General features: G+C 69.7%; 55 protein-coding genes and 1 pseudogene (1 of these 56 only partly in view). 41 read left to right on the top strand and 15 right to left on the bottom strand.

Annotated elements, in window-relative coordinates; all coding sequences use genetic code 11:
- The 19 genes from ACWDOP_RS35025 to ACWDOP_RS34935 all read left to right on the top strand — a co-directional run.
- On the top strand, positions 1-17 hold the 3' portion of the coding sequence (locus ACWDOP_RS35025; RefSeq protein ID WP_456348493.1) for a peptidoglycan D,D-transpeptidase FtsI family protein. It extends 1,783 nt beyond the left edge of the window; the window shows 17 of its 1,800 coding nt (coding positions 1,784-1,800); its start codon lies beyond the left edge, outside the window; the stop codon is at positions 15-17.
- A 229-nt stretch (positions 18-246) separates the two neighbouring features.
- Complete coding sequence (locus ACWDOP_RS35020) at positions 247-1,869, top strand: UDP-N-acetylmuramoyl-L-alanyl-D-glutamate--2,6-diaminopimelate ligase (protein WP_454203680.1); 1,623 nt, start codon at positions 247-249, stop codon at positions 1,867-1,869.
- On the top strand, positions 1,866-3,377 hold the full coding sequence (locus ACWDOP_RS35015; protein ID WP_454203681.1) for a UDP-N-acetylmuramoyl-tripeptide--D-alanyl-D-alanine ligase: 1,512 nt from the start codon (positions 1,866-1,868) through the stop codon (positions 3,375-3,377). The genes ACWDOP_RS35020 and ACWDOP_RS35015 overlap by 4 nt, the downstream gene beginning before the upstream one ends.
- Complete coding sequence (gene mraY, locus ACWDOP_RS35010) at positions 3,374-4,450, top strand: phospho-N-acetylmuramoyl-pentapeptide-transferase (protein WP_354987287.1); 1,077 nt, start codon at positions 3,374-3,376, stop codon at positions 4,448-4,450. The genes ACWDOP_RS35015 and mraY overlap by 4 nt, the downstream gene beginning before the upstream one ends.
- Before the next feature lie 64 nt (positions 4,451-4,514).
- Entirely contained in the window at positions 4,515-5,957 is a 1,443-nt protein-coding gene (murD, locus tag ACWDOP_RS35005) for a UDP-N-acetylmuramoyl-L-alanine--D-glutamate ligase (protein WP_454203899.1), read from the top strand.
- The gene (ftsW, locus tag ACWDOP_RS35000; protein ID WP_454203682.1) at positions 5,954-7,501 is read left to right on the top strand and encodes a putative lipid II flippase FtsW; all 1,548 of its coding nucleotides are present in this window, start codon (positions 5,954-5,956) and stop codon (positions 7,499-7,501) included. Before murD ends, ftsW begins: the two co-directional genes overlap by 4 nt.
- Positions 7,498-7,626, top strand: a complete 129-nt coding sequence (locus tag ACWDOP_RS34995) for a hypothetical protein (RefSeq protein ID WP_454203683.1) — start codon at positions 7,498-7,500, stop codon at positions 7,624-7,626. Before ftsW ends, ACWDOP_RS34995 begins: the two co-directional genes overlap by 4 nt.
- A gap of 55 nt (positions 7,627-7,681) precedes the next feature.
- Entirely contained in the window at positions 7,682-9,181 is a 1,500-nt protein-coding gene (murC, locus tag ACWDOP_RS34990) for a UDP-N-acetylmuramate--L-alanine ligase (protein WP_454203900.1), read from the top strand.
- 6 nt (positions 9,182-9,187) lie between these two features.
- Positions 9,188-10,012 (top strand): cell division protein FtsQ/DivIB, encoded by an 825-nt coding sequence (locus ACWDOP_RS34985; protein ID WP_456348492.1) that lies wholly within the window; start codon positions 9,188-9,190, stop codon positions 10,010-10,012.
- A 324-nt stretch (positions 10,013-10,336) separates the two neighbouring features.
- A complete protein-coding gene (ftsZ, locus tag ACWDOP_RS34980) occupies positions 10,337-11,608 on the top strand; it encodes a cell division protein FtsZ (protein ID WP_454203685.1) in 1,272 nt (423 codons plus the stop codon).
- A gap of 161 nt (positions 11,609-11,769) precedes the next feature.
- Positions 11,770-12,165, top strand: coding sequence for a hypothetical protein (locus ACWDOP_RS34975; protein WP_456348491.1), 396 nt, complete (start codon positions 11,770-11,772; stop codon positions 12,163-12,165).
- 63 nt (positions 12,166-12,228) lie between these two features.
- On the top strand, positions 12,229-12,969 hold the full coding sequence (gene pgeF / locus ACWDOP_RS34970) for a peptidoglycan editing factor PgeF (RefSeq protein WP_456348490.1): 741 nt from the start codon (positions 12,229-12,231) through the stop codon (positions 12,967-12,969).
- Positions 12,966-13,739: a YggS family pyridoxal phosphate-dependent enzyme gene (locus ACWDOP_RS34965; RefSeq protein ID WP_456348489.1), complete on the top strand. Its 774-nt coding sequence runs from the start codon at positions 12,966-12,968 to the stop codon at positions 13,737-13,739. Before pgeF ends, ACWDOP_RS34965 begins: the two co-directional genes overlap by 4 nt.
- A gap of 184 nt (positions 13,740-13,923) precedes the next feature.
- A complete protein-coding gene (locus tag ACWDOP_RS34960; protein WP_454203689.1) occupies positions 13,924-14,724 on the top strand; it encodes a cell division protein SepF in 801 nt (266 codons plus the stop codon).
- 328 nt (positions 14,725-15,052) lie between these two features.
- A complete protein-coding gene (locus tag ACWDOP_RS34955) occupies positions 15,053-15,355 on the top strand; it encodes a YggT family protein (RefSeq protein ID WP_181585602.1) in 303 nt (100 codons plus the stop codon).
- A 73-nt stretch (positions 15,356-15,428) separates the two neighbouring features.
- Complete coding sequence (wag31, locus tag ACWDOP_RS34950) at positions 15,429-16,253, top strand: DivIVA-like cell division protein Wag31 (protein WP_454203690.1); 825 nt, start codon at positions 15,429-15,431, stop codon at positions 16,251-16,253.
- Positions 16,254-16,350: 97 nt separating this feature from the next.
- Complete coding sequence (locus tag ACWDOP_RS34945; RefSeq protein ID WP_454203691.1) at positions 16,351-16,554, top strand: hypothetical protein; 204 nt, start codon at positions 16,351-16,353, stop codon at positions 16,552-16,554.
- Between the two features lie 284 nt (positions 16,555-16,838).
- Positions 16,839-20,012, top strand: coding sequence for an isoleucine--tRNA ligase (gene ileS, locus ACWDOP_RS34940; protein WP_456348488.1), 3,174 nt, complete (start codon positions 16,839-16,841; stop codon positions 20,010-20,012).
- Between the two features lie 279 nt (positions 20,013-20,291).
- Positions 20,292-20,828 (top strand): C40 family peptidase, encoded by a 537-nt coding sequence (locus ACWDOP_RS34935; protein ID WP_456348487.1) that lies wholly within the window; start codon positions 20,292-20,294, stop codon positions 20,826-20,828.
- A 27-nt stretch (positions 20,829-20,855) separates the two neighbouring features.
- Here the strand turns inward: ACWDOP_RS34935 and ACWDOP_RS34930 are convergent, their stop codons facing one another.
- Entirely contained in the window at positions 20,856-21,269 is a 414-nt protein-coding gene (locus ACWDOP_RS34930) for an organic hydroperoxide resistance protein (RefSeq protein ID WP_456348486.1), read from the bottom strand.
- A gap of 77 nt (positions 21,270-21,346) precedes the next feature.
- On the opposite strand from ACWDOP_RS34930, the gene ACWDOP_RS34925 reads away from it, so the two are divergent.
- Complete coding sequence (locus tag ACWDOP_RS34925; protein ID WP_454203695.1) at positions 21,347-21,886, top strand: TetR/AcrR family transcriptional regulator; 540 nt, start codon at positions 21,347-21,349, stop codon at positions 21,884-21,886.
- 12 nt (positions 21,887-21,898) lie between these two features.
- Here the strand turns inward: ACWDOP_RS34925 and ACWDOP_RS34920 are convergent, their stop codons facing one another.
- Positions 21,899-22,945: a hypothetical protein gene (locus tag ACWDOP_RS34920; RefSeq protein ID WP_456348485.1), complete on the bottom strand. Its 1,047-nt coding sequence runs from the start codon at positions 22,943-22,945 to the stop codon at positions 21,899-21,901.
- A 53-nt stretch (positions 22,946-22,998) separates the two neighbouring features.
- On the opposite strand from ACWDOP_RS34920, the gene ACWDOP_RS34915 reads away from it, so the two are divergent.
- Positions 22,999-23,451 carry a MarR family winged helix-turn-helix transcriptional regulator gene (locus ACWDOP_RS34915; protein ID WP_456348484.1) on the top strand — a complete coding sequence of 151 codons (453 nt, stop codon included), beginning with the start codon at positions 22,999-23,001 and terminating at the stop codon, positions 23,449-23,451.
- 218 nt (positions 23,452-23,669) lie between these two features.
- Here ACWDOP_RS34915 and ACWDOP_RS34910 read toward each other — a convergent pair whose 3' ends face one another.
- On the bottom strand, positions 23,670-24,716 hold the full coding sequence (locus ACWDOP_RS34910; RefSeq protein ID WP_456348483.1) for an alpha/beta hydrolase: 1,047 nt from the start codon (positions 24,714-24,716) through the stop codon (positions 23,670-23,672).
- A gap of 171 nt (positions 24,717-24,887) precedes the next feature.
- Positions 24,888-25,766 (bottom strand): UTP--glucose-1-phosphate uridylyltransferase, encoded by an 879-nt coding sequence (locus ACWDOP_RS34905; RefSeq protein ID WP_454203699.1) that lies wholly within the window; start codon positions 25,764-25,766, stop codon positions 24,888-24,890.
- A 224-nt stretch (positions 25,767-25,990) separates the two neighbouring features.
- Between ACWDOP_RS34905 and ACWDOP_RS34900 the strand changes: the two genes are divergently transcribed.
- The 3 genes from ACWDOP_RS34900 to ACWDOP_RS34890 all read left to right on the top strand — a co-directional run bounded on the left by ACWDOP_RS34900 (position 25,991) and on the right by ACWDOP_RS34890 (position 31,490).
- Positions 25,991-27,319 carry a DNA polymerase IV gene (locus tag ACWDOP_RS34900; RefSeq protein ID WP_456348482.1) on the top strand — a complete coding sequence of 443 codons (1,329 nt, stop codon included), beginning with the start codon at positions 25,991-25,993 and terminating at the stop codon, positions 27,317-27,319.
- A gap of 185 nt (positions 27,320-27,504) precedes the next feature.
- A complete protein-coding gene (locus tag ACWDOP_RS34895) occupies positions 27,505-28,002 on the top strand; it encodes a hypothetical protein (RefSeq protein ID WP_454203700.1) in 498 nt (165 codons plus the stop codon).
- A 200-nt stretch (positions 28,003-28,202) separates the two neighbouring features.
- Positions 28,203-31,490, top strand: coding sequence for an arabinosyltransferase domain-containing protein (locus ACWDOP_RS34890; RefSeq protein WP_456348497.1), 3,288 nt, complete (start codon positions 28,203-28,205; stop codon positions 31,488-31,490).
- Between the two features lie 98 nt (positions 31,491-31,588).
- On the opposite strand, the gene ACWDOP_RS34885 is transcribed toward ACWDOP_RS34890, so the two are convergent.
- Entirely contained in the window at positions 31,589-32,338 is a 750-nt protein-coding gene (locus tag ACWDOP_RS34885; RefSeq protein WP_456348481.1) for a hypothetical protein, read from the bottom strand.
- Complete coding sequence (locus ACWDOP_RS34880; RefSeq protein ID WP_456348480.1) at positions 32,335-33,228, bottom strand: hypothetical protein; 894 nt, start codon at positions 33,226-33,228, stop codon at positions 32,335-32,337. Before ACWDOP_RS34880 ends, ACWDOP_RS34885 begins: the two co-directional genes overlap by 4 nt.
- 409 nt (positions 33,229-33,637) lie before the next feature.
- Here ACWDOP_RS34880 and lspA point away from each other — a divergent pair, with 409 nt between their 5' ends.
- From lspA to ACWDOP_RS34840, 8 genes are all read left to right on the top strand, one after another.
- A complete protein-coding gene (gene lspA / locus ACWDOP_RS34875; protein WP_456348496.1) occupies positions 33,638-34,246 on the top strand; it encodes a signal peptidase II in 609 nt (202 codons plus the stop codon).
- The gene (locus tag ACWDOP_RS34870; RefSeq protein WP_454203704.1) at positions 34,243-35,169 is read left to right on the top strand and encodes an RluA family pseudouridine synthase; all 927 of its coding nucleotides are present in this window, start codon (positions 34,243-34,245) and stop codon (positions 35,167-35,169) included. The genes lspA and ACWDOP_RS34870 overlap by 4 nt, the downstream gene beginning before the upstream one ends.
- Positions 35,170-35,195: 26 nt before the next feature.
- The gene (locus tag ACWDOP_RS34865; RefSeq protein ID WP_456348479.1) at positions 35,196-35,831 is read left to right on the top strand and encodes a hypothetical protein; all 636 of its coding nucleotides are present in this window, start codon (positions 35,196-35,198) and stop codon (positions 35,829-35,831) included.
- Between the two features lie 467 nt (positions 35,832-36,298).
- Positions 36,299-36,658 (top strand): hypothetical protein, encoded by a 360-nt coding sequence (locus ACWDOP_RS34860; protein WP_456348478.1) that lies wholly within the window; start codon positions 36,299-36,301, stop codon positions 36,656-36,658.
- A complete protein-coding gene (locus ACWDOP_RS34855) occupies positions 36,648-37,457 on the top strand; it encodes a hypothetical protein (protein WP_456348477.1) in 810 nt (269 codons plus the stop codon). Before ACWDOP_RS34860 ends, ACWDOP_RS34855 begins: the two co-directional genes overlap by 11 nt.
- A 29-nt stretch (positions 37,458-37,486) precedes the next feature.
- Complete coding sequence (locus ACWDOP_RS34850) at positions 37,487-37,930, top strand: roadblock/LC7 domain-containing protein (RefSeq protein ID WP_456348476.1); 444 nt, start codon at positions 37,487-37,489, stop codon at positions 37,928-37,930.
- Positions 37,931-37,940: 10 nt separating this feature from the next.
- Positions 37,941-38,312, top strand: a complete 372-nt coding sequence (locus tag ACWDOP_RS34845; protein ID WP_354987260.1) for a hypothetical protein — start codon at positions 37,941-37,943, stop codon at positions 38,310-38,312.
- 142 nt (positions 38,313-38,454) lie between these two features.
- A complete protein-coding gene (locus ACWDOP_RS34840) occupies positions 38,455-39,366 on the top strand; it encodes an ADP-ribosylglycohydrolase family protein (RefSeq protein ID WP_456348475.1) in 912 nt (303 codons plus the stop codon).
- A 27-nt stretch (positions 39,367-39,393) separates the two neighbouring features.
- Here the strand turns inward: ACWDOP_RS34840 and ACWDOP_RS34835 are convergent, their stop codons facing one another.
- Complete coding sequence (locus tag ACWDOP_RS34835) at positions 39,394-40,221, bottom strand: PhzF family phenazine biosynthesis protein (protein ID WP_456348474.1); 828 nt, start codon at positions 40,219-40,221, stop codon at positions 39,394-39,396.
- Positions 40,222-40,379: 158 nt separating this feature from the next.
- A complete protein-coding gene (locus tag ACWDOP_RS34830; protein ID WP_456348473.1) occupies positions 40,380-42,860 on the bottom strand; it encodes an HAD-IC family P-type ATPase in 2,481 nt (826 codons plus the stop codon).
- Between the two features lie 184 nt (positions 42,861-43,044).
- Here ACWDOP_RS34830 and rarD point away from each other — a divergent pair, with 184 nt between their 5' ends.
- The 3 genes from rarD (at position 43,045) to ACWDOP_RS34815 (ending at position 44,837) form a co-directional block, all read left to right on the top strand.
- Positions 43,045-43,953, top strand: coding sequence for an EamA family transporter RarD (gene rarD, locus ACWDOP_RS34825; RefSeq protein WP_456348495.1), 909 nt, complete (start codon positions 43,045-43,047; stop codon positions 43,951-43,953).
- A gap of 113 nt (positions 43,954-44,066) precedes the next feature.
- A complete protein-coding gene (locus ACWDOP_RS34820; protein WP_454203713.1) occupies positions 44,067-44,273 on the top strand; it encodes a hypothetical protein in 207 nt (68 codons plus the stop codon).
- A gap of 162 nt (positions 44,274-44,435) precedes the next feature.
- Positions 44,436-44,837 (top strand): VOC family protein, encoded by a 402-nt coding sequence (locus tag ACWDOP_RS34815; protein ID WP_454203904.1) that lies wholly within the window; start codon positions 44,436-44,438, stop codon positions 44,835-44,837.
- A 47-nt stretch (positions 44,838-44,884) separates the two neighbouring features.
- Here the strand turns inward: ACWDOP_RS34815 and ACWDOP_RS34810 are convergent, their stop codons facing one another.
- Together ACWDOP_RS34810 and ACWDOP_RS34805 are read right to left on the bottom strand one after the other, a co-directional pair.
- Positions 44,885-45,502, bottom strand: a complete 618-nt coding sequence (locus ACWDOP_RS34810) for a class I SAM-dependent methyltransferase (RefSeq protein ID WP_456348472.1) — start codon at positions 45,500-45,502, stop codon at positions 44,885-44,887.
- A gap of 269 nt (positions 45,503-45,771) precedes the next feature.
- Positions 45,772-46,902, bottom strand: coding sequence for an alpha/beta hydrolase family protein (locus tag ACWDOP_RS34805; protein WP_456348471.1), 1,131 nt, complete (start codon positions 46,900-46,902; stop codon positions 45,772-45,774).
- A gap of 138 nt (positions 46,903-47,040) precedes the next feature.
- Here ACWDOP_RS34805 and ACWDOP_RS34800 point away from each other — a divergent pair, with 138 nt between their 5' ends.
- Positions 47,041-48,291 (top strand): serine hydrolase domain-containing protein, encoded by a 1,251-nt coding sequence (locus ACWDOP_RS34800; protein WP_456348470.1) that lies wholly within the window; start codon positions 47,041-47,043, stop codon positions 48,289-48,291.
- 9 nt (positions 48,292-48,300) lie between these two features.
- Here ACWDOP_RS34800 and ACWDOP_RS34795 read toward each other — a convergent pair whose 3' ends face one another.
- Positions 48,301-48,549 carry a hypothetical protein gene (locus ACWDOP_RS34795; protein ID WP_456348469.1) on the bottom strand — a complete coding sequence of 83 codons (249 nt, stop codon included), beginning with the start codon at positions 48,547-48,549 and terminating at the stop codon, positions 48,301-48,303.
- 178 nt (positions 48,550-48,727) lie between these two features.
- Complete coding sequence (locus ACWDOP_RS34790; RefSeq protein ID WP_456348468.1) at positions 48,728-49,237, bottom strand: STM3941 family protein; 510 nt, start codon at positions 49,235-49,237, stop codon at positions 48,728-48,730.
- 214 nt (positions 49,238-49,451) lie between these two features.
- Between ACWDOP_RS34790 and ACWDOP_RS34785 the strand changes: the two genes are divergently transcribed.
- The 4 genes from ACWDOP_RS34785 (at position 49,452) to dnaE (ending at position 55,302) form a co-directional block, all read left to right on the top strand.
- Positions 49,452-50,078, top strand: coding sequence for a maleylpyruvate isomerase family mycothiol-dependent enzyme (locus ACWDOP_RS34785; protein ID WP_456348467.1), 627 nt, complete (start codon positions 49,452-49,454; stop codon positions 50,076-50,078).
- A gap of 58 nt (positions 50,079-50,136) precedes the next feature.
- Complete coding sequence (locus tag ACWDOP_RS34780) at positions 50,137-50,772, top strand: DUF7691 family protein (RefSeq protein WP_456348466.1); 636 nt, start codon at positions 50,137-50,139, stop codon at positions 50,770-50,772.
- A gap of 14 nt (positions 50,773-50,786) precedes the next feature.
- Complete coding sequence (locus ACWDOP_RS34775; RefSeq protein ID WP_456348465.1) at positions 50,787-51,662, top strand: DMT family transporter; 876 nt, start codon at positions 50,787-50,789, stop codon at positions 51,660-51,662.
- 94 nt (positions 51,663-51,756) lie between these two features.
- Positions 51,757-55,302, top strand: a complete 3,546-nt coding sequence (dnaE, locus tag ACWDOP_RS34770; RefSeq protein WP_456348464.1) for a DNA polymerase III subunit alpha — start codon at positions 51,757-51,759, stop codon at positions 55,300-55,302.
- Positions 55,303-55,381: 79 nt separating this feature from the next.
- Here dnaE and ACWDOP_RS34765 read toward each other — a convergent pair whose 3' ends face one another.
- Together ACWDOP_RS34765 and ACWDOP_RS34760 are read right to left on the bottom strand one after the other, a co-directional pair.
- Complete coding sequence (locus ACWDOP_RS34765; RefSeq protein WP_456348463.1) at positions 55,382-55,981, bottom strand: MspA family porin; 600 nt, start codon at positions 55,979-55,981, stop codon at positions 55,382-55,384.
- A 102-nt stretch (positions 55,982-56,083) separates the two neighbouring features.
- Complete coding sequence (locus tag ACWDOP_RS34760) at positions 56,084-56,323, bottom strand: hypothetical protein (protein ID WP_456348494.1); 240 nt, start codon at positions 56,321-56,323, stop codon at positions 56,084-56,086.
- Between the two features lie 87 nt (positions 56,324-56,410).
- Between ACWDOP_RS34760 and ACWDOP_RS34755 the strand changes: the two genes are divergently transcribed.
- Positions 56,411-56,848 carry a nitroreductase family deazaflavin-dependent oxidoreductase gene (locus tag ACWDOP_RS34755; protein WP_456348462.1) on the top strand — a complete coding sequence of 146 codons (438 nt, stop codon included), beginning with the start codon at positions 56,411-56,413 and terminating at the stop codon, positions 56,846-56,848.
- A gap of 30 nt (positions 56,849-56,878) precedes the next feature.
- On the opposite strand, the pseudogene ACWDOP_RS34750 reads toward ACWDOP_RS34755, so the two are convergent.
- Positions 56,879-56,988, bottom strand: a pseudogene (locus ACWDOP_RS34750) (SPFH domain-containing protein); the annotation flags it as partial.

Here is a 56,988-nt window from a genome sequence, read left to right as displayed (position 1 = left end):
TTCTGCAGGCGAGTTAGCGCGGAAAACGATGGGCGGCACGTTCGGCGCGGTCGGTGTGCGCGGTGGTGGGTGAGCGAACTGCGCCGTGCCGGTGGCCCGGCGATCCAACACAGGTAACCTGACACGTCGATCCGGGTGAATGCGGAGGCTCGCCTTCGAGTCCCGAGGCCGGATTTCTACCCCATGACAAGAGTCCCGGAGAGGAGCTTCGTGCCCGCGCAATCGGATCCGCGTCGCGGAGATTCGATGGAGCCGCGCAGCGGAAGTTCGATTCCGCCGCAGGTACTTCGGCCGACCGCCCCACCTGCGACGTCCTTGCGGGCGGTGGCGGAACTGACGGGCGCGCGCCCGGCGGGTGCGGCCGAGGTGCCGGCGCAGGTGCAGGTCACCGGTATCGAGCAGCGATCGAACGCGGTACTGCCCGGTGATCTGTTCGCCGGTCTGGCCGGTGCGCACGCGCACGGCGCCCGCTTCGCCCGGGCGGCGGTGGAACGGGGCGCGGTGGCGATCCTCACCGATCCGGCCGGGGCCGAGCTGATCGGCGACATCGACGTGCCGGTGCTGGTGCACGACGCGCCGCGCGCGATTCTCGGCGCGTTGTCCTCGGCCGTGTACGGCGATCCGTCCCGCACCCTGCGCATCATCGGCATCACCGGCACCTCCGGCAAGACCACGACCTCGTACCTGGTGGAAGCTGGGCTGGCGGCCGCGGGGCTGCGCACCGCGCTCATCGGCACGATCGAGACCCGCATCGGCGGGGACCGGGTGCCCTCGGCGCTGACCACCCCCGAGGCGCCGCAGCTGCACGCCATGTTCGCGGTGATGGTCGAGCGCGGGGTGCAGGCGGTGGTCATGGAGGTCTCGAGCCACGCGCTGGCGCTGGGCCGGGTGGACGGGGTGGAGTTCGCGGTCGGCGCGTTCACCAACCTGTCCCAGGACCACCTGGACTTCCACGCCGACTTCGAGGACTACTTCGCCGCCAAGCGCCGGCTGTTCGTGCCGGACGGCTCGGCGGTGGTGCCCGCGGCGCGGTCGGTGGTCTGTATCGATGACGAGTGGGGTGTGCGGCTGGCGGGCGACATCGCCGTGGCCGCCGCCGCGACCGGTGATCGGGAGCTGATCACCGTGGCCACCCGTCCGGGCGTCGCCGCCGACTGGGTCGCGAGCGCGGCCCGGGCCGGCGCGGCCGGGACCCAGGAGTTCACCGCGTCCGGACCGGGCGCGAACATGGATGTGCGCCTGCGGCTTCCGGGCGCGTACAACATCGCCAACGGCCTGCTCGCGCTGGCCGTGTGCACCGCGGCGGGCGCCGATCCGGCGGCCGCGGCGGGTGCGCTGGGTGAGGTGGATGTGCCCGGGCGCATGCAGCGGGTGGATCGCGGTCAGGAGTTCCTGGCCGTGGTCGACTACGCGCACAAGCCCGCGGCCATCGAATCGGTGGTGGCGACGCTGCGCGCGTTGCTCGCCGAGCAGGGCGGTGGACGCCTCGCGGTGGTGGTCGGCGCGGGTGGTGATCGCGATGCCGGCAAGCGCCCGCTCATGGGTGCGGCCGGGGCGCGCGGCGCCGATCTGCTCATCATCACCGACGACAATCCCCGCGGTGAGGATCCGGCGGTCATTCGCGCCGCGGTCCGGGACGGAGCCGAGGCGGTTCCGGCGGCCGAACGCGGGCAGGTCCGGGAGGTCGGGGACCGGGCCGACGCGATCACGGCCGTCGTCGACTGGGCGAGTCCGGGCGATGTGGTGCTGATCGCGGGCAAGGGACATGAGACAGGGCAGGAGATTTCGGGAGTGAAGTATCCGTTCGACGACCGTGAGGTGCTCGCGGTGGCCTTGTCGCGAAAGACGAGGGATCTGACGCATTCATGATCGAGATGACTTTGCGGGAGATCGCGGACATCGTGGGCGGCACGCTGCACGATGTTCCCGACCCCGAGGCGAAGGTCACCGGAGCGGTCGAATTCGATTCGCGCGCAATTGGTTCCGGTGATCTGTTTCTGGCGTTGCCGGGTGAGCGCGCCGACGGCCACGATTTCGCGGCCAAGGCGGTGGCCCAGGGCGCGGTAGCGGTGCTGGCCGCGCGGCCGGTGGGCGCGCCCGCGGTGGTGGTCGAGCCGCGACCGCACGCGAGCCGCGCGATCGCGCTGGCACACGACGCCGACGGCTCGGGCGCCGCGGTGCTCGAGGCACTGGGCAAGCTGGCCCGCGCGAGTGTGGACCGCCTGGTGGCGGCCGGCGGCCTGACCGTGGTCGGGGTGACCGGATCCTCCGGCAAGACCTCCACCAAGGATCTGCTGGCGGCCGTGCTGGCCCCCCTCGGCGCCGTGGTGGCCCCGCCCGGGTCGTTCAACAACGAACTCGGGCACCCCTGGACGGCCCTGCGCGCCGACGCGAACACCCGCTTCCTGGTGCTCGAGCTGTCCGCGCGCGGCCCCGGGCACATCAGGCACCTGACCGAGATCGCCCCGCCGAACGCCGGCGTGGTGCTGAACATCGGCACCGCGCACCTGGGCGAGTTCGGCAGCCAGGAGGTGATCGCGCAGACCAAAGGTGAACTGGTGGAGGCACTTCCGGCCTCCGGTCTGGCCGTGCTCAATCTCGACGACCACCTCGTCGCGAAGATGGCGTCGCGGACCGCGGCCCGCGTGGTCACCGTCGGCCTGAACTCGAACGCCGACATCCGCGCCACCGACGTGCGTATGGACGATCAGGCCCGGGCCCGCTTCACCCTGCACGCCGGCGGCGGATCGATCCCGATCGAGCTCGCGGTGCACGGGGAACACCAGGTCGGCAACGCACTCTCCGCGGCCGCGGTGGCCCTGGATCAGGGCGCGGATCTGGCGACCGTGGCCGCCGCGCTCGCCGGCGCCAACGCCGCCTCGGTGCGCCGCATGGACGTGCGCACCCGCGCGGACGGCGTCACCGTCATCAACGACTCCTACAACGCCAACCCCGATTCGGTGCGGGCCGCGCTCAAGGCGCTGGTCACCATGTCCCGCGCGGGCGGCACCGACGGGCGCGGGCGCGAGATCGGCCGCCGCCGCAGCTGGGCCGTGCTCGGGGAAATGGGTGAGCTGGGCGACGATTCGGTCATCGAGCACGATCGCATCGGCCGCCTGGTGGTGCGCCTGGACGTGGACCGGCTCATCGTGATCGGCACCGGCCGCCCCTCGCACGGCATGCATCAGGGCGCGGTCATGGAAGGGTCGTGGGGCGAGGAGTCGGTGCTGGTGCCCGACCTCGATTCCGCGATAGCGATATTGGACGATGAGCTCGAGGCGGGCGATGTGGTGCTGGTGAAAGCGTCCAAGTCCGTGGGGCTCTGGACGGTGGCCGAACACCTGATGGCCGCCGCCGGTCGGGAGGCCGTGCAGTGACCCAGATTCTGTTGTCGGCGGCGATCGCCCTCGGCGTCTCCATCCTGCTGACCCCGGTGGTCATCCGCTACTTCGCCAAACAGGGCTTCGGCCAGGAGATCCGGGTCGACGGCCCGGAGAGCCACAAGGCCAAGCGCGGCACCCCCACCATGGGCGGCGTCGCGATCATCGTCGGCATGTGGGCGGGTTACCTGGGCTCGCACCTGATCTCCATGAGCTACGGCGAGCCCGGCCCCTCGGCGTCGGGTCTGCTGGTGATGGGCCTGGCCACCGCGCTCGGCCTGGTCGGCTTCCTGGACGACCTGATCAAGCTGCGCAAGCAGCGCAACCTCGGGCTCACCGCGGCCGGCAAGTACATCGGCCAGCTGACCTCGGCCGTGGTGTTCGGCGTGCTGGCGCTGCAGTTCAAGGGCGCCAACGGTTTGACCCCGGCCAGCCGGCACCTGTCCTACACCCGGGACATCACCACGGTGTCGATGAGCGTGGTCGTGTTCCTGTTCTTCGTGGCCCTGGTCGTGGTCGCCTGGTCCAACGCGGTCAACCTGACCGACGGCCTGGACGGGCTGGCGGCGGGTTCGATGTCGCTGGTGCTGGGCGCGTACATGATCATCACCTTCTGGCAGTGGCGCAACGCGTGCTCCACGCACCCGGAGGCGGGCTGCTACAACGTGCGCGATCCGCTGGATCTGGCGCTGGTCTGCGCCGCGGGCGGCGCGGCCTGTATCGGCTTCCTGTGGTGGAACGCGGCGCCCGCCAAGATCTTCATGGGCGACACCGGTTCCCTCGCGCTGGGCGGCCTGCTGGCGGGCCTGTCCGTCACCACCCGCACCGAGCTGCTGATGATCGTGATCGGCGCGCTGTTCGTGGCCGAGGCGGCCTCGGTCATCCTGCAGGTGGCGGTGTTCCGCACCACGCGTAACCGATTGTTCAAGATGGCTCCGTTCCATCACCACTTCGAATTGAGCGGCTGGGCCGAAACGACGGTGATCATACGGTTCTGGTTGCTGGCCGGCATCGCGTCGGCCGTCGGCCTTGGCCTGTTCTACAGCGATTATCTTTCTGCGGTCGGGTGAACTGATGGTTGAGCATTCACAGCATTCCCAGCACAATCCCCGGGTCCTGCGGTCGCCCGGGCCCATGCTCGAATTCCTGCGCGGCCGTGACGTTCTCGTCGCCGGGTGGGGGGTGTCCGGGCGCTCGCTGGTCGAGCCGCTGCAGGACATCGGCGCCCGCCCGGTGGTGACCGACGGCGGCGGCAAGGCCCTGGCCGAGGCAGCCGAACTCGGACTGGAGACCGCCACCCCGGCGGATCTGCTCGAACCCGATGCGCTGCAACGCTTCGCGCTGGTGATCACCAGCCCGGGCTGGCGCCCCGATTCCCCGGTGCTGGTTTCCGCTGTCACCGAGGGCATTCCGGTGTGGGGTGACGTCGAGTTCGCGTGGTGGGTCGATCAGGCCCGCATCTACGGGCCGGTGCGCAAGTGGCTCGTGGTGACGGGCACCAACGGCAAGACCACCACCACCCAGATGACGCATTCGATCCTGCGTTCGGCGGGCATTCCCAGTGTGGCGTGCGGCAACATCGGCCTGCCCATCCTGGACGCGCTGCGGCGCAGCCCGGGCCCGCAGGTGCTCGCGGTGGAACTGTCCTCGTTCCAACTGCATTGGGCGCCCTCGGTCCGGCCCGAGGCCGGCGTGGTGCTGAATGTGGCCGAGGATCACCTGGATTGGCACGGCGGCCTGGACGCGTACGCCGCGGCCAAGGCGCGCGCGCTGACCGGACGCGTCGGCGTGGTCGGTCTCGACGATCAGGTCGCCGCGGCGCTGGCCCGAAAGTCCAAGGCGCGCCGCACCGTCGGCTTCCGCATCGGCGTCCCGGCCGACGGCGAACTCGGCGTGGTGGACGGCAAGCTGCTCGATCGCGCCTTCACCAAGGCCGCGATCCTGGCCGAGACCGCGGACATCAGCCCGCAGGGCCCGGCCGGCATCGCCGACGCGCTCGCCGCGGCCGCGCTCACCCGCAGCATCGACGTGGCCCCGCAGTTCGTGAAAGAGGGCCTGCAGGAACACAAGGTCGGCCCGCATCGCGCCGCCTTCGTGCGTGAGCTGTGCGGGGTGGAGTTCGTCGACGATTCCAAGGCGACCAACCCGCACGCCGCGCGCTCGTCGATCCTGGCGCACCAGTCGGTGATCTGGGTCGCGGGCGGTCAGCTCAAGGGCGCGGGCGTGGAGGATCTGGTGGAGGAGGTGCGCGAGCATCTCGTGGCCGCCGTGGTTTTCGGCGTCGACGCACCCGTGATCGCGGCCGCGCTGGCGCGACACGCGCCGGATGTCCCGGTTGTGGAGCTGAATTCGGGGGACGATGCAGGAATGGGTGACGCCTTCACCGAAATCGAGCCCGAAGCGGTGATGGCTCGTGCGGTCCGGGTGGCCGCCGGTTACGCCACCCGCGGCGACGTCGTGCTGCTGGCTCCGGCCGCGGCTTCACTGGATATGTTCGCCGACTACACCCATCGCGGACGGAGTTTCGCCGCCGCGGTGCAGGCCCTGGACGAGAAGGACATCGGGAGAACGGAATGACGGCGTCGCGGCGGGCGGGGGACAAGCCGCTGCCGCGCGCCGACAAGCCGGCCCCGGCCCGGCGGACCAGGACCGCCTGGTTCGCCGCCTGGCTGGCCCGCCCGCTGGCCTCGTTCCACCTGGTCGTCACGATCGCCCTGCTGCTGACCGTGCTCGGTCTGGTCATGGTGCTCTCGGCGTCCAGCGTGGAGTCCTATGCCGTTGGCAAATCCGCGTATTCGCTGTTCATCCAGCAGGCGGTGCTGGCGGCGTTCGGCGCGGTGCTGTTCTACATCGCGCTGCGAATTCCCATGCGGCTCATGCGCCAGCTGTCGTTCCCGGTGTTCGCGCTCTCGGTGGTGCTGCTGGTGCTGGTGCTCATCCCGGGCATCGGCACCGAGGTGCAGGGTTCGCGGCGCTGGTTCGACCTCGGCCTGGTGTCGGTGCAGCCCTCGGAGATCGCCAAGGTGACGCTGGTGGTGTGGGGTTCGCACCTGCTGGCCTCGCGGCAGACCGAAAAGGCCGGGTACAAGGACATTCTCATGCCCCTGGTGCCCGCCGGTCTGCTGGTGTGCTTCCTGGTGGTGCTCGAACCCAACCTGTCCACCACGATCGCACTGGGCATCGTGCTGTCCTCGCTGCTGTGGTTCGGCGGGCTGCCGCTGCGCATGTTCGTGACCATCGCGGTCTCGGGCGCGGTGGCGGCGGGCATCCTGGCGCTCTCGGCGGGATACCGCTCCGATCGCATGCGCGCGTTCTTCAATCCCGGCGACGATCCGCAGGGCATCGGCTACCAGGCCCGCCAGGCGCTGTATTCGCTGGCGGACGGCGGGATCTGGGGCCGCGGGCTCGGGCAGTCGCGGGCCAAGTGGAGCTATCTGCCCAACGCGCACAACGACTTCATCTTCGCGATCATCGGCGAGGAGCTCGGCTTCCTCGGATGTGCGCTGGTGCTCGGGCTTTTCGCGCTCTTCGTCTACACCGGCCTGCGCATCGCGACGCGTTCGCTGGATCCGTTCCTGCGCCTGCTCGCGGCCTCGGCGACCACCTGGATCACCGGGCAGGCGCTGATCAACGTCGGCTACGTGGTCGGCCTGCTGCCGGTGACCGGTCTGCAGCTGCCGCTGGTGTCGGCGGGCGGCTCCTCGCTCGCGATCACGCTGTTCATGTTCGGCATCATCGCCAACGCCGCCCGGCACGAGCCCGAGGCGGTGGCGGCGCTGCACGCCGGGCAGGACGGCCGGGTCAGCCGGATGCTGCGGCTGCCGATTCCCGAGATGTATTCCCCCGCACGGGCGCAGGCCGCCCGGGCGCGCAAGGCCAAGGCGAAGCCGAAGCCCGCACCCCGGTCCGGCGCCAAGCCCAAGGGCGGGATGAAGGCCGCGCCGCCGCGCCGCGCCCTGCCGAACGGCGGCCGGGGCCGGGCCGCGGACCCGAGAGCCCGATCGGTGGACTCCGATTCGGCCCGCCGCACCAGCCGCTCCACCGAATCGTGGCGCGGCACCCGGGCCTGGGAGCCCAGCTATCCCATGAAACACGCGAGAGAACGGGGAGATTCGAGGTGAGTGCGCAGCGGGCGCTCTCGGTGGGTGCGGCCGCGGACGGCACCACGCGGCCGATGATCACGGCCGGCGGTGGCACAATCGTCGCGGGAGCGCGGATCGTGGTGGAGGTGGCAGGTCGTGGCTGAGGTAGCGGGCAACGGGCAGGGTGTGGACGCCGAACAGGGCGCGGGCACAGCGGGAATGACGCGGGCGAGTGACCTCCCCGAGCTGTTGCAGCGGGTGCACATGATCGGTATCGGCGGTGCGGGCATGTCCGGCATCGCCCGGATCCTGCTCTCGCGCGGCGGCCTGGTGTCGGGTTCGGACGCCAAGGAGAGCCGGGGTGTGCTGGCGCTGCGAGCGCGCGGCGCGCAGGTGCGCATCGGGCACGACGCCGGTGCGCTGGATCTGCTGCCCGGCGGCCCGTCGGCGGTGGTGACCACCTTCGCCGCCATTCCCAAGACCAATCCCGAACTGGTGGAGGCGCATCGGCGCGGGGTCCCGGTGCTACTGCGCCCGGCCGTGCTGGCCGCGCTCATGCAGGGCCACAAGACCCTGCTGGTCTCGGGCACGCACGGCAAGACCTCGACCACCTCGATGCTGGTGGTGGCGCTGCAGCACTGCGGCGCGGATCCGTCGTTCGCGGTCGGCGGCGAGTTGAACGAATCGGGCACCAACGCCCATCACGGCACCGGCGGCATCTTCGTGGCCGAGGCCGACGAGAGCGACGGCTCACTGCTGCAGTACGCGCCGGATGTGGCGGTGGTGACCAACATCGAGTCCGACCACCTGGACTACTTCGGCACCGACGAGGCCTACACGCAGGTCTTCGACGACTTCGTCGATCGGCTGCAGCCGGGCGGCCGGCTGGTGGTGTGCCTGGACGATCCGGGTTCGCTGGGCCTGGCGCGACGGTCGCTGGTCCGCCTGGCCGAGGATCCGCGCGGTATCGAGATCATCGGTTACGGCTCGGGCGATCCGGACGACACCGCGGATCCGGCGGTGCCGGTCGGCGCGCGGCTGCTGTCCTTCGAGCCCCGCGATGTCGGCGGGGTCGCGGTCTTCCAGCTCGCCGACGAAGCCACCCCGCGCACGCTGCGCCTGTCGGTGCCGGGCCGCCACATGGCGCTCAACGCGCTGGGCGCGCTGCTGGCGGCGCGGGCCGCGGGCGCCGATCTCGCCGAGATCATCCAGGGCCTGGAGGGTTTCGGCGGGGTGCACCGGCGTTTCCAGCTCACCGGGCGCGAACACGGCGTGCGCGTCTTCGACGACTACGCCCACCATCCGACCGAGGTGCGCGCGGTGCTCAGCGCCGCCGCGGAACTGGTGGCGCAGGAGGCCCGCGACGGCGCGCGCTCGCGCCCGGGCCGGGTCATCGTGGTCTTCCAGCCGCATTTGTACAGTCGGACCGCCACATTCGCGACGGAGTTCGGCACCGCCCTCTCGCTCGCGGACGAGGTGGTCGTGCTCGATGTGTACGGTGCGCGCGAGGAGCCGCTGCCCGGGGTGAACGGTGCGCTGGTGGCGAACTCGGTGACCAAACCCGTGCACTATCAACCCGATATGTCACGTGTCGGCAAGCAGGTGGCCGGCCTGGCCCGCCCCGGTGATGTCGTGATCACCATGGGCGCGGGCGATGTGACGATGCTGGGCGGGCAGATCCTCGACGGGCTGCGCGCCCGCCCGGCGCACGGGCGGTGATCGGGCGTGCCATCGGGCGGGGGGACGGGCGGCGACGCGGCTGAGGACCGGCTCGACGACGCGCGGGCCGATCCGGACGCCGCGGAAGCGGCCGCGGCCCGGCGGGCCCGGCTGCACCGCGGACGCGTCCGTCGGGCCGGCGCGCCGGGGTCGGCGCTGTCCGGGGCGTGGCGTTCGCGACCGTTGCGCATCGGTGTCGCAGTCGGTTTCGTGCTGCTGCTCGCGCTGGGGCTGACCGCCTGGTTCACCCCGGTGCTCTCGGTGCGCACGGTGCGGGTGGACGGGCTGTCAGCGGTGTCGGAGGCCGAAGTGCTGGCGGCACTGGAGGTACCGGACGGTCGATCCATGATGCGGATCGACACCACCGTCATGGCCGAGCGGGTCGCGCGCCTGCCCAAGGTCCGATCCGCCCGTGTACAACGGGTTTTCCCGTCCAGCGTGCGGGTCACGGTGGTGGAACGCGTGGCGGTGCTGTACTTCGACGCCCCGGACGGTACCCACCTGGTCGACGGGGACGGCGTGGAGTTCGCGATCGAGCCGCCCCCGCCCGGCACCCCGAAGCTGGTGACCGCCGGCGCGGGTGGCGCGGACCCGGTGACCCGGGCCGCGGTGGCCGTGGTGGCCGCCGTCCCGGGGGAGCTGCGCCTGCAGACGGGAGAGGTTGTGGCCCGTTCGGTTTCGGATATTGCTCTGGAGTTGCGCGATGGGCGTACCGTGCTGTGGGGTGGGACGAGTGACGGACAGCGCAAGGCAGCGGTGGTCGGACCCCTGCTCACCCAGCCCGGCAAGGTGTTCGATATTTCGAGTCCCAATCTGGTCACGGTAAAGTGAGCGATACCCCTTGGGCCGCCCGGTGTTTGACGGCGGACAGGCCCGGTCGCAGCTCGCCCCCGGCGATCTCGGCACCGGAGGGCAACCGTCCACGATACGATGCGAAGTGGGTCGGACGAGGTGGATCAACCAAGATTCTGCTACTCGTTGCGGCGCGCCTGCGCACGTAATGCGGTGGCGGCGAATACCGTTTCGGCCCAGTCGGATACTTGACATAAGGCTCGAGCTATGGTTGAGGGTTTATCGTCCTGAAACTATCGGCCCGGCGTACGGCGAGCATCTGTTAGACGACAAGCTTTTTGGATCTAAGGAAGGCGAGAGCCCATGACGCCCCCGCACAACTACCTTGCGGTGATCAAGGTCGTCGGTATCGGCGGCGGCGGCGTGAATGCCGTCAACCGAATGATCGAACAGGGACTCAAGGGAGTCGAGTTCATCGCGGTCAACACCGACGCGCAGGCGCTGCTCATGAGCGACGCCGACGTCAAGCTCGATGTCGGTCGCGAGCTGACCCGCGGTCTGGGGGCCGGAGCCGATCCCGAGGTCGGCCGCAAGGCCGCCGAGGACCACAAGGACGAGATCGAAGAGGTGCTCAAGGGCGCCGACATGGTCTTCGTGACCGCGGGTGAGGGCGGCGGCACCGGCACCGGTGGCGCACCCGTCGTGGCCCAGATCGCCCGCAAGCTCGGCGCGCTCACCATCGGTGTGGTCACCCGCCCCTTCTCCTTCGAGGGCAAGCGCCGCAGCAACCAGGCCGAAGCCGGCATCCAGGCGCTGCGCGAATCCTGCGACACCCTCATCGTCATCCCCAACGACCGGCTGCTGCAGCTCGGCGACGCCGCCGTGAGCCTCATGGACGCCTTCCGCTCCGCGGACGAGGTGCTGCTCAACGGTGTTCAGGGCATCACCGACCTGATCACCACCCCGGGTCTGATCAACGTCGACTTCGCGGACGTCAAGTCCGTCATGTCCGGTGCGGGCAGCGCCCTCATGGGCATCGGCTCGGCGCGCGGCGAGGGCCGCTCGGTCAAAGCCGCCGAGGCCGCGATCAATTCACCCCTGCTCGAGGCGTCCATGGACGGCGCGCACGGCGTGCTGCTCTCGATCGCCGGTGGCTCGGACCTCGGCCTGTTCGAGATCAACGAGGCGGCCTCGCTGGTGCAGGAGGCCGCGCACATCGAAGCGAACATCATCTTCGGAACGGTCATCGACGACTCGCTCGGTGACGAGGTCCGGGTCACGGTGATCGCGGCGGGCTTCGACGGCAGCGGCCCGGCGCGGCGCATCGAACCCGCGGTCGGCCGCACCGGAACCACCACGTCCTCCTTCGGGCGCGCCAGCGCCGGGGAGGTGGCGGCGCCCCGGGCGAGCGAATACACCGCGCGCACACCCGAACCGCCCGCGCCGCGGCCCGAACCCGTGGTGGCCCCGGTCGCCCCGGCGCCCGCCCCGATCTCCTCGCGCGGCCCCGCGCCGTCCTACGACGCGCCGCGGCCGGCGATCGATCCGACGATCAACGCCAACACCCGCGATCACATCCTGCCGTCGGACGACGACGAGGTCGACGTCCCGTCCTTCATGCGCCGGGGGCAGTGATCACCCGGCCCGGATGACCGTCCGGGCCGTCGCACGCTTCACGCCGACACCCGCGGCCCGCACCGGATATCCGGTGCGGGCCGCGGGTTTTCCGGTGGACGCGCCCGCGCCGGGCCGATAACGCGTGGTCGAACTCCGGCCTTCTCGCTAACCTGGCGCCTGTGCGAGATGACGAGATCGAATTCCGGGGCCGCCGAGTCGAACTGGAACGCGGATCGGACACCGCGGAGTTCCGGGTCCTGGTGGACGGGCGGCCGATCCCCATGACGTACACCGAGACCGAGAGCTGGAACAGCAACACCACGCGCGGCACCCGCGCGGTACGCGAGCCCGCCCCGGCGCGGTGGGCGCGCGCGAGCACTCCGCTGCCGGTGCCGCTGCGCCTGGACAGCTCGATTCACGACGACAGCCTGCGGGTGTCCATTCGGCTCGAGCACCACGCCGCCGAAGGACTCGGCACCGTCGTGCACAGCTCGGACACGGTGTACCTGCGATTCGGCCCGGACTGCGCGGCCGTCGAGGTGGACCTGAACCACTACACCGACACGTCGAGCTAGGGGTGGCGATGGACACCCGGTCACGAGATGGGTTGCGGGGAATTGGCCACTAGGCTCGACGACATGACTTCGGCAGCACCGCTCTTTCGGACCAGACGAGTGACGACCACCCGGACCGGCGGTGTCTCCGTCGCGCCGTACGACTCGTTCAACCTCGGCGATCACGTCGGGGACGATCCGGACGCGGTGCGGCGCAATCGAGTTCGCCTCGCCGAGAGCATCGGCCTGACGCCGGGGCAGCTCGTCTGGATGGAACAGATCCACGGCCGGAACGTGGAGATCGTGGACGGGCCGCGGGCCGAGCCCGTGCCTGCCACCGATGCGCTGGTGACCACCCGCCGCGATCTGGCCCTGGTGGTGCTGACCGCGGACTGCGTACCCGTCCTGCTCTCGGACGACGAGGCGGGGGTCATCGCCGCCGTGCACGCCGGCCGGATCGGCGCGCGCATCGGCATCGTGCCGCTCGTGCTCGAGGCCATGGTGTCCCTGGGCGCCGAGCCCGCGCGGATCGGCGCGTTCCTGGGACCCGCGGCCAGCGGTAGGCAGTACGAGGTGCCCGCGGCCATGCGCGCGGACGTGGAGTCGCGCCTGCCCGGCAGCGCCACCACCACCGTGCGCGGCACCCCGGGCCTGGATCTGCGCGCGGGCATCCGGCGACAGTTGGAAGCGGCCGACGTCGGCGGGGTGGCGGTCGACCCGCGCTGCACCATCGAGGACAAGACCCTGTTCAGCCACCGCCGCGGCGCGCCGACCGGCAGACTTGCCGGTGTGATTTGGATGTCATCGGAGGGGATCGCGGAATGATCGAAAACTCCGCCGCCGCAATCGGTTCCGACGAGGCGCAGATCACCTCCGCCGGTGATCGCGCCGCGGCCCTGGCGACCGCGCTGGCCGCGCTGACCGCGCGCATCGATGCAGCCTGCGCCGCCGCCGGGCGGGATCGGGACGCGGTGCGGCTGCTCCCGGTGACCAAGTTCCACCCGGCCTCGGATATCGAGATCCTCTATGGATTGGGCCTGCGCGAGTTCGGTGAATCGCGGGAGCAGGAGGCCGCGGCGAAGGTCGACGCCCTGCGCGCGTTGACCGGGGTGCGGTGGGAGTTCATCGGCCGCCTGCAGCGGAACAAGGCGAAATCGGTCGCACGCTGGGCGAATACGGTCTATTCGGTCGACAGTGACCGGCTGGCGAGCGCCCTGGACGCGGGTGCGGGCGCCGCCCTCGAGGCGGGGGAGCGGACCGCGCCGCTGCGGGTGCTGCTCCAGGTGAGTCTGGACGAAGACCCCAAGCGGGGCGGTGTTTCCGACACGCGCATGCTGACCCTCGCCGATCAGGTCGAAAAGTCGGCATATCTGCAGCTCGCGGGCCTGATGGCGATCCCGCCGCTGGATCTGGAGCCGGATCGCGCGTTCGAGCGACTCGCCCAACTGCACAGTTCACTTTTGAGCACACATCCCGAGGCCAGAGACCTGTCCGCGGGTATGTCGGGCGACTTGGAGGCTGCGATCCGTCACGGTTCTACGTGCGTGCGTGTCGGTACCGCTTTGATGGGCGCTCGACCGATAACCTCGCCGTAGCAAAGAAACCTCATCAGTCACATATGAAACATATGCTTGGTGACAGACGAGGACTGAGCAGGACAACACCCCAGGCCAACCGGGGCCGAAGGAAGGTCGACCAGATGAGCGAGCGCAGCGAGCGGGACATGTACGCAGCCACGAGCGTGCTCGTGCTGGAGTCGAGCGCAGGCGAGGTGGAAGAATGAGCACGCTGCACAAGTTCAAGGCGTACTTCGGGATGGTCCCCCTCGAGGACTACGAAGACGACTATGTCGATGACCGCGCTCCCCGCGGCGCCGTCGACGAGCGTGCACCGCGCCGGTCCCGGCCCTACCCCGAGCGCGACTACGACCGCTACGAGCACGAGCGGTACGACGACGAGCCGGCGTACGTCGAGGCCGACCAGTACAAGCAGCCGTACAAGCCTCCGTACAAGCCCGCCTACGGTGTGTCGCGTCGTGACGAATACGCCGACGACTACTCCGACGACCGTGACCGCTACGACGCGCCGCGCCGGCCCACCCGCATCGACACCGCTCCGTCCAGCCGTACCCGGACCATGGCCGGGGGCGCGGGTGGCGCGGGGATGGTGCGCGGCACCACGCGTGGTGCGCTGGCGGTGGACCCGGAAGCCGAGCGCCGCATGGAAGAGCTGCGGATGGAGGAGCGCAGGCTGGAACAGCAGCCGCCGCGCCGTTCGCCGATCTTCGAGGACGGAGGCACCATGTCCAAGATCACGACGCTGCGCCCGCGTACCTACGCCGAGGCCGCCATCATCGGAGAGCGCTTCCGCGACGGCACCCCGGTCATCATGGATCTGGTCGAGATGAGCAACTCCGACGCCCGCCGCCTGGTGGACTTCGCCGCCGGTCTGGCGTTCGCGCTGCGTGGTTCGTTCGACAAGGTCGCGACCAAGGTGTTCCTGCTCTCGCCCGCGGACGTGGACGTCTCGGCCGAGGAGCGCCGGCGGATCGCGGAGAACGGTTTCTACAACCAGAAGTAAGCTGCCGCAACGGAAGTAACGGTTGTGGCAGCTCCGGGACGGGCGGCGACGACCAAAAGTAAACGGCTGCAACATTATGCGGTCGTGTAAACGGGGGTTTGCGAAGTAGTCGCTGCTGCCCGCCCGGAGAAAACTCGTTCCGATCCGCCGCGGACGATCACGGGTGTAGAGCGCGCGAAGATCACGCGAAGATCAAGGACGGTCTCTTATGGCCGACTTGTCGGATCCGGGGAATCCGGTCGATTCAGAGCCCAGAGATCCTAGCTGTGACATGGACGATGGCGGGTCTTATTTTGCAGGGCAGGGTTTCTGAGGCAGAGTGAACGTCGTGGCCCTGTTCCAGGTGTTGAACCTACTGCTGTTCCTCTTCTGGCTGCTGCTGATCAGCCGAGTCATCGTCGAGTTCATTCGCAGCTTCGCGCGCGACTGGCGGCCCACCGGGTTCGTCGTGATCGTGCTGGAGGTCATCTTCACGATCACGGATCCCCCGGTGAAACTTCTGAGGCGTTTGATACCTCCAGTGAATCTTGGGGGAATTCGACTCGATCTGTCGATTATGGTCCTGCTTTTCATCGTCTTCATCTTGATGTCGATCACGGGCTCGCTCGGGCAGTCGGTAGCTCAGGTGTGACAGAATGTCTTCCAGAAGAATGCTTGCCCAGATCTACCGCTAGATCTCCAACGAAGCGTGAAGGGATCGTTCCATGCCGCTGACCCCTGCCGATGTGCACAACGTCGCGTTCAGCAAACCACCGATCGGGAAGCGCGGCTACAACGAGGACGAAGTCGACGCCTTCCTCGATCTGGTCGAGCAGGAGCTCTCACGCCTCATCGAAGAAAACGCCGATCTGCGCCAGCGTGTTGCCGAGCTGGACGCGGAGCTGGCGGACGCCAAGAAGAACCGGGGCCCGGTCAACGCCGTGAAACAGGCGCCCGTGCCGGAGCCGCCCAAGGCCGCCCCCGTGGCGCCGCCGGCCCCGATGCCCGCGCCCGCCCCGATGCCGGTCAAGGCCGAGGCCCCCAGCGCGGACGCCAATCTACAGGCCGCCAAGGTCCTTTCGCTGGCCCAGGAGATGGCCGACCGCCTCACCTCCGACGCCAAGACCGAGGCCGAGCAGCTGCTCGCCAACGCTAGAGCGAACTCGGAGCGACTGGTCAGCGACGCGCGCACCCGCTCCGAGGCGATGATCGCGGACTCCCGCCAGAAGGCCGAGGCCATGCTGTCGGACGCGCAGACCCGCTCGGACAACCAGCTGCGCCAGGCCAAGGAGAAGGCCGACGCCCTGCAGGCCGACGCCGAGCGCAAGCACACCGAGATCATGGCGACCATCACCCAGCAGCGCAGCGTGCTGGAGAGCCGGATCGAGCAGCTCAAGACCTTCGAGCGCGAGTACCGGGTGCGTCTCAAGTCCTACCTCGAGTCGCAGCTGGAAGAACTGGAGAACCGTGGGTCCGCGGTGCCGGTCGACGGCGGCGAGTTCGGTGAAGGCGCTTCCGGGAACGGCGCACTCCTCAAGGGCGGCAAGTAGAGTCGTAACCACGGCCTTCGGTGCCGCGCTGACACTCCGCCGCGGGGCGGGCAGCGTGGCGCCGCCACCGTTTCGACTCGGACGCGAGGTGGTGTGAATGCTCGTGGTGACGCTCGTCCTCGCAGCCGTGGGTTTCGGCCTGCTGGTGACGGCCCTGACCACCGGTTCGGTGATCTGGGCGTGGGGGTGCATCGTGGTCTGCGTCCTGGGCGCGGTGCTGCTGCTGGTGAGCGCGCTCTCGCTCCGCGAGGACGATTCGGACTCCCAGTCCAACCCCGGCGGGCGCCATGCCAGGCATTAGCCCGGCAGGTGCGGCGAATAAACGCTGGACCCGGCCGGTTAGAATCTGAAGTAGTCATACGGCGTCGATCCGGCTATCACCGGGGAGCCTTCGGAAGAACGGCGTGACCTGCGGTCACGCTCACTAGACCCGAACGGGTGAGCCCGTCACAGCTCGCAACGAGTGGTTCGGCCGCGTGCGGCCGGACAAGCGGGGTGGTACCGCGGTACGACGCACCGGGCGTCGCCATCGTCCCCGTGCCCACCGGGTCCCCGGACCCACTGGCACGAGGAGCTGACGCCGAGATGTCCGGCGAGAACCCGACCCAAGCCACCACCGCCTACCCGCGCGCCGATCTCGGCGTCGTGACCGGCCCGGTGTCCTTCCCCGAGCTCGAACAGCGCGTGCTCGCCTACTGGGCCGCCGACGACACCTTCCGCGCCAGCATCGAGAACCGTTCCGATGCAGCGGAATTCGTCTTCTACGACGGTCCCCCCTTCGCCAACGGGTTGCCGCATTACGGCCATCTCCTGACCGGTTATGTCAAGGATTTGATCCCACGATTCCAGACCATGCGCGGTAAGAAGGTCGAACGCCGCTTCGGCTGGGACACACACGGATTGCCCGCGGAAATCGAAGCCGAGAAGCAGCTCGGTATCACGGACAAATCACAGATCGATGCCATGGGCCTCGCGGAATTCAATGCCGCGTGCAAATCCTCGGTGCTGCGCTACACCGGCGAGTGGCGCAACTACGTCACCCGCCAGGCCCGCTGGGTCGACTTCGACAACGACTACAAGACCCTCGACCTCGACTTCATGGAGTCGGTGCTGTGGGCCTTCAAGTCCCTGTACGACAAGGGCCTGATCTACCAGGGCTTCCGGGTGCTGCCCTACAGCTGGTACGAGCAGACGCCGCTGTCGAATCAGGAGGCGCGCCTGGACGATTCGTACCGGATGCGCCAGGACCCGGCCGTCACCGTCGACATGGCGCTGCACGTGCCCGCCGAGCATCCCCTCGCGGCCCTGGACGGCGCGAACGCGCTGATCTGGACCACCACGCCGTGGACACTGCCCTCCAACCTCGCGATCGCGGTACACCCGGACGTCACCTACGTGCACCTGCGCGCGAAGGACGGCAAGCGCTACGTGCTTGCCGCCGAACGGGTCTCGCACTACGCGCGCGAGTTCGGCGAGGAGGCCGACGGTTTCGAGGTGCTGTCCGAGCACGCGGGCGCGGCCCTGGCCGGGCTGACCTACCGCCCGCCGTTCGACTTCTTCCTGGGGCACCCGAACGCGCACCGCGTCCTCGAGGCCGACTACGTCACCACCGACTCCGGTACCGGCATCGTGCATCTCGCGCCCGCCTTCGGTGAGGAGGACATGGACGTCGCCACCGCCAACGGCATCGAGATCGTGCAGCCGCTGGACGCCGGCGGCAAGTTCACCTCCATGGTGCCGCCGTACCAGGGCCTGATGGTGTTCGACGCCAACCCGGTCATCATCAAGGACCTCAAGGCCGCCGGAAAGCTGTTGCGGCACGAGACGATCGAGCACTCCTACCCGCACAGCTGGCGATCGGGCCAGCCGCTGATCTACATGGCGGTGCCGTCCTGGTTCGTGGCGGTCACCAAGTTCCGCGACCGGGCGCTCGAGCTCAACAAAGAGATCACCTGGGTGCCCGAGCACCTGCGCGACGGCCAGTTCGGCAAGTGGCTGGAGAACGCGCGCGACTGGAACATCAGCCGTAATCGCTTCTGGGGCGCGCCGATCCCGGTGTGGATCTCCGATGATCCGGCCTACCCGCGGGTCGACGTGTACGGCTCGCTGGACGCGCTCGAACGCGACTTCGGGGTGCGCCCGCAGGATCTGCACCGGCCCGGCATCGACGAACTGGTGCGCCCGAATCCCGATGACCCGACCGGGAAGTCGATGATGCGGCGCGTGCCCGAGGTCCTGGACTGCTGGTTCGAGTCCGGCTCCATGCCGTACGCGCAGGTGCACTACCCGTTCGAGAACAAGGAATGGTTCGAGGGCAACGGCGACGACAAGGCCGCGCACAGCCCCGGCGACTTCATCGTCGAGTACAACGGCCAGACCAAGGGCTGGTTCTACAACCTGCACGTGCTCTCGACCGCGCTCTTCGATCGCCCGGCGTTCAAATCGGTGGTGGCGCACGGCATCGTGCTGGGCGACGACGGCCTCAAGATGTCCAAGTCCAAGGGCAACTACCCGGACGTGAACGAGGTCTTCGACCGCGACGGCGCCGATGCCATGCGCTGGTTCCTGATGGCCTCGCCGATCCTGCGCGGCGGCAACCTCATCGTCACCGAGCGCGGCATCCGCGAGGGTGTCAGCCACGCGCTGCGCCCGCTGTGGAACGCCTGGACCTTCCTGGGGCTCTACGCCTCCGAGCCCGGGACCTGGCGTACCGACTCGGCCCATGTGCTCGATCGCTACATCCTGGCCAAGCTGGCCGCGACCCGCGACATCATGACCGACGCGCTCGAGGTCTTCGACATCGCCACCGCCGCCGAGGAATTGCGGTCGTTCGCCGACGCCCTCACCAATTGGTATGTGCGCCGGTCGCGTTCGCGCTTCTGGGAGGAGGACCGCGACGCGATCGACACCCTGCACACGGTGCTGGAGGTCGTGACCCGGCTGGCCGCGCCGTTGCTGCCGCTCATCACCGAGGTGATCTGGCGCGGGCTGACCGGCGGCCGGTCGGTGCACCTGACCGATTGGCCGAGCGCGAGCGAGCTGCCGGCCGATCCGGAACTGGTCGCGGCCATGGACGAGGTGCGCGTGGTCTGCTCCACGGTGCTCGGCCAGCGCAAGGCGCAGAACCTGCGGGTGCGCCTGCCGCTGTCGGAGGTCACCGTGGCCGCCGAGGACGCCGAGCGGCTGCGGCCCTTCGCCGAGCTCATCGCGGACGAGGTCAACGTCAAGAAGGTCGACCTGACCACCGATGTGGCCTCGCACGGCCGCTTCGAGCTGGTCGTGAACGCGCGCGCGGCGGGTCCGCGCCTGGGCAAGCAGGTGCAGACGGTCATCAAGGCGGTCAAGGCGGGGGAGTGGAGCGAGTCGGCGGACGGTGTTGTCACCGCCGCGGGGATCGCCCTGCTGCCCGAGGAGTACACCCAGCGCCTGGTGGCGGCCGAGCCCGATTCCACCGCCGCCCTGCCGGGCAATGCCGGTCTGGTGGTGCTGAATTCGGTGGTCACCGAGGAACTCGAGGCCGAGGGCTGGGCCCGCGACCTCATCCGCGATCTGCAGGAGACCCGCAAGTCGCAGGGCCTGGACGTCTCGGACCGGATCTCGGTGGTGCTCGAGGTGCCCGCCGAGCGGCTGGCCTGGGCGCAAACCCATCGCGATCTGATCGCGGGTGAAATCCTGGCCACCGCACTGACTTTCGGTGCGGCGGGCGCGGACGCGGTCGATATCGCCGGCGGCGTGCGGGCGGCGGTCAGCAAGAACTGACGCGTGTCACCGGGCGGGGCGGGGCCTTCGGGCTCCGCCCCGCCCGGCGTTCGCGCCACTCGTGGCGATGTCGCTACACAAAGGCAAGCGTGTAGCAATCTCCCCGTTATCAGTCAACCAGTACCGCATTTGTGCGGCTTTTGCAAGGTGAAATTCATCTCCGGGACACGCCGGAATTGGTCTTCTTGTGAAGCGTGTGACGTATGGGATAAACAGCTAACCAATAGCTATTTTTTGATTCCGTGCAGTTGCGAGTTGTACCGCTGAAGGGCGAGTCCAATGACACGAAGACTGCTCCGCCGGATCGGATCCCTGACCGTCGCCGCCTTGGCACTGTTGTCCATGGGCGCCCTCTGCGCCGGTGTCGCGCATCCGGACACCGGCTCCGCCTCGGGGTCGTCCTCGGGTAGCGGCAGCGGGTCGGCCTCCGGAAGTGCCAGCGGCTCGGCACAATTGCCGATCACCAGCCCGCGCGCCATGGCGGCGCTGGCCCTGGCCAACACCCAGACCGGCAAGCCCTATCTCTGGGGCGGGGTCGGCCCCGACGCCTGGGACTGCTCCGGCCTGGTGCAGTGGGCCTTCCGCAGCGTCGGCATCGACATGCCGCGCACCACCTGGCAGCAGGCCGAAGTGGGCCTCTCGGTCCCGTTCGGCGCGCTGCAGACCGGTGACGTCGTCATTCTCAACGGCGACGCCTCGCACGTGGGCATCTACGCCGGCGGCGGGCACATCTTCAACGCCCACAGTCCCGGTGTGCCGGTGGGGCTGACCCCGCTGTCGGAGTTCGACATCTACGACATCCGCCGGTTCTACTGAGTCCGGCTGCCGGGCAACGGCTCCGGGCTACTCGACCACCAGTTCCACCGGGATGTTGCCCCGGGTGGCGTTGGAGTACGGGCACACCTGGTGGGTCGCCTCGATCAGCGCCCGCCCCTGCTCGTTGTGCAGGTGCTCGGGCAGTTCTACGCGCAGCACCACCGACAGTCCGAAACGCCCGCCCTCGAGGGCGTTCAGTCCCACCTCGGCGGTGACCGAGGCGTCGTCGGCCTCGAGCTTCATGCGCTTGGCGACCAGTTGCAGCGCGCTGGCGAAACAGGCCGAGTAGCCCGCGGCGAAGAGCTGCTCGGGATTGGTGCCCGCGCCGTCGCCGCCGAGTTCCTTCTGCCGGGTCAGGGTCAGGTCCAGGATGCCGTCGTCGGTGAACGAGCGGCCGTCGCGGCCGATCGAGGTGGCGACGGCGGTGTAGATGGGGGCCATGATTCCTCCAAGTAGACAGACTTGTCTGTTCAGGTGCGTCCCCAGAGTAGACAGATCTGTCTGCTATCGTCAAGACCATGAGCGCAGCCCGCGAACGCCTCCTGGATACGGCCACCCGGCTCTTCTACGCCGAGGGCATTCACACCGTGGGCATCGACCGCATCATCGCCGAGGCCGGTATCGCCAAGGCCACGTTCTATCGGCACTTCAAGACCAAGGACGACCTGGTCGTCGCCTACCTGACCCGCGAATACGACCGCCAGCGCGGCGCTCTGGCGAACCTGCCGGGGGAGGGCCTGGCCAACATCGACGCCGTGTTCGAGCAGCTGGGCGCGATCAGCTGCGGGCCGGGATTCCGGGGCTGCCCGTTCCTCAACGCGGCGGTGGAGTTCGCCGACCCCGGGCATCCGGTGCGCGCGGTGGTCGACGACTACCGGGACTGGTTCCGTGAACTCATGGCCGAGCAGCTGCGCGCGGCCGGTCACGCGGATCCGGACCGGGCGGCGCGCGTGCTGTTGCTGGCCAGGGACGGTGTCGCGGTCAGCGGTGGGCTGGCCGACGAGGAGACCGTGCGGGCGGGCATCCGCGCCGCGCTCGCGCAGCTCGCCGCCCGCTGACACCCGCCGCGGTCAGACCGCGACCGTCTCCTCCATCTCCTCCTCGGCCGCGTCGTGTGCCCGCGCCGGCGTCGAATCCGGCTGTGCCACGGCCCGATTCGCGCCCGTGCGCCGCTCGGCCGCCGCCGCCGCGATCATGAGCACCACGCCCGCGCCGAACCACGCGACCAGGCTCCCCAGCCGCCCGGCGAAGCCGACGCCGTCGAAGTAGAGCAGGCTGCGCGCGCCCTCCACGAAACCCGCGCCGTTCCAGAAGCCGTGCAGCGCGCCGAAGAAGTCGTTCTGGAGCGAGGGCCCGTACACGCCACCGGAACTGGTGAAGTTCAGCATGACGAACAGCACCATCATGACCAGCGTGGTCCAGCGCTTCAGGAAGGTGTGCAGGCCGATGCCCACGGCCAGGATGCCCGCCGAGTACAGCCACGACATGGCCCAGATCGCGCCGAAGTCGTGATCGACGATGTGGAAGACCGGTCCGGCGATGGCCAGTCCGATCAGGCTCACCGCGAGCGAGGCCGCCAGGCCGAACGCCGCGCGCACCCGCATCGACAGGCCCGCCCCGGCCGCGCCGATCGCGGCCACGCTGCCGTAGGAGCCGATGCTGAGGGCGACGAGCAGGAAGAAGATGCCCTGCGCGGTCGGGTCGCCCGGCGCGGGCACGGCCACGTCGGTGACGGTGAGCGGGGTGCCCTGCCGGTCGGTGACCCGGTGGAAGACCGTTTCCACGGCCATGGCGGTGGTGTCCGACCCGGCGGTGGCGACCAGTAGTTCGGGCCGCTGGGCGTCGGGCACGTAGGCGCCCGCGATCTCGCGATCGCGCAGTTGCGTGACGGCCTCCTCGCGGCCCGGGACGGTGATGACGTCCAACGCGTGGCCGCCGGTGTCCTTCAGGGTCTGGGCCAGCACCTTGACCTGCGGCGAGTCGCCGACCACGGCGACCGCCAGCTGGTTGGGCGCGGGCTGGTGGAACGCGCCCAGGTAGGCCAGGCCCATGCCCAGGCACATGAGCAGCGGGGTCAGCAGGTGCAGGGCGACGTGCCGGATCTGCGGCGAGGCCATGTGTCACTCCAATGGTTGGTAAATACAACTATGCTTGGTTGTAGTCTACAACCATGGATTCCGAGGCGATATTTCCGCGGTCCGGCGACCGGGCCGGCGCGATCGAGGCGATCGGGCGGGAACTCACCGCGTTCGCCCGCCGGGCCCGGGGCCGGGCGGCCGAACTGCATCCGGAGTTGTCGCTGGTGGCGTCGAGCATTCTCGACCTGGTCATCGAACGCGACGGCTGCCTGTCCACCGAACTCGCCGGGCACTTCCACCTCGACAAATCCACCATGAGCCGTCAGGTCGCGGCCCTCGAGCGCCTGGGCTACCTGACCCGCGAGGTCGATCCCGGCAATCGCCGCAACCACGTGCTGCACGCCACCGCCGAGGGCCGCCGGGTCGCGCGCGCGGCCGCGCGCAGCCGGACCGCGGCGTTCACCGAGCGCTTCCACGACTGGGACGACGCGGACATCGCGCGCCTGGCGGAGTACCTGGCCCGCTACAACCGCGCCGATGAATGAGAGTGGGCCCCGGTATCGTTCGTGGGTCCGGGCGGATCGCCGGACCCGGTCCGTGTCCGGCCGCACCGGGCGGGCGGTGACCGGCGCCCACGCACGGGGGTCGGCAGCGGCCACGCCCGACTCGCGGCCCGCTCGCACCTACGCCGAGCCGTCGCGGCCGACCGGCGAATCAGGCCGCGGCGCTGGGAAATTGCGGACCGGTGGCGGGAAAATGCCGCTCAGGCGGGCAGATCCAGGCCCTTGGCGAGCACCGGCCAGGAGTCGCGCAGCGCGTCCTCCCAGTACCCCCACGAATGGGTTCCGGGCTGACTGATCTCGAAAGTCGCCGGGATGTCCAGCTGTTCGAGCTTGGTCTCCAGATTGCGGGCGCACCAGTCGCTGGCCGCCTCCAGGATCCCGCCGACCAGCAGCTGGCGCGCCAGGCCGCCGTCGAACGGGCCGAGGCTGCGGACATCGGCGATGTTGTCGTGCTTGCCGGGCAGCCCACTGCCGTTGGAGACGTAGATCTCCAGCCCGCGCAACGCCTCCGCGTGCAGATACGGATCGTTGGCGGCCCACAGCGGATCGCCTTCGGGGCCATACATGTTCACCGGATTGCCGCCGCCGATGGTGACCACCAGCTCGGCGAACCGCCGCCCGACGGGATCGCTGATCTGCGCGCAGCCGCTGTACGCGGCCACGGCTTTGTACAGCCCCGGCTTGGCGATGGGCAACTGCAGCACCGAGGTTCCCGACATGGACATGCCGATGATGCCGCGTACGCCGTTGGTGCCCAGCGCCCCGTCGATGAGGGGCGGCAGCTCTTCGGTCAGGAAGGTCTTCCACTTGTTGACCCCCAGGTAGGGATCCTCGGCCCGCCAGTCGGTGTAGTAGCTGAACGCGCCGCCGATGGGCATGACGACGTTGACGTTCTTGTCCGCGAAGAACTCCGGGGAATCGGTGTTGCGTTTCCAGGTCGCGGTGTCCTGGCCGCCGCCGGCGCCGTTGAGCATGTACAGCGCCGGGCGGGGGACCGAGGCGTCGGCGGGCCGCTGCACCTCGACGGTGAACACTTCGTCCATGGCCGCCGAGCGCACGTGCAGCACCAGGTTGCGCGCGTCGCGGATCTCGAAAGCGGTGATGGACGAGCCGTTTTCCGACACCGGCGTGGCCAGCAGTTGCGCGGTGCTCGTGATCGGGTCGCTCGTGCGGGGGGTCGCCACGGCCGGTGCCGCGCCGCCGGTGAGTGCGCCGACGAGGCATCCGACCGTTACCGCGACCGCCATGACTCGCCTGCCCACTGGGCGCACGACACCACTCCCTCTTGATCGGCGAACGTTTCCGCCCGGTTACATCGCTGTAGCCGCCCCGATGTTTCGGGTTTCGACGGATTTCGCTTCGGCGTGTATGCGCACCACTGACGCACTTGCGCCGAAACGCTTGCCGATCAGGGGTTTCTACTCCTCGACGAGCTGACGCAGCAGCGGGCCGTAGTCGGGATGGGCCAGCGCGGAGGCGAACTGGGCGACCAGGTAGTCGGCCGGGTTGCCGGTGTCGTACCACTTGCCGCGAATCACCTGGCCGTACACCGGGTTCTCGGCGGCGAAGATGTTGATGGCGTCGGTGAGATAGACCTCACCGGTGCCGTGGGTGTACCAATTGTCAACCTGGCGGCGCAGTTCCGCGATGATGCCGGGGGTGACCACGTAGCCGCCGATGGCCGCGTAGCTCGAGGGCGCGTCGGCGGGCTTGGGCTTCTCCTTCAGGCCGCTGATGCGCATCAGTCCGGCCTCGCCGTTCTCCTCCACCACCGGCACGCCGTAGCGCTGGGACTCGGACGGGTCCATGGGCATCAGCGCCAGCACCGGCGCGCCGGTCTTCTCGTACGCGTCGATGAGCTGCTGGGCGCGCGGCACCTCGGCGACGAACACGTCGTCGGGCCACAGCACCAGCATCGGTTCGTCGCCCAGGGTGCGTGCGGCGTTGAGCACGGGGGTGCCGTTGCCGTAGGGGCCGTGCTGATCCAGGTAGGTGATGTGACCCAGCCTGCTCAGGTTGCCGACCTCCTCGACGGCGTCGGCGTAGGCGGCCTTGCCGTCGGCGCGCAGCTGGGCGACCAATTGCGGGTTGGGGCGGAAGTGATCCTGGATCAATGACTTTCCGCTGCTCACCACAATCGTGATGTCGGTGATGCCGGAGGCCACCAGCTCGCGCACGGTGTGCTCGATGACCGGCTTGTCGCCGACCGGGAGCATCTCCTTGGGAATCGCCTTGGTCAGCGGCAGCAGGCGGGAGCCGATGCCCGCTGCGGGAATCACGGCCTTGCGAATCGTCATGGTCCGATCATCACACACCGGCGCGTTCGTACCTGTCGGTAGCCGGGCGTAGATTGCGGGCTGTGACTGCCGCCGCCGATTCGATCGATACTGGTCACGGTGTTGTTTCGGGGTCCGCCGGCGCCGCGGCGGAACCGCCACCCGCACGCGCGATTTCCCAGCGGACTCCCGGCGATCTCCCAGCCGCCCCGGTGCACCGCCCGGCCCGGCGCTGGGTTTTGCACATGGATATGGACGCGTTCTTCGCCTCGGTCGAACAGCTCACCCGCCCGACCCTGCGCGGGCGCCCGGTCCTGGTCGGCGGGATGGGCGGGCGCGGGGTGGTGGCGGGGGCGAGCTACGAGGCGCGGGTGTTCGGTGCGCGCTCGGCCATGCCCATGCATCAGGCCCGGCGCCTGGTGGGGGTGAACGGGGTGGTGGTGCCGCCGCGCGGTGCGGTGTACGCCGAACTCAGCTCGCAGGTGTTCGAGACCATGCGCACGCGGATACCGGTGCTCGAACAGCTCTCCTTCGACGAGGCGTTCGGCGAGCCCGCGGAGTTGTCCGGCGCGACACCGGCCGAGGTGCTCGACTTCTGCGAGAGTCTGCGCGCGCTGGTGCTCGCCCGCACGGGGCTGGTGGCCTCGGTGGGCGCGGGCAGCAGCAAACAGCTCGCCAAGATCGCCTCCGACATGGCCAAACCCGATGGGGTGCGGGTCATCTCGCCCGCCGAACAGCAGGGGTTCCTGGCCGCGCTGCCGGTGCGCAGGCTGTGGGGGATCGGCCCGGTGGCCGAAAGTCGTTTGCGCACGCTGGGAATCGAGACCGTGGGGGCGCTGGCCGCCCTGCCCGAATCCGAGGTGGCCTCGATCCTGGGCACGGGTATCGGGCCGACGCTGCACCGGCTGGCCCGCGGCATCGACGAACGCCCGGTGGCCGAGCGCGCGGAGGCCAAGCAGATCAGCGCCGAGACGACCTACGAGACCGACATCGTCAGCCTCGCCCAATTGCGCCCGGCCATCGAGGCGATGGCGGCGTCGGCGCATCGGCGGCTCGGCGCGGACGGGCGGGCCGCGCGCACGGTGGTGCTCAAACTCAAACGCGCCGATATGAGCATCGTGACGCGGTCCTCGACCCTGCCCTACGCGACCGAGGATCTGGCGACGCTCACCGCGGCCGCCCAGCGCGCGGCCGTGGATCCGGTGCAGTTGGGCCCGATTCGCCTGGTGGGCGTGGGTTTCGCGGGGCTGTCCGAGATTCGGCAGGAGTCGTTGTTCCCGGAGCTGGATCAGCGGGTGATCGTCGACGAGCCCGGGTCGGACGAGCCCGCGGTCGCGCCGAGCGCGGTGGAACCGGTGGCCGCGCCGGTGGCGCGTTCCTATCTGACGCAGTCCTTCTATCCGGGGCTGGATGTCGAGCATCCCGAGTTCGGGCACGGGTGGGTGCAGGGCGCCGGGCACGGGGTGGTGACGGTGCGTTTCGAGACCCGTTCCAGCGGCCCGGGCCCGGCGCGGACGTTCGCCGCCGCCGATCCGCTGCTCACCAAGGCCGACCCGCTCGGCAGCCTGCGCTGAACTCGGACAATGGGTGACTTTCGGACCAATAAGCGATTCATGAGGATTCGGACTGAAAGTGTCGCGGCACCCGCCGCGGAGGCGGTTGTTCACCCGCCGCGTGTGTAGCCTGGCCGTCGGGCAGCGTCGCCGGTCGATGCGCTGTCGTAGTCCAACGGACCTACTCGAACGCAAAGGACGAGCAGTTGAAGCTTCAGAAGACTGGACGTATCGCGATCGCCACCCTGGCCGTGGTGACCACCCTCGGGCTCTCCGCCTGCGGCAGTGGTGACAAGGAAACCAAGCCCGTCAAGACCACCACCGCCGCGACCACCGCCGCGTCTCAGAACTTCCCGCCGGCCCCGAGCGTGGCGGACCTCAACGCGCAGCTGCAGAAGGCCCTGGACCCGAGCGTTCCGAACGAAGAGAAGCTCGACATGATGCAGGGCGTCGAAGCCGATCCGACCCTGCCGCAGCGCCTGTCCGACGCCTACCAGCAGAACAACGCCAAGGTCGAGGTCACCGGCGTGACCGATCTGGGCAACGGCACCCTCACCGCGGACGGCCAGTTCTCGATCAACGGTGGCGCGCCGAACCCGGCGGTCGTGCCCTTCGTCGCCGAGGACGGCAAGTGGAAGGTCCAGAAGGAATGGATCTGCAACGCGTTGTCCCTGGTCAACCAGACTTCCCCGGCCTGCGCCTGATCCACCCGCTGCCGGACACGGGCCCGTCACTCACTGGAGTGACGGGCCCGTTCGTATCCGGGTGACGCCGGCCATGTTCGGCGCCCGGACCGGGCCGCGTCACCTTTGCCGATCATTCGACCAGGTCAGCGCGACCCGATCGTGACCGGGGCGCGGGTTCCCAGGATTCCCCCTTACTATCGGCGATCGTGACGGACGTGATGGAGAAGGCGGGGCGTGATTCCGCCGGGCGAGCCGGGCCCGAGAACGGGGCCGGGGCACGCACTGGATGGGAACGACCGCTGGCTCTGATCGCGGGTTTGATCGCGGTACTGGCCGCGGTGGCGGTGCCGTTGCTGCCGATCACCGTCGACTCCGCGACGCTGTCCTGGCCGCAGGACGACTCCGCGCGGAGTGTGGAGGCGCCGCTGGTCTCCTACGCCCCGCTGACTTTCGACGTGACCGTGCCGTGCGCGGCGGTGAACCAGCTCGCCACGACCGGCGGCACACTCGTGGCTACCGCTCCCGACGGCGCGCCGGACCTCGAGCGGTACGGCTTCGTGGCGCGGGTGACCGCGCCCGGGGTTGCCGGCGACGGGACGAGCGCCCCCGGCAAACTCGAAGCGGTACTGCAGAATCAGACGCTGCTGAGCGTGCCGCTCACCGAACTGCCCGCCGACTGCGCGCTCACCGTGCGGTCGGGCATGACGAGTTCGGTGGCCACCCTCACCGGATCCACCCTGACCCCGGTCACCCTGAACGGTGACTACCGGCCGCAGGTGGTCGGCATCTACAGCGATCTGACCGCGCCCGCGGGGACCGTGGTGAATTCGCAGCTGGACAGCCGCTTCTCCTCGCATCCGGGGCTGCTCAAGCGCATCGCCATCTGGACCGCGATCCTGGGCACCGTGCTCGCGCTGTTCGCGCTGTACCGGCTCGATCGCCGGGACGGCCGCGTCCGGCGGCGCTTTCTGCCCCGGCACTGGTGGACGATCACGCCGGTCGACGGCGCGGTCATCGGCGTGCTGGTGCTGTGGCACTTCATCGGCGCGACGACCTCCGACGACGGCTACCAGTTCGGCATGGGCCGCACCTCCATCGCGGCCGGCTACATGGCCAACTACTTCCGCTACTTCGGCGTCCCCGAAAACCCGGTCGGCACACCGTATTACGACCTGCTGGGGCAGATGGCGCAGCTCTCCACGGCCAGCCCGTGGATGCGCCTGCCCGCCCTGCTCGCGGGCATCGTGACGTGGCTGGTGATCAGCCGCGAGGTGATTCCGCGCCTGGGTGCGCGCGTGCGCCTCGACCGGGTGGCGGTGTGGACCGGCGCGCTGGGCTTCCTGGCGGTCTGGCTGCCCTACAACAACGGCCTGCGGCCCGAGCCGATCGAGGCGCTGGGCGTCCTGCTGACCTGGGTGTCGGTCGAACGCGCGATCGCCACCCGCCGGGTGCTGCCGTATGCGATCGCCGGGCTCATCGGCGCGTTCACCGTCACCGCCGGACCCTCGGGCATCATCTGTCTCGCGCCGCTGCTGGCCGGAATTCGGCCGCTGTGGCGGGCGGTGAACGTGCGCGCCACGGCCATGAGCGCGCCGGTCGCCCCGGGCGCGGGCGTGTTCGCCGTCCTGCGGGCGCGCGGGTTCAGCTATCTCGCGCTGCTCGCGCCGGTGGGCGCGGCGGGCGTGGTGGTGCTGGCGGTGGCGTTCGCCGATCAACCGCTCGCCGCCATGTTCGAGATGCAGCGGGTGCACGAGCTCGCCGAGCCGTACGTCAAGTGGTACAACGAATATCTGCGCTACCAGTACCTTTTCATGCCGACCATCGACGGTTCGGTGGCGCGTAAGTTCGGCATGTTCATGCTGTGGGCGGGCCTGATCGCGTGCGCGGTGGTGCTGCTGCGCAAGGGCGGGCGGATTCCGTTCACCGCGGCCGGGCCGGCCCGGCGACTGCTCGGCACCAGCGTCGGGGTCATGCTGCTGATGGCCACCACCCCGACCAAGTGGACCCATCACAACGGCGTCTACGCCGGATTGGCCGGTGCGGTGGCGGTTCTCGCCGCCGTGGCGGTCGGGCCGCGGGTCATGCGCTCGCCGCGCAACCGGGCGCTGTTCGCGGCCGTGCTCGCCTTCGTCATGGCCATCGCCTTCTCCAGCATCAACGGCTACTGGTACGTGTCGAACCACGGGATTCCGTGGAACGACAAGCCGGTGGTGCTGGCCGGGATCGGGCTGAACAATCTCTTCCTGCTCGCCGCGCTCGCGTTGCTGGCGCTGGCGGGCTGGTTCCACGTGCGCGCACCGGAACCGGTGGGCCCGCACCGCATCTCGCGGCGCGCCTGGCGGGTGGTGGCGCTGCCGCCGCTGACGATCATCGCCGCGTTCATGGTGCTGTTCGAGATCGCGTCGATGGCCAAGGGCGCGGTGGCGCAGTATCCGGCCTTCTCGCTGGCCAAGTCGAATGTCAACGCGCTGATCGGCAATGCCTGCGGGCTCGGGCACGAGGTGCTGGTGGAATCCGATCCGAACCAGGGCATGCTGGCCCCGGTGACCGGGGATGCCTTCGCCGCCTTCGGCGCCGAGGCCGTGGGCTTCGTACCCGGCGGCGTGGCAACGGATCTGACCGCGGACGACGAGGTGGATTCCAGCGCGATCACGACCGCGGTCACCGAGGAGGCCGACGAGGTCGCCGGAACGACAACGGCCGCACTGCCGTTCGGCCTGAACCCGGCCACCACGCCGGTGCTCGGCACCTTCGGCACCCAGGAGGCGACCGCCTCGCTCACCACGGGCTGGTACCACCTGCCCGCGGTCGCCGATCGCTCCGGGCTGATCGCGCTGTCCGCGGCCGGTCGCATTCGCTCGTTCGACAAGGACGGGATCGCCTCGGGCGGGCAGACCGTCGAGATCGAGTACGGCACGGCCGATTCCGGCGGCGCGCTGCGTCCGTTGGGCCGGGTGACGCCGATCGACATCGGCCCGGTGCCGACGTGGCGCAATCTGCGGGTGCCGTTCACGGACATCCCCGCCGAGGCCACGGTGATCCGGGTGCTCGCCACCGACACCAGCCGCGACGGCAAGCAGTGGGTGGCGCTCACCCCGCCGCGCATGCCGCGGACCCGCACGCTGCAGGACGCGGTCGGTTCCACCGCGCCGGTGCTGCTGGATTGGGCGGTGGGACTGCAGTTCCCGTGCCAGCGGCCCTTCGACCACCGGTACGGCATCGCCGAGACCCCGGAGTACCGGATCCTGCCCGATCGCGGCGGGGCCAAGGACACCAACAGCTGGCAGGGTCACGCCGGCGGCGGCCCGCTGGGCTGGAGTCACATGCTGCTGCTGGCCCAGACCCAGTCCACCTACCTGAACAACGCGTGGCGCAGCGACTGGGGCGAGCTCCAGCGCTTCATCCGGATCGATGACACCGCGATCCCGGCCCGCCCCGCGGTAACCCCCGAAACCCGTTCGGGCACCTGGAGTCCCGGGCCGATCAACGTGAAGGGCTGGCAGTAATACCCGAACCGCGCCCGTTCCGGAGGGAGCGGGCGCGGTGCTGCCGAGTCGCGGTGCTGCCGAGTCGCGGTGCTGCCGAGTCGCGGTGCTGCCCGGCGCTACGGTCCGGCTTCGCCGCGGAGTTTGCGGACCTGGGCGACGGTGAGGGCGGTCAGTTGCTGGGGGTCCGGCTCCGTCGCGCCGGACATGGCGATCTGGACCACGGTGGGGCCGACCAGGGCCAGGCTCACGGCCGAGTGGAGGGTGAAGCCCTGGCTCGTGGTGACCACGCGGTAGGCGGTCGCGGCGTCGCCGGCGGCGGGCTGGTCGAGGCCGCCCACCCGGAACTCGATCGTGGCCGACGGGTCGGCGGCGTCGGTGCCGGAGAAGCTCGCGCAGTCGCGCAGCAGCGTCTGCACGGCGGTGAAGGCGCGGGCCGCGCCGTCCCCGGCGTAGGCGGCGGCGTCGATGTCGATACTGGCGAAATCCAGTCCGCCGAACGTGGCGGTCGCTCGCGAGGCCGCGTCGGGGGCCTGCTCGGCGACGGGCGCGAGCACCTTCGCGCAGCGCGCCGGATCGGTGTTCGAGCCCGACCCGCTGCTGCTGCCCACGGCCGGATCGGGCAGGGCCGCATACCCGTTCGGCAGCGCCTTCGCGTCGAGGATCGCCGCGCGCAGCGCGGGAGAATCGGGAACCGGACCCCCGGCCGCCGCCGTGGGCGGCGTCACCGCCGGGCCCAGCGGCGGGACCGCGGGCGCGGCGTCGTCCTCGCCGCAGGCGGCCAGCGTCAGCGCCAGCACGCCGGTGAGCGCCGCGACGGTGGTGCGGGCGCGCGGGATCGCGCGCATCGTGCCCGGTGTGGTGTTCACGCGCCCCACTGCACCTGCGTCCGAAGCGTCTGGCGCAGCGTCACATTGCTGTGCGGGTCCCGGTAGGTCTGGTTGCCGCCCACTTCGACCGAGCCCGAAACCGGCAGCGGCAGGCCGAGATCGACGGTGATCACGCCGTTGCCGTGCATGAGGTAGTCCATGATCTCGAGCTGCCCGGCCTCGTTGGGCAGGTGCCACACCGTCGATTTCGGGGTCTGGGTCACGTCGAGGGAGATGGTGAGCAGGTTGCCGTCGCGGTGGGTGAGCGTGGCGGTGGTGACCTGCTCGAGCGGCACGCTGCCCGAGACCTGCTGGCGCACGGTCCACACCGCGCCCTCGCCGACCGGCTCGTCCGGGAAGGCGATGGACTGGTACACCGCCTGATAGAACGCCTGCTCCAGGGCGGCGCGCGCGGCGTCGGAGGTGGCGGGCTTGGGGGCCATGCGCAGCGCGGTGATCGCGCCCATCTCGCTGATGTCGAATCCGGCCCGCGAGCCGTCCGCGGTGAGCAGTGCCTGGGCCAGGGCGGGATCGGGAGAGGTGACGCTGCCCAGGGTCAGCTCGACGCCGTCGGTGCCGGCCTCGGCGGTGAAGGGAATGGTCACCCCGGGCGGTGAGAAGTCGCGTACCGCCTGGGAATTGATCTGCTGTTCGATGTGGTGATCGGTGCGGAGGGTGACCTGCTGGGTGGTGCCGGTCTCGACCAAGGGCCGCAGCCGGGCCCGGGGTTCGGCGCCGGCGTCGACGACGGTGGTGGTCACCGCCGCGATGGGCATGGTCACTTCGTTGCCGATGCCGACGATCGGTTCGGCGCCCTCGCCGTCGGTCGTGGTCTCCGACCCGGCGCTACACCCGGCGCTGAGCGCCGAGAAGGCGACGGCGAGCACCATGAGCAGCACACTCGATCGAGGATTCCGATGACCCGGGCGCGTTCGGCCGGTGTGGCCGGAACAGCGTGCGGTGGCAGGCGCCGAGCTGGGGGATGAAGACAACACCGTCACGTCGAACAGGTTACGGCCACTTCCTGAAAATCAGCTGGGATGCCGGTGCGCCCGGGCGCCGCGGCCTTCGCACCCCTCGCAGCGCGTACCGAACGGCCCGTTCGCACGCCGAGCGCGGGGGCGGCAATTGCCATAGGGAATGATGTCAAGGGTGAGTACCGACCGGCCGCGCGAATCCGGCGCAGACGAACCAGACGAGTCGCCCGGCGACAGCGCGCCCCGGAGCGGCGCCGCGGACCCGGCCCCGGCGGCCGGAACGACCGGCTCCGAGCCCGCGTCGCTCGCGAAGGATTCCGGTGTGGACGCCGCGACGGCGAGCGCCGATGACCCGGAGACGGCCGATCGGGATACGGCGGTTGACGCCGCCGAGACCGACGACGCGCCCGCGCGGCCCAAGCGACTGCGTACCGTGCTGGCCCTCGCCGCCGTCCTGCTCGGCCTGGACCTGTTGACCAAGATCATCATGGTGGCCCAGCTGACGCCCGGCGAACCGGTGTACCTGATCGGCAAGACCGTTCGCTTCACCCTGGTCCGCAATCCCGGGGCGGCCTTCTCCATGGGCGGCACCGGCATGACCTGGCTGCTGACCCTGATCGCCACCGCCGTGGTGATCGGCGTGATCCGCATCGGCAGCACCCTGCGTTCGCTGCCGTGGGCCATCGGCCTGGGCATGGTGCTCGGCGGCGCGCTGGGCAACCTGGTGGACCGGCTGTTCCGCTCGCCCGGCCCGCTGCAGGGCCACGTGGTGGATTTCGTGGCCGTGGGCTGGTGGCCGGTGTTCAACGTGGCCGATTCGGCCATCGTCTGCGGCGCGATCCTGCTGGTGACCCTGACGCTGTTCGGCTTCGAACCCGACGGAACCCGCATGCAGCACGCCGAGGGCGAGAAGGAGGAGAAGACCGCATGAGAGAGACCCGCAGTATGCCGGTGCCCGACGGCCTGGACGGCATGCGCGTCGACGCCGGCCTGTCCCGGCTGCTCGGCCTGTCGCGCACGGCCGTCGCCGCCATGGCCGAGGACGGTTCGGTCCAGCTGGACGGGGTGGCGGCGGGCAAGTCCGACCGGCTCAGCGCGGGCTCCTGGCTCGAGGTCGAATTCCCCGAACCCAAGCGCGAACTCGTGGTCGAGGCCACCCCGGTCGACGGGATGAAGATCCTCTACGCCGACGACGACATCGTGGCCGTGGACAAGCCGGTGGGCGTGGCCGCGCACACCGGCGTCGGCTGGAGCGGGCCGACCGTGGTGGGCGGACTCGCCGCCATGGGATACCGCATCTCCACCTCCGGCGCGCACGAGCGCCAGGGCATCGTGCACCGCCTGGACGTCGGCACGTCCGGGGTCATGGTGGTGGCGCAGTCCGAGCACGCCTACACCGTGCTCAAGCGCGCGTTCAAGCAGCGCACCGTGGACAAGCGCTATCACGCTCTGGTGCAGGGGCATCCGGATCCCAGCAGCGGCACCATCGACGCGCCGATCGGCCGCGCGCGCGGCAACGACTGGAAGTTCGCGGTCACCGCGGACGGCCGCCCGAGCGTCACCCACTACGACACCGTCGAGGCGTTCCAGGCGGCGAGCCTGCTCGACATTCACCTGGAAACCGGTCGCACACACCAGATTCGGGTGCACTTCTCCGCGGTGCGGCATCCCTGCTGCGGTGATCTGACCTACGGGGCGGACCCGCGCCTGGCCGAACGGCTCGGGCTGGAGCGGCAGTGGCTGCACGCGCGCCAGCTCGGGTTCAACCATCCGGCCGACGGCCGCTGGGTCGAGATCACCAGCGAGTACCCCGCCGACCTCGAGCACGCCCTGGACGTGCTCCGCGCGCACTAGTGCGGACCGGCGATCGGCGGCGGGTCGTGATCGCCGCCGCCACAGCGGCTTTCGCCGCCTTCGTCTACGGGCTCGGGGTGGCGGTGCCGCCCCGGGCCGCGGTGATCGCCACCGATCGGCTCGGCCCGGAAAACGGGGAGCCGGTCGCCGAGTACCTGGCCCGGGCGAGCGCGTCGCTCGCGGGCGCCGATACCGATCGGCACTGGGCGCTGCTGTCCTTCACCGCGGGCATCACCGCCGACCGTATTCCGGAATACGCCGGGGGACTGCGTATTTCGGAGGTCACCTACCACGTTCCGCTGGACCGGGTGCGCACGCCGATCGTCACCGTCGCGGTCCCCGCCGGTGACGAGGCCGCCCGCGCCTCGGTGAAAGCCGCCGCGTACCAGGTGGAGTACCTGTCCCCGCTGGACGCGCGCGCCGTGCGCGTGAACGCGATCACCGCGTCCCGGCTGCGCGCGAACTGCGCCTGCGTGGTGGGCCTGGTGGTGCACGGGACCCTGCCCGAACTGCGCGCGCTGGCCACCCGGCCCGGGATCCGCGCCGTCGAAGCGCTGCCCGCCGACGCGCCCGCGGGCGTGTTCGCCCTGGTGCCCCTGCTGCCGGAATCGGACCTGCTGGCCGAGCCCGGGCCCGACGACGGCGTACTGCCGCCGGACTGACCCCGCCGCCGCCCCGCCCGGCTCGCGTCCGGGTGGTAGCCGGTGCGACGCACCCGGACGGGTGTCGAAAGCCTGTCGGGCGCCGTCTTTCTCGATCGATACCGACTCGCTGCCGCGGGCGGGCCCCCGATTGCCGTTTTGCCCGATATGCATGATTCGCGGCGATGTCATTCGATCGAATCGTGTATTCGGTAGTCCGCATTACCGACCTATCACGAGCAGATGTCGACGCCCGGAAAAGTTTGCTGGCGGCGAAATTTGGTTTGCTGAAACCCCTTGGCGCGCGCCCGTATTCGATACCGGAAGGTATTCTTTTCCCGTCACCGGGGGAAATGAGAAGTGGCGCCGTAAATCTCGGGCAAATGCCGTGTGTCGCTACCGGCACATGTGTAGCGTCCTGAAATCGTAAAGTCTTACAGCGCGAGTGGTGATCAGTGATCGGTATTGACAGCTGTCTCAAACGCATCATGGATATCCCCGGTGCGCGGAGTGTGACGCTGGTCGACGCGGCGAGTGGTCTGTCCGTGGCTGCCGCCGGTAGTCACGACCTTCTCGACCAGCACGAGGACGCGGCCAGCACCACCGAGGTGGTCCGGGCGGTACTGCAGTGCCCGGCCCTGATCAACAGCGCCTACGGCGACGACATCACCGAGATCATTGTCTGCGGCAGCGGCGGATATCACCTGCTGAATCTGGTGAACGGCGACTACGAGGGCCGGCTATTCGTGCACGTGCTCTTCGACGACGCCACCGGCAACCTCGGCATGGCCAGATTCCGGATCCGCGGCCTCCTGTCCGAATTGGTCGATGGTGATCATGAGCGGTGAACTCGCCGTGGAATTGCGGCGGCTGGAGCAGCAGGGCAGCACGGGCGTGCTGCGCACCGGCGACGGCGCCTTCCATCTGGCCGACGGCGCGATCACGCGCGCCGACTGCCGTCGCACCACCGGCCTGGATCGCCTCGTCATCGAGGCGGGGGTGGCCACGGCCGAGGACTGGCGGGCCGCCGAGGGCGGCGACAGCGGATCGCTGCTGACCCGGCCGCAACTGGAGACCCTCGCGGTGCTGTCGGTCTTCGACGCCGCCTACTTCCTGCTGTCGAATCCCGCGGTCCCCGAGTTCCGCCCGACCCCGCCGAACTGGCTGGCCCCGGTCTGCCATCTCACCCCGCGCGCCATCGTGGACGAATGCGCGCGGCGCGGTGATCCCGAGGCCGGGCCCTGGCCCGCGGCCCTGGTCGATCGAACGCCGGTGGTCCCGGTGCGCCGGATGCGCACCCAGCGGGTGGTCCTGACCGGCGGCCAGGCCGAGGTGCTCGCGGCCGCCGACTCCCGGCGCAGCATCACCGGGATCGCACATGAATTGGGCCGCACCACCTTCGGCTGCCTGGTGGCGGTGCGCGATCTGACCGCGGCGGGTCTGATCGTGCCGCCCGTGCAGTCCGGGGCGCGGCCCGCCCCGCTCGTCATGACCGATTCGGTGGTGGTCACCCCCGTCACCGCACCGGCGGGTCTACCCCGGCGCCGGTCCCGCCAGTCCGCGGCGGTGACCGCCGCGGAGCGCTGGCAGCCGGTCGATCGTGACGTCCTCGTGCGCGTGCGCGCGGCCCTGGAAGAGCTTGCGTGACACCGCGCAGGAGATCGTTCGGAGAATTGATGGGAAGGTTGACCAAGGTGGCGATGTCCGGACCCGAACCGAACACGGTGTTACCGGCACAGCTCAAAGCATTACGCACGCGGGTCCCGCAATTGACCGGGGCGCTGGTGGCATCCACCGACGGCCTGCTCATCGCGCACGATCTGCCCACCCACATCGAGCCGACGGGTATGGCCGCGCTCAGCGCCTCCCAGCTCGCGCTCTCACATCGACTGGCCACCACCGCGCACGGCGGCAATTTCCGCGAAGTGGTCGTGCGCGGCGAAGGCGGCTACGTGGTGATCTACGCGGCGGGCTGGACGGCCGCGCTCATGGTTCTCGCGGGCCCCGAGGCGAACGTGGGCCGGCTCCACCTGGAGTCGCGTCCGGTTGCCCGCACCATCGCCGACCACCTGTCGGCGGCGAACGACCTCGGAAAGCACCAGAAGAAGAACACCGATTGAAAGGAACGCCATGTCCAACATGGATATCGCGCTGAAGGACATGATGGTGATCGACGGGGCCGTCGGCGCCGCCGTGGTCGACTACAACAGCGGTATGGCCCTGGGCCTGCTCGGCAGCTCCAAGGCGCTGGACCTGCAGGTCGCCGCCGCGGGCAACACCGAGGTGGTGCGCGCCAAGATGCGCACCATCGAACAGCTCGCCCTGAACGAGGAGATCGAGGACATCCTCATCACCCTCGGCAGCCAGTACCACATCATCCGCCCCATGACGGGCCGCAAGTCCAAGGGCCTGTTCCTGTACCTGGCCCTGGACAAGGTGCGCGCGAACCTGGCCCTGGCCCGGCACCGGCTCAAGGGCATCGAAGAGGATCTGGAGGTCTAGCGAACCACCACCACGCGGTTACCACCCGGAACCCGGGCGGTCACCGCGGTGGGGGCCCCGTTCGTCGTATCGCCGTCGCTCCCCGCCGGCGGGCGTGAGAGATTGGTGCGCGAGCACTGATCGCGAAAGGGGATGGGGTCCGATGGATTTGACGACCGAACAGGCCGATCGGGCGGCGGGGGTGCTGCTGGGCACGGCGGCCGGGGACGCGCTCGGCGCGGGCTACGAGTTCACCCATCCCGGCCCGGATCGCGTCATCGACATGATCGGCGGCGGCGCGTTCAAGTGGGCGCCGGGGGAGTGGACCGACGACACCTCGATGGCCATCGCGGTGGCGCGCGCCCTGGTGGCGGCCGGAAACCTGCACGAGCCCAGCGGATTGGACGCCGCGGCGGCGGAATTCGTGGCGTGGTGGGATTCCAAGCCCGTCGACATCGGGCATCAGACCTCGCAGGTGTTGCAGTGGCGCAGCACATCCGGGCGCGACATGCAGATTCGCGCCCACGAGCTCGGCGGCCTCACCGCGGGCAACGGCTCGCTCATGCGCACCGCTCCGGTGGCCCTGGGCTACCTCGGCGACGAGACCAGTTGCGGGCGGGCCGCGGCCCTGATCAGCTCGCTCACCCACTACGACCCGCAGGCCATGCAGGCGTGCACGCTGTGGTCGCTGGCGATCCGGCACGCGGTGCTGCACGGGGATTACGCCGGTGTGCGGCAGTCATTGTGGGCGGTGGACGCGGACTTCTGGGAGCCGCTGCTCGATGCCGCCGAACACGGCACGCCCGCCGACTTCCCCAAGAACGGCTGGGTGGTGCACGCGCTGCAGACCGCCTGGTGGGCCATCACGCACGCCGATTCCCTGCCCGCCGCACTGGAACTGGCGGTGCGGGCGGGCGGCGACACCGACACCACCGCGGCCATCGCGGGCGGGCTGCTCGGCGCGCGCTGGGGCGCGTCGGCCATTCCCGAGCGGTGGATCGCTCTGCTGCACGGGTATCCGGGGCATCGCGCCGAGGATCTGCGCAATCTGACGGATCTGATCCTCGCACGCTGAGCGGGCCCGTGCGCCCGGGCGCGGGCGTCAGTCCGCCAGCCGGACCACGCCGTCCAGGTACCGGCGGCAGCGCCCGGACAGCCGCACCCGGTCCGCCGCCAGCGAACAGCGCAGTGCCCCACCGCGTTTGGACAGCTGCCGGGCGGTCAGCGTGGTGCGGCCCAGCTCGCGGGACCACAGCGGCGCGAGCTGCGCGTGCGCGGAGCCGGTGACGGGATCCTCGGGCACGCCCACCCCGGGCGCGAACACCCGGGACACGAAATCCGTCTCCTCGCCCAGGGCGGTGAGGATGGCCGCCCGGCCGAGCGCGGGAAAGGCCGCGAAGTCCGGACGGGCGTCGCGCACCTCGTGTTCGGCGGTGAGCACCAGCACCACGTCGGTGCCGTCGTAGGCGCGCAGCGGCCGCACGCCCAGCGCGCTCGCCAGCATGCGCGGAATGTCTTCCCGCACATCGATTTCCACCGAGTCCACCGCGGGCAGGTCCAGCACCAGGTCGTCGCGATCGCGATCGACGCGCAACCATCCACTGCGGGTGTAGAAGTGCACGCGATCCGCGCCCGGATGCATGTCGTCCAGGATCTGGGCGGCCGCGGCGAGGGTGGCGTGCCCGCACAGGTCCACCTCCACCGCGGGGGTGAACCAGCGTAGGTGGAAGGCGGGCGAGTTGTCCGGCGCCGCACCGGCCTCGGACGGCAGGGCGGAGGTGTAGAAGGCGGTCTCGGCCAGGTTGTTCTCCTCGGCGAGCTGCTGTAGCAGCTCGTCCGGGAGCCAGGACAGCAGTGGCATGACCGCCGCCGGGTTGCCCGAGAACGGTGCGTCGGCGAACGCGTCGATCTGGTGCAGCAGGACCTCCATGCGCCCCAAAGTACCCCGCGCGTCAATGACAGCCCCGGACAAGACAGTTCACGGCGAGCCGGAACATGCGACCAGTACGCGTTTAACGCGGAACGGCGGTGCACCGGTAGGGTGCACCGCCGTCCGGTCCCAGGAACCGTTCCGTAATCAGCCGGGCGTCAGGGCTTTTCGCCGGGGGAGGTGGGCAGCAGGTGCGGATCCTCGCCCTGCAGCTTGGCGCTGACGTACCACGCCACCTCCACCAGCACGATGCCGATCGCGCCCAGGATGCACGCCCACGTGGTGAAGGCGGCGTTGGTCGGATCGAGCTTGAAGAACTCGCGGGTGAACGGCAGCGCGAACAGAATCAGGTAGCCCACAACCGATCCCGCGACGAGCAGCACCTTCCACCACACCCACGGCCGCGCCACGATCGCCAGCACCCAGACCGCGATGATCAGCAGCGTGATGAGCGCGGTGGTGCCCGCCTGCACCTTCTGGGTCTCGGTCGCGTCGGGGCCCTGGTACGACATCAGGTACGAGATGAAGGTCATGACGCCGATGACCAGACCGGACGGAATCGCCAGTCGCATGACGCGCCCGACGAATCCGGTGCGCGCGCGTTCGTTGTTCGGCGCGAGCGAGAGGATGAAGGCCGGGATGCCGATGGTGAACCAGGCCGCGATCGTCACGTGGCGCGGCAGGAACGGATAGCCGATGGCCTCGTAGTGGAAGATCTGCGAACCCACGCCGGCGATGCCGACGAGGAAGGCCAGCACCACCGAGTACACGGTCTTGGTGAGGAACAGGTTCGAGACCCGCTCGATATTGCCGATCACCCGGCGGCCCTCGCCGACCACGTACGGCAGGGTCGCGAACTTGTTGTCCAGCAGCACGATCTGGGCCACCGAGCGGGTGGCCGGGCTGCCCGAGCCCATCGCGACGCCGATGTCGGCGTCCTTGAGCGCCAGGACGTCGTTGACGCCGTCGCCGGTCATCGCGACGGTGTGCCCGCGCGACTGCAAAGCGCCGACCATGGCCCGCTTCTGGTCCGGGCGCACCCGGCCGAAGACGGTCTCGTGCTCGAGCACGTCGGCGAGTTCGTCACGATCACTGGGCAGTTCGCGCGCGTCGACCGCGTGCGCGCCGCCGGTGAGCCCGAGCGAGGAGGCCACCGCGCCGACCGATACGGCGTTGTCGCCGGAGATGACCTTGGTGGCCACGTGCTGGGACGCGAAGTACTCCAGGGTGTCCTGGGCGTCGGCGCGAATTCGCTGCTCCAGCACCACCAGTGCGGCCGGGGTCACCGTGCCGGGCGCGTCGGCGGCGTCCACCGGCCGGTCGCTGCTCGCCAGCAGCAGCACGCGCAGCCCCTGCGCGCCGATCTCCTCCGCGGTGGCCGCGATGTCGGTTCCGGGCTCGAGCAGCACGTCGGGCGCGCCGAGCAGCCAGTTGCCGTGCTCACCGAAGGAGAACCCGCTCCACTTCTTGGCCGAACTGAACGGCGCGACGCCGCTGGGCCGCCAGCCCGGGTTGTCCGGCAGCGCCTCGGCGATGGCCAGCACACTGGCGTTGGGCCGCGGATCGTTGGCCGCCAGCGCCGCGAGCACCTGCCGCAGATCCTCCGAATCGTCAGGGACGCCGCCGGATTCGCCGTTCATCGACAGCGCCTCGCCGACCCCGTTCCCGGTCACCGGCCGAATCTCGCCCAGCCGCATACCGTTCTCGGTCAGGGTGCCGGTCTTGTCCGCGCACACCACGTCCACGCGCGCCAGGCCCTCGATGGCAGGCAGCTCCTGCACCAGGCACTGCCGGCGGCCGAGCCGGACCACGCCCACCGCGAAGGCGATGGAGGTCATCAGCACCAGGCCCTCGGGCACCATGGGCACCAGCGCCGCGACCATGCCGTTGACCGCGGGCCGCCACGACTCCCCGCTCGAGACGAGCTGGTTGTAGATCGACAGGATGCCCGCCGGAATCAGCAGGTAGGTAATGACTTTCAGGATGGTGTTGATGCCGTTGCGCAGTTCGGAGTTGACCAGGGTGAACTTGCTGGCCTCGTCGGCGAGCTTGGCCGCGTAGGCGTCCTTGCCGACCTTTGTCGCCCGGTACGCGCCGCTGCCGGAGACCACGAAGCTGCCCGACATGACCGGCGCCCCAACGCTTTTGTCGATCGGATCGGCCTCGCCGGTGAGCAGCGACTCGTCCACCTCGAGCAGTTCGGCCTCGATGACCTCGCCGTCGACCACGATCTGATCGCCGGGGCCGAGTTCGATGACGTCGTCGAGCACCACCTCCTGCGGCGCCACGGCCTGCGACCTACCCTCGCGCCGGACCATCGGCTGGGCCTGCCCGACGATGGCGAGCTGGTCGAGGGTCTTCTTGGCGCGCACCTCCTGGAAGATGCCGATGGCGCTGTTGGCCACGATGAGCAGGCCGAACATGCCGTCGATGATCGATCCGGTGGCCAGCACGAGAATGAACAGCACGCCGAGAATGGCGTTGATTCGCGTGAAGATGTTGGCCCGGACGATTTCCCGGACCGAGCGGCTGGCCCGCTCGGGTACGTCGTTGGTGAGCCCGTCGCGGCGGCGTTGTTCGACCTCGGCCGAGGTCAATCCGGTCGCCGGTGGGCTCGCGGCCTGCGCAGTGATCGACATGCCGACAGCCTAGAACGTCGGCGCGCCCGAAACCGGTTCGGCCGGGTGGCGGGCGCGCGCGTCGTGCGGGGCGAATTGGACGTCCGATAACCGATATCCCGGGGTCGTTGCGCAGGCTAACGTAGTGGGAGTGGACGATCCGCGCTCGATACCGGGAGAGGCCGCCGGAGCCGGCGGCGGCGCGATCGGCACCCCGCCCGGCCGAGCCCCGGCCGGCCGTGATCTGGGGATCACCTTCGGGGTCGGGGCGTACTTCATCTGGGGCCTGTTCCCGGCGTTCTTCGGACTGCTGGCCTTCGCGAGCCCGGTCGAGGTGCTCGCCGAACGCATTCTCTGGACCCTGGTGGTCGCGCTCGCGCTGCTGCTGGTGGCCGGGCGCATCCGGGAACTGCGGCGGATCGACGCGCGCACCTGGCGGCTGGCCGCGGCGGCGTCGCTGGCGCTGTCGGTCAACTGGGGCGTGTACGTCTACGGCGTGATCTCCGAGCAGGTGGTGCAGTGCGCGCTCGGGTACTTCATCAATCCGCTGGTGACGGTGGCGTTCGGCGTGCTGATCTTCCGTGAGCGGCTGCGCCGGCCGCAGTGGATCGCGCTGACCCTGGGTGCGATCGCGGTGGTGGTGCTGACCGTCGACTACGGCCGCCCGCCCTGGATCGCGCTCGTACTGGCCTGCTCCTTCGCGGTGTACGGGCTGGTCAAGAAGGTGATCAGGCTCGACGCGCTGCCCGGTCTGGCCGCCGAGGGGCTCGCCGCCGCGCCGTTCGCGCTCATCGCGGTGGTCGTGCTCGCACTGACCGGGAGCGCCACCTTCGGCTCCTCGGGGGCGCATACCGCCCTGCTCATGGTCACCGGCCCGGTCACGCTGATCCCGCTGCTGCTGTTCGCGTTGGCCGCGCCCCGGGTTCCCTTGTCCACCATGGGAATTCTGCAATATCTGACGCCCGCGCTGCAGCTGAGCTGGGGCGTGTTCGTCGGGCACGAGCCGATGCCGGCCTCGCGCTGGGCGGGGTTCGCGCTGATCTGGGTCGCGCTGGGCATCTTCACCGTGGACGCGCTGCGGCGGGCGCGGCGGCCCGCGGTCGTCGCGGCCTGAGGGATTCGCCCGGTCGGCGCCGCCGTTATTTTCCGGGGCTTGTCTGAAATGGGGCCGACTCAGTATGTTCCCGGCGAGACGGCAGGCCCCGCCGTCCGGAAAGGAAACTCCCCATGCGCACTCGCTATCGTGCCGGAATCCTCGCCAGCGCCATCCTGTTCGCCCCGCTCGCCGCCGCGGCCACCGCCGCCGCCGTGCCCCTGACCCCGGCGCCCGCCCCCGCCGACCAGGTCGCCCAGGTCTGCACCATGCAGTACCCGGCCAGCCTGTGGTGCCAGCTGGGCAGCCTGTCCGCCGACGCGGGCTCGGGCCAGAAGTAGCGCGTTCCCGCCGCCCGGCCCGCCCGCTCCGCTATGACCGTTGTCACCGGGGGGTTGGCGGGCCGGTGCTTTTCTGGATAACTTCGAAGGCGTGGCGATGCTCCTGTCGGCCGACTTGTACCGGTCCAGGGTCGGGATCGCCACGAGCACAGGAGTTTTCCCATCACCATCCAGTTCAACCACACCATTGTCGCCAGTGAGAACAATCGTGAATCGGCCGAATTCTGGGCCGATATCCTCGGTCTGACGGTGGGCGCGGAGTGGGGTCCGTTCATCGCTCTAGAAGTCGAGAACGGCGTCACCTTCGATTTCGCCACCGTGCCGCCGGATCTGCCGGGCGGCGTTCACCCCACGCACTACGCCTTCCTCGTCTCCGAGGAGGAATTCGACGCGGCCTACGCGAAGATTCGTGAGCGCGAGCTCACCTATTGGGCGGATCCGCGGCAGCAGGGCGTGAACGAGATCAATCACAACGACGGCGGCCGGGGGATCTACTTCACCGATCCCAGCGGCCACTACCTGGAGCTGATCACCGTTCCGTACGGTGGCTGGCCCGCGCGGTAGTTCGCCGGCCTCGTACCCGCCGGACCGGCGGGTACGAGGCGTCCGCGCTAGGACGCGACAGCCGTGCCCAGCGATTGCGCGCCCAGGAATTTCGGCGCGTACTTCTCGTAGAAGCGATCCAGCTCCCGAATCTCGAAACCGGCGTCCTCCAGCATGATTCGCACGTCGCGATTCAGATTGCAGCCGCCGAACAGCGTCTTCTGCACCGGATTCAGCCGCTGCTGCCACCGCTGGACGCCGGGATCCGGCGCCAAGCCGTGCTCGGCGAAATGCAGGGTGCCGCCCGGGGCCAGCACCCGCCGGACCTCGACCAGCGCCGCCGCCACATCGGGGATCGTGCACAGCGTCCAGGTGGTCAGCGCGGAGTCGAAACTGTTGTCCGCGAACGGAAGTGACTGCCCGTCCAACCCCGAACGTTCGACCGGCACGCTCGAGCGCGCCACCCGCCCCGCCGCCATCGCCCAGCCCCGGTCGGCGGGCTCGACCGCGCTCACCGACTTCACCGCCGCCGGATAGAACGGCACGTTGCGGCCCGAACCGAACCCGATCTCGACCACGCGGCCGTGCAGCCCCGCGCACGCCTTCTCCCGCACCGGGTCCAGCATCGACGATCCGCAGGTCTTGTCGATGATGTGCGGCAGCACCCGTTCCTCGTAGATTCCCACCCCACCACTGTCCTGCCGAATCGGCGCGCGCGCCAGCCACCGAACCCGGCGGCACTCGGCCTCCACCCGCCGCACCGCCGCTGCGGGCCCGGCACGATCCCGGTAGGCCGGGGATACGGAGGCGCCGTGGACCCCGGCACGTGCGACCACGAGCAGTACGGCGGACGTACCGCCGGTCCTCGGCATGCGGGTGGTTGGGACTGTTCGTCGGCGCGCTGGTGGGGACCGACGGCGAATGTGGTCGGGGCGGGACCTGGTACGGGCGTGGGTCAGCGCGTGACCGGGAAGCGGGTCGCGAGCCACTCGGTCAGGTAGGTGAGTACCCGCGGGTCCACGGTGGTCTCGATGGTGGCGTACTCGCTCGGCAGGCCGGTCTCGGTGGGTTGCATCAGGTGATTGAGACCGGGGAACGTGTGCACGGTGGCGTCGGGGTTCGCCGTGAGCAGCGCGCGCATGGGCGGTTCGCTCTGGGCGGGCGGAACCTGCAGGTCCCGGCCGCCGAACAGGGCGAGCACGGGGGTGCGCAGGCCGGCCAGCGCCGGGGCGGGATCGTAGGCCACCAGGGCCGCGAAGTAGGGGCTGAGCTGGGCGTCGATGTCCTGCGGGGTCGCGCGCTGATCGGCGGGCAAGGCGTCGTTGCGTTCGCGGGCGTACCGGCGGGCCGCGTCCAGGTCGCCGGAACGCAGCAGGTCGTTCAGGGTCGCGAGGGTCGCGATCTCGGCGTCGATCCGCTCGGGCGGTGCGCCCTCGGCGGCCATGATGAGCCGGGTCTGCTCCAGGACCACGTCCGCGCCCGGCACCGCGGGCCCGGCGAGGGTGATCGTGAACGCCACGCCACTGTCCGGGCGCGCCGCGACCAGGGGTGCGAGGTAGCCGCCTTCGCTGTGGCCCAGCAGGCCCAGGCGGGCCCCGTCGATGTCTGCGCGGCTGCGCAGGTAGGTCAGGCCCGCGACGACATCGTCGGCCAGATTCGGGTAGCCGGACTCGTTCAGGTCGCCGCCGGTGCCGCCGACGCCGCGATCGTCGACGCGCAGGACGGCGTATCCGGCGCGGGTGAGGGCATCGGCGATGACCAGAAAAGGCTTGTGCCCCAGCAGTTCCTCGTCACGGTTCTGCGGGCCGCTGCCGGTGATCAACAGGACGGCGGGATGCGGGCCGCCGTCCCGCGGGAGGGTGAGCGTGCCCGCGACGGTGATGGCGTCGCTGCGATAGGTGACGTCCTCGGATCGGTACGGCCACGGCGGTTTCGGTTCCTGCGAACGCGCCGGGGTGGTGCCGGCGCCCTGCCCGCTGTCACCGGTGGCGGGTGTGGGCGCGGGGCTTTCCGAACCGGAGCAGCCCGAGATCACCAGGCCGGTTGCCAGCAGCAGGGCCGGTAGCAGCGATCGCAGCGCGCGCATGGGTTCAGCGTACGCACGGCGCCCGGCGATAACGGCCGGATAACCGCTCGGGCATGCGAAATAACCTCTGGGGCAACGGCAGTAACGCTCGGGCGCACGTCATTGCCCGGGGTGGGCCGCGGTTCTACCGTGAAACAGGTGAGCACCGCTGCTTCCTCCCCGGTCCCGGCCGAGCCGTCCACCTCGGTGGGCGGGTATTCGGCTCCCGAGTTCGCGCCGCTGGTGCGGGCCTTCGCCCGGCGGATGGGTGATCGCCCGGGTGCGGGGGCGAGCCTGGCGGTGCATCGGCACGGGGTACCGCTGGTCGAGGTGTGGACGGGGGAGGCCGCGCCCGGGGTGGCGTGGACCGCGAACACCGGGTCGGTGGTGTTCTCCGCGACCAAGGGCATCGCGGCCACGGTGATCCATCGGCTGGCCGATCGCGGGCTGCTCGACTACGACGCGCCCGTCGCCGCCTACTGGCCGGAGTTCGGCGCCGCCGGTAAGGATCGAATCACGGTGCGGCAGTTGCTGTCCCACCGTGCCGGGTTGTCGGGGCTGCCCGACATCGCGCGCGGCCTCGACGACGTCATGGACCACCGGTTGATGGAACGGCAGCTCGCCGCCGCGAAACCCGATCACCTGCTGGGGATTCCGACCTACCACGCGCTGACCTTCGGCTGGCTGCTCGCGGGCCTGGCACGGGCGATCACCGGTCGCGGGATGGGGGAGCTGTTCCGGACCGAGATCGCCGAGCCGCTGGGCACCGACGGCATCCACCTCGGCCGGCCGGGGCCGGACAGTGCGACGACTACCGCTGTGCTGCACGGGAATCGGCTCGCGCCGGTGGGCAGCACCTACGCGTCACTGGTGCTCGGGCGGGCCTACGGGGTCCCGGGCGCGGCGGGGGCGGCCGCGCGGGCGTTGTTCCTGCCCGGCCTGGAAGCCTTCGTCGACGGCGATGATCCGCCCATCAATCACACCGAACTGCCCGCGGGCAACGGCATCTGCACGGCCTCGGGTCTGGCCACGCTCTACGGCGCGCTGGCGTGCGGCGGCATGTCGAACGGTCACCGCTTCCTGACCCCGCGCACGATGCAGGCCGTGCGGCGCATCGAGTCCTACCGGCTCGACCACGCGCTGTTCTACATTCCGATGCTCTGGCACATGGGGTACCACTCGCTGCCCGTGCCCGGCGCCCGCACCGGCTTCGGGCACATCGGGCTCGGTGGTTCCTTCGGCTGGGCCGATCCGAGCTCGGGCGTGTCGATCGGCTTCGTCCACAACCGCCTGGCCCTGCCCGCGCTGGCCGCCGATCAGCTGGCCGCGGGCTGGGTGCTGCCCCTGACGATGCGCGGCGCCCGTTCGGCCCGCCGCGCTCCCGCCCGCCCCGCCGGCCGCGCGGCCTGACCCCGCCGCCTACTGCGAGTCGACCGCCAGCAGCCCGAACCGGTTGACGCTGGCATGGTTGTGCCCGTCGGCGCTGGTGATCACGACCTCGGTGGGGTTGGTCAGCCCGATGGCGCAGAAGCTGTCCCCGTCCCGCTGAATGCTGATGGACAGCAGCCGCTTTCCCGCGCTCTCCTGCCACTCCCGCATGCTCTCGTACAACCCCCGCATGGAAGTGCTCTCGAAGTACACGAGATTCTGCTTGTTGGTCTCCGACATGATCAAGCTCCCATCACCGTCCCACGGGGCGATGACGCCCCACACCCGTGATACCCCGCCCCATCGAACCCACGCCACCCGTTCCGCCGCTCTCGATTCAATGACCACTGCCGCGAAGGGTCTCGCGTTGCCGCAGCGGAATCCCGATGGCCCCGCGCGCGGTGAATCACGGAGCCCGTCAGCGCATCCCGTCCACGCCCAGTCGCGGGCAATAGTGGTGGATGGCGCCTGCGAGCTCGTAGACCGAGACCGGGAGGGTGACCGCCGAGATGGAGACCGAGCCGTGGCCGAGACCGCGGTTTCCGCGGCTGAGGATGCGTGTGGGCAGCGAGGACCGGGACAGATAGGCGTCGGGGTCGCGCAGGGTGATGTTCAAGAAGCGTTGCCCCTGTACCCGGCCCACGTGAAGTCGTTCGATTTCGGGCCAGGTGACCGTGCCGAGGCGGTGATGGGTCAGTCCTCGGTCGGTGAGGACGAGTTCCGGAGCTCGGCGGAACAGTTGCCGTACAGCGCCGATCAGAGACCCACCGAAGAACAGCACCGTGACCATGCCGAGAGTGGCCGTCAGTGGTTCTTCGATGGTCACCAGCGCCGCGCCCAGCGCGACGAAGATGACGCAGCCGAGGGCGAGCGCGATGGTGCGCGTCTTCGACGAGTGATAGACGGTTCTGCTACTCGCACCCGACATGAGCGACCCCTCCCGGCTCGAGGCATCGGACGACGGTGTCCGGCGCAATCCGTCTGCCTCACTTCGAATCTACGGACCTGGAGTCCGGAGAGCCCCGGAATTGCGCGACGATCCGCCCGTGCCCGGCCGCACGGCTCCACGGGATGCGGCGATTAATTTTGGTCGCTGGAGGCGTCTGTGGTGGTGAACCGGTGGGACGAGCGAAGGAGAAGTCGTGGCACAGGACGCGTGGGCGCTGGTGCGCGGGGAGCGGGCGGCGCTGGTGCGGGACCTGGCGGCGGTGAGCGACGACCGCTGGGACGTCCCGTCGCTGTGCCCGGGCTGGACCGTGCACGACGTGGCGGCGCATCTGGTCGATACCGCGCGGACCACGCGGCTCGGGTTCGTGTGGGGGCTGGTGCGCGCCCGGTTCGACTTCGACGCCCAGAACGCGCGGGGGATCGAGCGGCACCGCGGGGCCACGCCCGCGGAGACACTGGCTGCGATGCGGGCCGTGGTCTCGCGCACCACGACCCCGCCCGCGCCCCTGGACACGCGACTGGTCGAGGAGGTGGTGCACGGGGAAGACATCCGGCGGCCGCTCGGTATCAAGCACGAGTACGCGGGAGAGGCGGTGGCGCGGGCGCTGCGGCTGCAGGCCAAGACATCCCGATCCTTCGGCGGCGCAAAGGAATTGGTGGCGCGGGTGAGCGTCGTCGCCACCGACGCCGACCTGCGCCTGGGCGCGGGGCCGGAGGTGCGCGGCACCGTCCTCGCCCTGCTGCTGGCCCTGTCCGGACGCCGCGACGCACTCGCCGAACTGGACGGCCCGGGGGTCGAGCCGCTGGCCGCCGCCCTCTGAACCGCGTTCGGGCCGCCCGCGCTGGGCATCCCGGGCAACGGATTGTCATCATGTGCGCATGAGTCACCGTCTCGAGCTGCGCAGCGCCGACCTCCACGAAGTCCTGTCCTACCTCGGCTCGGAGCCGCGCGGCGAGGGGGCGGCGCGGCTGCTCGGCACGATGCGCGAGACAGCCGCAGGTCGCCAGCGCGGCCTGGAGGAACGCGGAACCGCCTGGGCCCTGGCGATTCCCGCCGCGCTCGACCAGCTCGTGGCGGGCCGTCCCGAAGGCGCCGGGGAGTCGGCGGCCGCGGCCTACGTGACCGCCCTGCAGATCGTCGTCGCCGGTCTCGGCTCCGAACCCGACACGGTCGGCGAGTATACCGACGCCCGCGCGCACTTCGCGGAGCTGGACGCGGAGCTCGACCGCGTCGGCGTCCCCGCCGAGCTGCGCCCGACCCGGTTCCTCTTCGCCGAATTCCCCTTCCCGCTGCCGGATTCGGCCTCCGGTCCCGCCCTCGGCCACCTCCCGCTGGTCGACGCCGCCGAGATCATCGACGCCTACCGGGCCGCGCTCGACCACGTGCACCCGCCGCACGCCGACACCCTGGCCGCCCTCACCGCCGCGCTCGAGTACCACCACGAGGAATGGGACGCCCTCCGCGAGGAACACGAGGACGCGGACGACCAATACATCTTCTTCTCGATCACCTGACGGAAACTGGAAGGGTGCAACTTCCGGTCGGTGCGGTGATCTGCGCGTTCGTCGCGGCGCTGTTGTTCGCGGTGTCGGCGGTCGCGCAGCAGCGGGCCGCGGCGGCGGTGCCCCAGGGCGCCGGGCTGTTGCGCTCGCTCGCGCGCAATCCGCGCTGGTGGGCCGGGATCATCGGGGACGGTGGGGGATTCGCGTTCCAGGTCGCGGCCCTGGCCCTGGGTTCGGTGCTGGTGGTCCAGCCGATCCTGGTCACCTCCCTGGTCTTCGCGCTGCCGCTGGCGCAGCGCTTCGGGGCCGTGCGCGTCACCCCGCTCATGTGGACCAACGCGCTGGCGCTCACCGTCGCGCTCGCGGTCTTCCTGGTCGTGGGCGACCCGGCGGAGGGGATCTCCGACGCGCCGACCCGGCAGTGGGCGGCACCGCTCGGGGTGATCCTCGGGCTCGTTCTCGCGGCCGTGCTCGCCGCCCGCGCGGTGCGATCCCCGGCGTGGCGTTCGCTGCTGTACGGCACCGCCGGCGGCACCCTCGTCGGAGTCTCGGCGGCGCTCACCGCCCACGTGACCGAAGTGTTCGAGCACAGCGTGACCACCGCCCTGACCGGCTGGCAGCTCTACCTGCTGGTCGCCACGGGCCTGGCCGGCGTCTACCTCCAGCAGCTCGGCTACCAGGCCGGATCCCTGGCCGCCTGCCTGCCCGCGTTCACTGTCGCCGAACCCATCGTCGCCGCGTTCCTCGGCTTCACCGTTCTCGAGGAGCGGCTGCGCAGCGGTCCGCTCGGCACCGTTTTCGTGATCGCGGCCGTCGCGGTGATGTGCGTGTCGGCCGTCGCGCTCTCGCGTGCCCAGGCCGCCGACGCCGAATCCGCGATGCCCGCGCCGCCCGCGCAGTGACCTCGAGCACGACACGCGAGCGCGAAACGCCGTAGGCCCAAGTCGGCTCCGCGTGGCTTCGAAAGCAGTCGGTGGGGGCGCTTAGTATGTCTGCGTGTCAGCCTCGGGATCATTCGTCCATCTCCACAACCACACCGAGTACTCGATGCTCGACGGCGCGGCGAAGATCACGCCTCTGTTCAAGGAGGCCAAACGGCTGGGCATGACGGCCGTGGGCATGAGCGACCACGGCAACATGTACGGCGCCTCGGAGTTCTACAACTCCGCCAAGAAGCAGGGCATCAAGCCGATCATCGGCATCGAGGCATACATCGCGCCCGAGTCCCGCTTCAACACCAAGCGCGTGCAGTGGGGCGATCCGTCGCAGAAGAGCGACGACGTCTCCGGCTCGGGCGCCTACACCCACATGACCATGGTCGCGGAGAACGCGCAGGGCCTGAAGAACCTGTTCAAGCTCTCCAGCCTCGCCTCCCTCGAAGGCCAGCTCGGCAAGTGGGCGCGCATGGACGCCGACATCATCGCCGAACACGCCGCCGGCATCATCGCCACCACCGGCTGCCCGTCCGGCGAGGTGCAGACCCGCCTGCGCCTGGGCCAGGAGCGCGAAGCCCTCGAGGCCGCCGCGAAGTGGCAGGAGATCTTCGGCCCGGAGAACTTCTTCCTCGAGGTCATGGACCACGGCCTGTCCATCGAGCGCCGCGTGCGCGAGGGCCTGATCATGGTCGGCAAGCAGCTCGGCATCCCGCCGCTGGCCACCAACGACTGCCACTACGTGCACGAGTCCGACGCGACCAATCACGAAGCGCTGCTGTGCATCCAGACCGGCAAGACCCTGGCCGACCCCACCCGCTTCAAGTTCGACGGCTCGGGCTACTACCTCAAGTCCGCCGAGGAGATGCGCGCGATCTGGGACGAGGAGGTCCCCGGCGCCTGCGACAACACGGTTCTCATCGGTGAGCGCGTGCAGTCCTACGAGGACGTCTGGGCGCACCGCGACCGCATGCCGATCTTCCCGGTCCCCGAGGGCGAGACCCAGGCCAGCTGGCTGCGGCACGAGGTCATGAAGGGCCTGGACCGCCGCTTCCCGAACGGCCCGAAGCAGGAATACCTCTCGCGCGCCGACTTCGAACTCGACGTGATCATCGAGATGGGCTTCCCCGCCTACTTCCTCATCACCGCCGACCTCATCACCTACGCCCGCTCGGTCGGCATCAACGTCGGCCCGGGCCGTGGTTCGGCCGCCGGTTCGCTGGTCGCCTACGCCATGGGCATCACCAATATCGACCCGATCCCGCACGGGCTGCTCTTCGAGCGCTTCCTCAACCCCGAGCGCGTGTCGATGCCCGATATCGATATCGACTTCGACGATCGCCGCCGCGGTGAGATGGTCCGCTACGCCACCGAGAAGTGGGGCAGCGACCGCGTCGCCCAGGTCATCACCTTCGGTACCATCAAAACCAAAGCCGCGCTGAAGGATTCGGCGCGCGTGCTGTTCGGTCAGCCCGGTTTCGCCATCGCCGACCAGATCTCCAAGGCGCTGCCGCCGCCGATCATGGCCAAGGACATTCCGGTCGCGGGCATCATGGATCCCGAGCACGAGCGGTACAAAGAGGCCGCCGAGGTCCGCGAGCTCATCAACACCAATCCGGACGTCAACAAGATCTACGAGACCGCGCGCGGGCTCGAGGGCCTGATCCGCAACGCGGGCGTGCACGCCTGCGCGGTCATCATGTCGTCCGAACCGCTCATCGACGCCATCCCGATGTGGAAGCGCGCGCAGGACGGCGCGATCATCACCGGCTGGGACTACCCGTCGTGCGAGGCCATCGGCCTGCTGAAGATGGACTTCCTGGGCCTGCGCAACCTCACCGTCATCGGTGACGCGCTGACCAACATCAAGAACAACCGCGGCATCGAACTCGACCTGGACACCCTGCCCCTGGAAGACGCCGCGACCTACGAGCTGCTCGCGCGCGGTGACACCCTCGGTGTCTTCCAGCTCGACGGCGGCGCGATGCGAGACCTGCTGCGCCGCATGATCCCCACCGGCTTCGACGACATCGTCGCCGTGCTCGCGCTCTACCGCCCGGGCCCGATGGGCATGAACGCGCACAACGACTACGCCGACCGCAAGAACGGGCGGCAAGAGGTCAAGCCCATTCACCCGGAGCTCGAGGAGCCCCTGAAGGACATCCTGCGTGATACCTACGGCCTGATCGTGTATCAGGAGCAGATCATGCAGATCGCGCAGAAGGTCGCCGGGTACTCCCTCGGCCGAGCCGACATTCTGCGCCGCGCCATGGGTAAGAAGAAGGCCGAGATCCTGGAAGCCGAATTCGTCGGCTTCGAGGAGGGCATGCTGTCCAACGGCTTCTCCAAGCCCGCCATCAAGGCGCTGTGGGACACGATTCTTCCGTTCGCCGGCTACGCGTTCAACAAGTCGCACGCCGCCGGCTACGGCCTGGTGTCGTTCTGGACCGCCTACCTCAAGGCCAACTACCCGGCCGAGTACATGGCCGGTCTGCTCACCTCGGTCGGTGACGACAAGGACAAGGCCGCGATCTACCTCTCGGACTGCCGCCGCCTCGGCATCCAGGTGCTGCCGCCGGACGTCAACGAGTCCGAGATCGAGTTCGCCTCGGTCGGGCACGACATCCGCTTCGGCATGGGCGCGGTCCGCAACGTCGGCGCGAACGTGGTCTCCTCGATCATCGCCGCGCGCAAGGAGAAGTCGAAGTTCACCGACTTCTCGGACTACCTGAACAAGGTCGACGCCACCGCCTGCTCCAAGAAGGTCATCGAATCCCTCATCAAGGCGGGCGCTTTCGACTCGCTCGGGCATCCGCGCAAGGGTCTGCTGCTCATCCACTCCGACGCGGTGGACGCGGTCATGTCCACCAAGAAGGCCGAGGCCATCGGCCAGTTCGACCTGTTCGGCGGGATGGACGACGACGACTCCATGGCGAGCGTGTTCAACGTGAAGGTTCCCGACGAGGAATGGGAGACCAAGCACAAGCTCGCCCTGGAACGAGAGATGCTGGGCCTGTACGTGTCCGGGCATCCGCTCAACGGCGTCGAGCACGTGCTCGCGGCCCAGTCGGATACGAACATCCCGACGATTCTGAGCGGTGAGATCAAGGACGGCCACCAGGTCACCATCGGCGGCATCTTCGCCAGCGTCACCCGCCGCGTGAACAAGAACGGCCTGGCCTGGGCCTCGGCTCAGCTCGAGGACCTCTCCGGTGGTATCGAGGTGCTGTTCTTCCCGCAGTCGTACTCGGTGTACGGCATGGATGTCACCGAGGACGCCATCGTCCTGGTCAAGGCCCGCGTCTCCGCGCGCGACGACCGCATCTCCCTGATAGCGAACGACCTTGTGGTGCCGGACCTTTCCCACGTCGGCGTGGACAAGCCCATGTCGGTCACGATCCCGACCCGCCTGTGCACCCCCGACAAGATCAGCGCCCTGAAGCGCGTCCTGATCAGCCATCCGGGCACCGCCGATGTCCACATCCGGCACGTCGGCTCCCGCGAGCGCACCACCGTCCTCAAGGTCGCGGACAACCTGCGCGTCTCCCCGTCCTCGGCCCTGATGGGCGACCTCAAGGCGCTGCTCGGCCCGGGCTGCCTCGCGGGCTAGCGACTCCGCTCGCGCACGAGCGCGGCTGCCCGGGGGCATGCCGCGCTCATGCGCGCGTCGTTCACCGAAAGCGCCTGTGCTACAACCAGGTCGGGTCGCCGAACACCGCGCCGCTGTCGTCCACTTCGGCGGATTTGGCGTAGAGGTAGGTGTACTGGCGGATCGTCACGGGCCCGGTGCAGGCGTTCACGACGATGTGGAAGTCGCGGATCATGATGGTGCCCATGACGCCCGGCGCGAGGTCCTTCTCCGCGATCGGGATCTCCTTCACCTCGCCGGGGGTGAGGTTGATCGTCGCCAGGGGGCCGGGGTCGACCGAGAAGGTCGGGTTGTCGGGGTTGAGCCCGAGCGGCTCGGCGGAGGTGACGCCCAGCGTGCCGATGCCGATGGCCACCGCGCAGCCGACGTGGTAGCCGGTCTTGAGGACGCCGCCCGCCATGCCGTCGATGCGCCCGTACGCGGCCGAGTTGACGAGCGACTCCCGGGTCGTGCCCATCTGGTTCAGGGGTGCGATGCGGTTGATGACCTCATCGCGATTTCCCACGGTGAAACTGCCGAACGGCGACTCGTAGGTCCGTTCGTGCGGCGCCATGGTGATGATCTCGGCCGGTGCGGGCGGGGCCAGGCAGATGGCCGCGCCGACTGTCAGCGCGAACATTCCTAACGGTTTCATCCGCATGCGGCTCACGGTAATAGAGAAACCGCATCATGCCCGCTCTGGACACGTACCGAACGGTTGCTTTTCTGTGAACGTCCGGGGTGAAAGGTGCCCGGGCCGACCTCAGCGCGAGGTGCGATCGGCGGGCCGTGCCGCGCCGGCGATCCAGCGCAGGGCCAGAACGGTCGCGCCCGCCAGCACGGCGGTCTGCGCGGTACCGGTGATGAGCAGCAGCAGTAGCGCGACGACCAGACCCAGGCCCAGGGCCTCGAGCTTGAACACGGGCCACGCCGAGCCCGCGATATCCACGGTCGCGCCCTGTGCGCGGGTGCGCCGCTCCCGAGTCGGGTGAACCACTGCCATCTCTTCAGGGTAACGAAGAAGAAAAGTTCGGTCCAGCGAACTTTTCTGTCGGGAACAACACAGCGATCGAGTTCGTTGGCATGTTCCATGCCACTCACAGGAGAGTACGAACCGAGTCCGACGGCCTGGGCGCGCGAACAGGCCGAGAAGTACGAGGCATCGAACGGCGCCGAGGGCGCCACCCTGCAGGGCAGGCCCATCATCCTGCTCACCACCCGCGGCGCGAAATCCGGCAAGCTCCGCAAGACGCCGCTGATGCGGGTGGAACACGACGGCGAGTACGCGGTCGTGGCCTCCCTGGGCGGTGCGCCCAAGCATCCCGTCTGGTACTGGAACATCAAGGCCGACCCGCACGTCGATCTGCGGGACGGCGCGGTGGTCAAGGACTACACCGCGCGCGAGGTGACCGGCGCCGAGCGCGAGGAATGGTGGAAGCGCGCGGCGGCGGTGTGGCCGGATTACGACAACTACACCAAGAAGACCGATCGGGTGATTCCGGTCTTCGTGCTCACGCCCCGCGACTGACCCCACCGGATTCCGTCGTCGATCGGCCCGTACCCCACCGCGGTGGCCCTCGACGATGCGGCTGCGGGCCGCCACGACCTGGGATGCCTGCTGGCGCACCAGCATCGCCTGCGCGATCTCGGGCGCGTACGCGAGGTGGG

Source organism: Nocardia sp. NPDC003693, assembly GCF_053981095.1.
The sequence above is the reverse complement of the archived record's forward strand: the minus strand, read 5'-3'. Positions and strand labels throughout refer to the sequence as shown.

Coding starts and splice junctions, on each gene's coding strand:
- ACWDOP_RS34850 (WP_456348476.1), top strand. CDS start 37,487: ATGGGAAGGTTGACCAAGGTGGCGATGTCCGGACCCGAACCGAACACG.
- ACWDOP_RS34915 (WP_456348484.1), top strand. CDS start 22,999: ATGGATTCCGAGGCGATATTTCCGCGGTCCGGCGACCGGGCCGGCGCG.
- ACWDOP_RS35015 (WP_454203681.1), top strand. CDS start 1,866: ATGATCGAGATGACTTTGCGGGAGATCGCGGACATCGTGGGCGGCACG.
- ACWDOP_RS34870 (WP_454203704.1), top strand. CDS start 34,243: ATGAGAGAGACCCGCAGTATGCCGGTGCCCGACGGCCTGGACGGCATG.
- ACWDOP_RS34965 (WP_456348489.1), top strand. CDS start 12,966: ATGATCGAAAACTCCGCCGCCGCAATCGGTTCCGACGAGGCGCAGATC.
- ACWDOP_RS34920 (WP_456348485.1), bottom strand. CDS start 22,945: ATGGCCTCGCCGCAGATCCGGCACGTCGCCCTGCACCTGCTGACCCCG.
- pgeF (WP_456348490.1), top strand. CDS start 12,229: ATGACTTCGGCAGCACCGCTCTTTCGGACCAGACGAGTGACGACCACC.
- ileS (WP_456348488.1), top strand. CDS start 16,839: ATGTCCGGCGAGAACCCGACCCAAGCCACCACCGCCTACCCGCGCGCC.
- ACWDOP_RS34755 (WP_456348462.1), top strand. CDS start 56,411: ATGCCACTCACAGGAGAGTACGAACCGAGTCCGACGGCCTGGGCGCGC.
- ACWDOP_RS34855 (WP_456348477.1), top strand. CDS start 36,648: ATGAGCGGTGAACTCGCCGTGGAATTGCGGCGGCTGGAGCAGCAGGGC.
- murC (WP_454203900.1), top strand. CDS start 7,682: ATGACGCGGGCGAGTGACCTCCCCGAGCTGTTGCAGCGGGTGCACATG.
- ACWDOP_RS34945 (WP_454203691.1), top strand. CDS start 16,351: ATGCTCGTGGTGACGCTCGTCCTCGCAGCCGTGGGTTTCGGCCTGCTG.
- ACWDOP_RS34935 (WP_456348487.1), top strand. CDS start 20,292: ATGACACGAAGACTGCTCCGCCGGATCGGATCCCTGACCGTCGCCGCC.
- wag31 (WP_454203690.1), top strand. CDS start 15,429: ATGCCGCTGACCCCTGCCGATGTGCACAACGTCGCGTTCAGCAAACCA.
- ACWDOP_RS35020 (WP_454203680.1), top strand. CDS start 247: ATGGAGCCGCGCAGCGGAAGTTCGATTCCGCCGCAGGTACTTCGGCCG.
- ACWDOP_RS34905 (WP_454203699.1), bottom strand. CDS start 25,766: ATGACGATTCGCAAGGCCGTGATTCCCGCAGCGGGCATCGGCTCCCGC.
- ACWDOP_RS34760 (WP_456348494.1), bottom strand. CDS start 56,323: ATGGCAGTGGTTCACCCGACTCGGGAGCGGCGCACCCGCGCACAGGGC.
- ACWDOP_RS34880 (WP_456348480.1), bottom strand. CDS start 33,228: ATGGTGCTCGCCGTCGCCTTCTCGGCGCTCAGCGCCGGGTGTAGCGCC.
- ACWDOP_RS34805 (WP_456348471.1), bottom strand. CDS start 46,902: ATGCGCGCGCTGCGATCGCTGCTACCGGCCCTGCTGCTGGCAACCGGC.
- ACWDOP_RS34820 (WP_454203713.1), top strand. CDS start 44,067: ATGCGCACTCGCTATCGTGCCGGAATCCTCGCCAGCGCCATCCTGTTC.
- ACWDOP_RS34765 (WP_456348463.1), bottom strand. CDS start 55,981: ATGCGGATGAAACCGTTAGGAATGTTCGCGCTGACAGTCGGCGCGGCC.
- ACWDOP_RS34860 (WP_456348478.1), top strand. CDS start 36,299: ATGGATATCCCCGGTGCGCGGAGTGTGACGCTGGTCGACGCGGCGAGT.
- ACWDOP_RS34835 (WP_456348474.1), bottom strand. CDS start 40,221: ATGGAGGTCCTGCTGCACCAGATCGACGCGTTCGCCGACGCACCGTTC.
- ACWDOP_RS34910 (WP_456348483.1), bottom strand. CDS start 24,716: ATGGCGGTCGCGGTAACGGTCGGATGCCTCGTCGGCGCACTCACCGGC.
- ACWDOP_RS34830 (WP_456348473.1), bottom strand. CDS start 42,860: ATGTCGATCACTGCGCAGGCCGCGAGCCCACCGGCGACCGGATTGACC.
- ACWDOP_RS34840 (WP_456348475.1), top strand. CDS start 38,455: ATGGATTTGACGACCGAACAGGCCGATCGGGCGGCGGGGGTGCTGCTG.
- ftsZ (WP_454203685.1), top strand. CDS start 10,337: ATGACGCCCCCGCACAACTACCTTGCGGTGATCAAGGTCGTCGGTATC.
- ACWDOP_RS34780 (WP_456348466.1), top strand. CDS start 50,137: ATGAGTCACCGTCTCGAGCTGCGCAGCGCCGACCTCCACGAAGTCCTG.
- ACWDOP_RS34925 (WP_454203695.1), top strand. CDS start 21,347: ATGAGCGCAGCCCGCGAACGCCTCCTGGATACGGCCACCCGGCTCTTC.
- ftsW (WP_454203682.1), top strand. CDS start 5,954: ATGACGGCGTCGCGGCGGGCGGGGGACAAGCCGCTGCCGCGCGCCGAC.
- murD (WP_454203899.1), top strand. CDS start 4,515: ATGCTCGAATTCCTGCGCGGCCGTGACGTTCTCGTCGCCGGGTGGGGG.
- ACWDOP_RS34930 (WP_456348486.1), bottom strand. CDS start 21,269: ATGGCCCCCATCTACACCGCCGTCGCCACCTCGATCGGCCGCGACGGC.
- ACWDOP_RS34900 (WP_456348482.1), top strand. CDS start 25,991: ATGGATATGGACGCGTTCTTCGCCTCGGTCGAACAGCTCACCCGCCCG.
- ACWDOP_RS34795 (WP_456348469.1), bottom strand. CDS start 48,549: ATGTCGGAGACCAACAAGCAGAATCTCGTGTACTTCGAGAGCACTTCC.
- ACWDOP_RS34890 (WP_456348497.1), top strand. CDS start 28,203: ATGGAGAAGGCGGGGCGTGATTCCGCCGGGCGAGCCGGGCCCGAGAAC.
- ACWDOP_RS34790 (WP_456348468.1), bottom strand. CDS start 49,237: ATGTCGGGTGCGAGTAGCAGAACCGTCTATCACTCGTCGAAGACGCGC.
- ACWDOP_RS34845 (WP_354987260.1), top strand. CDS start 37,941: ATGTCCAACATGGATATCGCGCTGAAGGACATGATGGTGATCGACGGG.
- ACWDOP_RS34960 (WP_454203689.1), top strand. CDS start 13,924: ATGAGCACGCTGCACAAGTTCAAGGCGTACTTCGGGATGGTCCCCCTC.